The organism is Bacillus sp. B.PNR1 (assembly GCF_030386235.1).
GTDB lineage: Bacteria > Bacillota > Bacilli > Bacillales > Bacillaceae > Bacillus > Bacillus stercoris.
The window spans coordinates 344,038-401,708 of the sequence record NZ_JANYMN010000002.1 but is presented as its reverse complement, the minus strand read 5'-3'; the positions used below and the strand labels follow the sequence as shown (position 1 = coordinate 401,708).

General features: G+C 45.8%; 55 protein-coding genes and 3 other annotated features (2 of these 58 only partly in view). Of the genes, 18 read left to right on the top strand and 37 right to left on the bottom strand.

Translation table 11 applies throughout. The annotated features are described in order from the left end of the window. The 3 genes from narH to arfM all read right to left on the bottom strand — a co-directional run. On the bottom strand, positions 1-703 hold the 5' portion of the coding sequence (narH, locus tag NZD81_RS13380; protein ID WP_136653879.1) for a nitrate reductase subunit beta. Its footprint begins 761 nt before the window's first position; 703 of the gene's 1,464 nt are visible here — the first part of the coding sequence; its start codon is at positions 701-703; its stop codon lies off the left edge, out of view. Beyond that, the gene (locus NZD81_RS13375) at positions 693-4,379 is read right to left on the bottom strand and encodes a nitrate reductase subunit alpha (protein WP_282373765.1); all 3,687 of its coding nucleotides are present in this window, start codon (positions 4,377-4,379) and stop codon (positions 693-695) included. Before NZD81_RS13375 ends, narH begins: the two co-directional genes overlap by 11 nt. A 214-nt stretch (positions 4,380-4,593) precedes the next feature. Then, positions 4,594-5,070: a Crp/Fnr family transcriptional regulator ArfM gene (gene arfM, locus NZD81_RS13370; RefSeq protein WP_014665758.1), complete on the bottom strand. Its 477-nt coding sequence runs from the start codon at positions 5,068-5,070 to the stop codon at positions 4,594-4,596. Between the two features lie 143 nt (positions 5,071-5,213). Here arfM and NZD81_RS13365 point away from each other — a divergent pair, with 143 nt between their 5' ends. Beyond that, positions 5,214-5,933 (top strand): YwiC-like family protein, encoded by a 720-nt coding sequence (locus NZD81_RS13365; protein WP_136653881.1) that lies wholly within the window; start codon positions 5,214-5,216, stop codon positions 5,931-5,933. A gap of 31 nt (positions 5,934-5,964) precedes the next feature. Here NZD81_RS13365 and fnr read toward each other — a convergent pair whose 3' ends face one another. From fnr to NZD81_RS13345, 4 genes are all read right to left on the bottom strand, one after another. After that, entirely contained in the window at positions 5,965-6,681 is a 717-nt protein-coding gene (gene fnr, locus NZD81_RS13360) for a fumarate/nitrate reduction transcriptional regulator Fnr (protein ID WP_014665760.1), read from the bottom strand. Positions 6,682-6,779: 98 nt separating this feature from the next. Continuing rightward, positions 6,780-7,967 carry a nitrate transporter NarK gene (narK, locus tag NZD81_RS13355; RefSeq protein ID WP_069150503.1) on the bottom strand — a complete coding sequence of 396 codons (1,188 nt, stop codon included), beginning with the start codon at positions 7,965-7,967 and terminating at the stop codon, positions 6,780-6,782. 134 nt (positions 7,968-8,101) lie between these two features. Then, on the bottom strand, positions 8,102-9,772 hold the full coding sequence (argS, locus tag NZD81_RS13350; protein ID WP_069838507.1) for an arginine--tRNA ligase: 1,671 nt from the start codon (positions 9,770-9,772) through the stop codon (positions 8,102-8,104). Continuing rightward, on the bottom strand, positions 9,769-10,197 hold the full coding sequence (locus NZD81_RS13345) for a YwiB family protein (protein WP_040081525.1): 429 nt from the start codon (positions 10,195-10,197) through the stop codon (positions 9,769-9,771). The genes argS and NZD81_RS13345 overlap by 4 nt, the downstream gene beginning before the upstream one ends. Positions 10,198-10,508: 311 nt before the next feature. Between NZD81_RS13345 and sboA the strand changes: the two genes are divergently transcribed. The 9 genes from sboA to NZD81_RS13300 are packed head-to-tail and all read left to right on the top strand — an operon-like array spanning position 10,509 to position 17,446. Then, entirely contained in the window at positions 10,509-10,640 is a 132-nt protein-coding gene (gene sboA, locus NZD81_RS13340; protein ID WP_003222002.1) for a subtilosin A, read from the top strand. Next, entirely contained in the window at positions 10,597-10,749 is a 153-nt protein-coding gene (locus NZD81_RS13335) for a bacteriocin biosynthesis protein (protein ID WP_080478285.1), read from the top strand. The genes sboA and NZD81_RS13335 overlap by 44 nt, the downstream gene beginning before the upstream one ends. Before the next feature lie 24 nt (positions 10,750-10,773). Further along, positions 10,774-12,120, top strand: coding sequence for a subtilosin maturase AlbA (gene albA / locus NZD81_RS13330; protein ID WP_071581776.1), 1,347 nt, complete (start codon positions 10,774-10,776; stop codon positions 12,118-12,120). A 12-nt stretch (positions 12,121-12,132) separates the two neighbouring features. Next, the gene (gene albB / locus NZD81_RS13325) at positions 12,133-12,294 is read left to right on the top strand and encodes an antilisterial bacteriocin subtilosin biosynthesis protein AlbB (RefSeq protein ID WP_003222006.1); all 162 of its coding nucleotides are present in this window, start codon (positions 12,133-12,135) and stop codon (positions 12,292-12,294) included. Beyond that, positions 12,291-13,010: an ATP-binding cassette domain-containing protein gene (locus NZD81_RS13320; RefSeq protein ID WP_040081524.1), complete on the top strand. Its 720-nt coding sequence runs from the start codon at positions 12,291-12,293 to the stop codon at positions 13,008-13,010. Before albB ends, NZD81_RS13320 begins: the two co-directional genes overlap by 4 nt. Beyond that, a complete protein-coding gene (gene albD, locus NZD81_RS13315; protein WP_136653884.1) occupies positions 13,003-14,313 on the top strand; it encodes an antilisterial bacteriocin subtilosin biosynthesis protein AlbD in 1,311 nt (436 codons plus the stop codon). The genes NZD81_RS13320 and albD overlap by 8 nt, the downstream gene beginning before the upstream one ends. Continuing rightward, a complete protein-coding gene (albE, locus tag NZD81_RS13310; RefSeq protein ID WP_289861007.1) occupies positions 14,303-15,463 on the top strand; it encodes an antilisterial bacteriocin subtilosin biosynthesis protein AlbE in 1,161 nt (386 codons plus the stop codon). The genes albD and albE overlap by 11 nt, the downstream gene beginning before the upstream one ends. Positions 15,464-15,467: 4 nt before the next feature. Further along, positions 15,468-16,748 (top strand): M16 family metallopeptidase, encoded by a 1,281-nt coding sequence (locus NZD81_RS13305; RefSeq protein WP_289860772.1) that lies wholly within the window; start codon positions 15,468-15,470, stop codon positions 16,746-16,748. After that, a complete protein-coding gene (locus tag NZD81_RS13300; RefSeq protein WP_289860770.1) occupies positions 16,745-17,446 on the top strand; it encodes a bacteriocin biosynthesis protein AlbG in 702 nt (233 codons plus the stop codon). The genes NZD81_RS13305 and NZD81_RS13300 overlap by 4 nt, the downstream gene beginning before the upstream one ends. Positions 17,447-17,451: 5 nt before the next feature. Here the strand turns inward: NZD81_RS13300 and NZD81_RS13295 are convergent, their stop codons facing one another. Beyond that, positions 17,452-18,828 carry a YncE family protein gene (locus NZD81_RS13295; protein WP_095432265.1) on the bottom strand — a complete coding sequence of 459 codons (1,377 nt, stop codon included), beginning with the start codon at positions 18,826-18,828 and terminating at the stop codon, positions 17,452-17,454. 39 nt (positions 18,829-18,867) lie between these two features. Beyond that, the gene (locus NZD81_RS13290; RefSeq protein WP_136653887.1) at positions 18,868-20,223 is read right to left on the bottom strand and encodes a YncE family protein; all 1,356 of its coding nucleotides are present in this window, start codon (positions 20,221-20,223) and stop codon (positions 18,868-18,870) included. Positions 20,224-20,452: 229 nt separating this feature from the next. On the opposite strand from NZD81_RS13290, the gene NZD81_RS13285 reads away from it, so the two are divergent. The 3 genes from NZD81_RS13285 to NZD81_RS13275 all read left to right on the top strand — a co-directional run bounded on the left by NZD81_RS13285 (position 20,453) and on the right by NZD81_RS13275 (position 22,369). Beyond that, a complete protein-coding gene (locus tag NZD81_RS13285) occupies positions 20,453-21,598 on the top strand; it encodes a response regulator aspartate phosphatase (protein WP_069838498.1) in 1,146 nt (381 codons plus the stop codon). Next, the gene (locus tag NZD81_RS13280) at positions 21,582-21,701 is read left to right on the top strand and encodes a PhrC/PhrF family phosphatase-inhibitory pheromone (protein WP_014665774.1); all 120 of its coding nucleotides are present in this window, start codon (positions 21,582-21,584) and stop codon (positions 21,699-21,701) included. The genes NZD81_RS13285 and NZD81_RS13280 overlap by 17 nt, the downstream gene beginning before the upstream one ends. 98 nt (positions 21,702-21,799) lie before the next feature. Beyond that, complete coding sequence (locus NZD81_RS13275) at positions 21,800-22,369, top strand: YbaK/EbsC family protein (RefSeq protein WP_252153564.1); 570 nt, start codon at positions 21,800-21,802, stop codon at positions 22,367-22,369. On the opposite strand, the gene speB is transcribed toward NZD81_RS13275, so the two are convergent. Then, complete coding sequence (speB, locus tag NZD81_RS13270; protein ID WP_003227545.1) at positions 22,304-23,176, bottom strand: agmatinase; 873 nt, start codon at positions 23,174-23,176, stop codon at positions 22,304-22,306. The two genes, NZD81_RS13275 and speB, sit on opposite strands and share 66 nt — an antisense overlap. A 60-nt stretch (positions 23,177-23,236) precedes the next feature. Then, on the bottom strand, positions 23,237-24,067 hold the full coding sequence (gene speE, locus NZD81_RS13265) for a spermidine synthase (RefSeq protein ID WP_289860761.1): 831 nt from the start codon (positions 24,065-24,067) through the stop codon (positions 23,237-23,239). A gap of 201 nt (positions 24,068-24,268) precedes the next feature. Here speE and NZD81_RS13260 point away from each other — a divergent pair, with 201 nt between their 5' ends. Further along, the gene (locus tag NZD81_RS13260; RefSeq protein ID WP_136653889.1) at positions 24,269-26,344 is read left to right on the top strand and encodes a transglycosylase domain-containing protein; all 2,076 of its coding nucleotides are present in this window, start codon (positions 24,269-24,271) and stop codon (positions 26,342-26,344) included. Positions 26,345-26,650: 306 nt separating this feature from the next. On the opposite strand, the gene NZD81_RS13255 is transcribed toward NZD81_RS13260, so the two are convergent. Continuing rightward, entirely contained in the window at positions 26,651-27,169 is a 519-nt protein-coding gene (locus NZD81_RS13255) for a YwhD family protein (RefSeq protein WP_015714898.1), read from the bottom strand. A gap of 13 nt (positions 27,170-27,182) precedes the next feature. Beyond that, positions 27,183-27,842, bottom strand: a complete 660-nt coding sequence (locus NZD81_RS13250; RefSeq protein ID WP_014665778.1) for a site-2 protease family protein — start codon at positions 27,840-27,842, stop codon at positions 27,183-27,185. 108 nt (positions 27,843-27,950) lie between these two features. On the opposite strand from NZD81_RS13250, the gene NZD81_RS13245 reads away from it, so the two are divergent. Further along, positions 27,951-28,139: a 2-hydroxymuconate tautomerase gene (locus tag NZD81_RS13245; protein WP_040081512.1), complete on the top strand. Its 189-nt coding sequence runs from the start codon at positions 27,951-27,953 to the stop codon at positions 28,137-28,139. Positions 28,140-28,181: 42 nt separating this feature from the next. Here the strand turns inward: NZD81_RS13245 and NZD81_RS13240 are convergent, their stop codons facing one another. From NZD81_RS13240 to NZD81_RS13205, 7 genes are all read right to left on the bottom strand, one after another. Continuing rightward, positions 28,182-28,601 (bottom strand): MarR family transcriptional regulator, encoded by a 420-nt coding sequence (locus NZD81_RS13240; protein ID WP_003242889.1) that lies wholly within the window; start codon positions 28,599-28,601, stop codon positions 28,182-28,184. Positions 28,602-28,720: 119 nt separating this feature from the next. After that, entirely contained in the window at positions 28,721-30,637 is a 1,917-nt protein-coding gene (thrS, locus tag NZD81_RS13235) for a threonine--tRNA ligase (protein ID WP_282373771.1), read from the bottom strand. 53 nt (positions 30,638-30,690) lie between these two features. Further along, positions 30,691-30,912 (bottom strand) — a binding site (T-box leader). A 31-nt stretch (positions 30,913-30,943) separates the two neighbouring features. After that, positions 30,944-31,165: a binding site (T-box leader), on the bottom strand. Positions 31,166-31,198: 33 nt separating this feature from the next. After that, positions 31,199-31,432 (bottom strand) — a binding site (T-box leader). Between the two features lie 54 nt (positions 31,433-31,486). Further along, the gene (locus tag NZD81_RS13225) at positions 31,487-32,887 is read right to left on the bottom strand and encodes an MFS transporter (RefSeq protein WP_014665783.1); all 1,401 of its coding nucleotides are present in this window, start codon (positions 32,885-32,887) and stop codon (positions 31,487-31,489) included. Then, positions 32,884-33,354 (bottom strand): Rrf2 family transcriptional regulator, encoded by a 471-nt coding sequence (locus NZD81_RS13220; protein WP_040081510.1) that lies wholly within the window; start codon positions 33,352-33,354, stop codon positions 32,884-32,886. The genes NZD81_RS13225 and NZD81_RS13220 overlap by 4 nt, the downstream gene beginning before the upstream one ends. 112 nt (positions 33,355-33,466) lie before the next feature. Further along, entirely contained in the window at positions 33,467-33,967 is a 501-nt protein-coding gene (locus tag NZD81_RS13215; protein ID WP_040081509.1) for a YwgA family protein, read from the bottom strand. Between the two features lie 35 nt (positions 33,968-34,002). Continuing rightward, positions 34,003-35,304: an HD domain-containing protein gene (locus tag NZD81_RS13210; protein WP_014665786.1), complete on the bottom strand. Its 1,302-nt coding sequence runs from the start codon at positions 35,302-35,304 to the stop codon at positions 34,003-34,005. A gap of 161 nt (positions 35,305-35,465) precedes the next feature. Then, positions 35,466-35,690 carry a YuzB family protein gene (locus NZD81_RS13205; RefSeq protein ID WP_003222050.1) on the bottom strand — a complete coding sequence of 75 codons (225 nt, stop codon included), beginning with the start codon at positions 35,688-35,690 and terminating at the stop codon, positions 35,466-35,468. Positions 35,691-35,903: 213 nt separating this feature from the next. On the opposite strand from NZD81_RS13205, the gene rsfA reads away from it, so the two are divergent. Continuing rightward, positions 35,904-36,683, top strand: a complete 780-nt coding sequence (gene rsfA, locus NZD81_RS13200; RefSeq protein WP_014665787.1) for a prespore-specific transcription regulator RsfA — start codon at positions 35,904-35,906, stop codon at positions 36,681-36,683. Between the two features lie 143 nt (positions 36,684-36,826). Here rsfA and NZD81_RS13195 read toward each other — a convergent pair whose 3' ends face one another. The 4 genes from NZD81_RS13195 to pta all read right to left on the bottom strand — a co-directional run bounded on the left by NZD81_RS13195 (position 36,827) and on the right by pta (position 40,795). Then, positions 36,827-37,717, bottom strand: coding sequence for a carboxylate/amino acid/amine transporter (locus NZD81_RS13195; RefSeq protein WP_136653893.1), 891 nt, complete (start codon positions 37,715-37,717; stop codon positions 36,827-36,829). A gap of 168 nt (positions 37,718-37,885) precedes the next feature. Beyond that, on the bottom strand, positions 37,886-38,731 hold the full coding sequence (ywfL, locus tag NZD81_RS13190) for an octanoyl-[GcvH]:protein N-octanoyltransferase (RefSeq protein ID WP_014665791.1): 846 nt from the start codon (positions 38,729-38,731) through the stop codon (positions 37,886-37,888). Positions 38,732-38,778: 47 nt separating this feature from the next. Then, positions 38,779-39,678, bottom strand: coding sequence for a cysJI operon transcriptional regulator CysL (cysL, locus tag NZD81_RS13185; protein WP_289860752.1), 900 nt, complete (start codon positions 39,676-39,678; stop codon positions 38,779-38,781). A gap of 145 nt (positions 39,679-39,823) precedes the next feature. Next, on the bottom strand, positions 39,824-40,795 hold the full coding sequence (gene pta, locus NZD81_RS13180) for a phosphate acetyltransferase (RefSeq protein WP_014665793.1): 972 nt from the start codon (positions 40,793-40,795) through the stop codon (positions 39,824-39,826). A gap of 269 nt (positions 40,796-41,064) precedes the next feature. Here pta and hemQ point away from each other — a divergent pair, with 269 nt between their 5' ends. Both hemQ and bacG read left to right on the top strand, forming a co-directional pair. Then, on the top strand, positions 41,065-41,829 hold the full coding sequence (gene hemQ, locus NZD81_RS13175) for a hydrogen peroxide-dependent heme synthase (RefSeq protein ID WP_003227507.1): 765 nt from the start codon (positions 41,065-41,067) through the stop codon (positions 41,827-41,829). 132 nt (positions 41,830-41,961) lie between these two features. Then, positions 41,962-42,741, top strand: coding sequence for an NADPH-dependent reductase BacG (gene bacG, locus NZD81_RS13170; protein ID WP_014665795.1), 780 nt, complete (start codon positions 41,962-41,964; stop codon positions 42,739-42,741). A gap of 15 nt (positions 42,742-42,756) precedes the next feature. On the opposite strand, the gene bacF is transcribed toward bacG, so the two are convergent. The 13 genes from bacF to NZD81_RS13105 all read right to left on the bottom strand — a co-directional run. Continuing rightward, positions 42,757-43,956, bottom strand: a complete 1,200-nt coding sequence (gene bacF, locus NZD81_RS13165; RefSeq protein ID WP_040081506.1) for a transaminase BacF — start codon at positions 43,954-43,956, stop codon at positions 42,757-42,759. Next, positions 43,957-45,141 (bottom strand): bacilysin exporter BacE, encoded by a 1,185-nt coding sequence (bacE, locus tag NZD81_RS13160; RefSeq protein WP_040081505.1) that lies wholly within the window; start codon positions 45,139-45,141, stop codon positions 43,957-43,959. Then, positions 45,138-46,556 (bottom strand): alanine--anticapsin ligase, encoded by a 1,419-nt coding sequence (bacD, locus tag NZD81_RS13155; protein WP_040081504.1) that lies wholly within the window; start codon positions 46,554-46,556, stop codon positions 45,138-45,140. The genes bacE and bacD overlap by 4 nt, the downstream gene beginning before the upstream one ends. A 17-nt stretch (positions 46,557-46,573) precedes the next feature. Then, positions 46,574-47,335, bottom strand: coding sequence for a dihydroanticapsin 7-dehydrogenase (gene bacC / locus NZD81_RS13150; RefSeq protein ID WP_282373774.1), 762 nt, complete (start codon positions 47,333-47,335; stop codon positions 46,574-46,576). A gap of 2 nt (positions 47,336-47,337) precedes the next feature. Beyond that, on the bottom strand, positions 47,338-48,045 hold the full coding sequence (gene bacB, locus NZD81_RS13145) for a 3-((4R)-4-hydroxycyclohexa-1,5-dien-1-yl)-2-oxopropanoate isomerase (RefSeq protein WP_014665800.1): 708 nt from the start codon (positions 48,043-48,045) through the stop codon (positions 47,338-47,340). Then, positions 48,035-48,649, bottom strand: coding sequence for a prephenate decarboxylase (gene bacA / locus NZD81_RS13140; RefSeq protein WP_040081502.1), 615 nt, complete (start codon positions 48,647-48,649; stop codon positions 48,035-48,037). The genes bacB and bacA overlap by 11 nt, the downstream gene beginning before the upstream one ends. Positions 48,650-48,800: 151 nt before the next feature. Then, positions 48,801-50,039 carry an MFS transporter gene (locus NZD81_RS13135; protein WP_014665803.1) on the bottom strand — a complete coding sequence of 413 codons (1,239 nt, stop codon included), beginning with the start codon at positions 50,037-50,039 and terminating at the stop codon, positions 48,801-48,803. Positions 50,040-50,246: 207 nt separating this feature from the next. Beyond that, a complete protein-coding gene (locus NZD81_RS13130; protein ID WP_041521444.1) occupies positions 50,247-51,659 on the bottom strand; it encodes an amino acid permease in 1,413 nt (470 codons plus the stop codon). After that, positions 51,659-53,359: a M20 family metallopeptidase gene (locus NZD81_RS13125; protein ID WP_282373775.1), complete on the bottom strand. Its 1,701-nt coding sequence runs from the start codon at positions 53,357-53,359 to the stop codon at positions 51,659-51,661. The genes NZD81_RS13130 and NZD81_RS13125 overlap by 1 nt, the downstream gene beginning before the upstream one ends. A 73-nt stretch (positions 53,360-53,432) precedes the next feature. After that, on the bottom strand, positions 53,433-54,980 hold the full coding sequence (gene pruA, locus NZD81_RS13120; protein ID WP_069150532.1) for an L-glutamate gamma-semialdehyde dehydrogenase: 1,548 nt from the start codon (positions 54,978-54,980) through the stop codon (positions 53,433-53,435). A 232-nt stretch (positions 54,981-55,212) separates the two neighbouring features. Next, positions 55,213-56,487 (bottom strand): glutamate dehydrogenase, encoded by a 1,275-nt coding sequence (gene rocG, locus NZD81_RS13115; RefSeq protein WP_014665807.1) that lies wholly within the window; start codon positions 56,485-56,487, stop codon positions 55,213-55,215. A gap of 175 nt (positions 56,488-56,662) precedes the next feature. Further along, the gene (gene bslB, locus NZD81_RS13110; RefSeq protein ID WP_040081494.1) at positions 56,663-57,127 is read right to left on the bottom strand and encodes a biofilm surface layer hydrophobin BslB; all 465 of its coding nucleotides are present in this window, start codon (positions 57,125-57,127) and stop codon (positions 56,663-56,665) included. A gap of 323 nt (positions 57,128-57,450) precedes the next feature. Then, a protein-coding gene (locus NZD81_RS13105) for a dTDP-4-dehydrorhamnose 3,5-epimerase family protein (RefSeq protein WP_014665810.1) crosses the window boundary here: on the bottom strand, positions 57,451-57,671 show its 3' portion. Its footprint extends 235 nt past the window's final position; the window shows 221 of its 456 coding nt (coding positions 236-456); its start codon lies beyond the right edge, outside the window — the gene reads right to left on this strand; the stop codon is at positions 57,451-57,453.

The following is a 57,671-nucleotide window of genomic DNA, read 5'->3' as shown; positions in this document are numbered from 1 at the left end:
TTTGCCAGTTAAAATAGACTTTTTTATAAGGACACGATGAGACGCAATATCTCCATGAACGGCATGCGTTTTGATCCACAAGCACAATGCCGTCCTCCTCGCGTTTGTACATGGCGCCGGACGGACAGGATGAAACGCACGCCGGGTTGATGCAGTGCTCGCAAATACGGGGCAGATACATCATAAAGACCTCATCGAATTCTGTTTTGATCGATTCCTCCATCTTTTGCACGTTTGGATCTTCAAGTCCCGTTATGTGGCCGCCTGCGAGATCGTCTTCCCAGTTCGGCCCCCATTCGATATTCATGAAATCCCCTGTCAAGGACGATTTCGGGCGTGCCACTGGCTGGTGTTTTTTCTGCGGGCTGTTCGTTAATGTTTCATAATCATAGTTCCAAGGTTCATAGTAATCATCAATCGTCGGCTGGTTCGGATTATAGAAAAGGCCCGCAAGCCGGTTTGTTTTCGAGCCTGATTTCAGCTCGAGCTTTCCTTTTTTCAATGTCCAGCCGCCTTTATATTTGTCCTGGTCCTCCCATTGCTTCGGGTAGCCGATGCCCGGCTTTGTTTCTACATTATTGAAGTACATATATTCCGCACCGGAACGGTTTGTCCACGTGTTTTTGCAGGTGACGCTGCACGTGTGGCAGCCGATGCATTTATCCAAGTTCATGACCATACCGATTTGCGCTTTAATCTTCAAGCCAATCGACCTCCTTCAGCTTGCGGATGACGACATTCAGGTCGCGCTGATTCCCCGTTGGGCCGTAATAGTTAAAGCCGTAGCTGAGCTGGGCGTAGCCCCCGATCATCTGTGTCGGCTTGACGTGAATCCTTGTCGGGCTGTTATGGGTGCCTCCGCGGTTATTCGTCAGTTTCGTGCCGGGCACGTTGATGTGGCGGTCCTGGGCATGGTGCATAAACGCCATTCCTTTAGGAATCCGATGAGACAAAACGGCTCTCGCGACGACTACGCCATTTCGGTTGAAGCATTCAATCCAATCGTTGTCTTTGATATCCGTATCCTCTGCATCATCTTTATTCATCCATACGGTCGGCCCGCCGCGGAACAGCGTCAGCATCGGCAGGGAATCAAAATACATGCTGTGGACGGACCATTTGTTATGCGGCGTCAAATAATTAAGGACGATTTCTTTTCCCTCTTGATCAGGCCGCTTGCTTAGAAACGGGCGGTGCTGGAGGATCGGTTTAAATGTCGCCATCGTTTCACCGAATTCCATCATCAGTTCATGATCGACATAATAGGATTGTCTGCCTGTCAGCGTTCGCCACGGGATTAATTTCTCCACATTCGTCGTAAACGGCGAGTACCTGCGTCCGCCTTTTTCAGAGCCGGTAAACGCCGGAGATGTGATGACCGTTTTCGGCTGGGCTGTAATTTGTTCGAACGTAAAGCATTCTTCCTCGCGCTCTTCCGCCAGGTCTTTCAGCTTCAGGTTTGTGATGTTTTCAAGTGATTCCCATGCTTTTACGGCGACCTTTCCATTCGAAGTGGATGATAGAGTTAAAATCGCTTCCGCCGCCTGCTTTGCTTCACTTATATTTGGACATCCCTTTGCCACGCTGTCTGAGGTGATTTCTCCCAGTCTCTTTTTGAGTGATTCATATTCATCGGCTATTGACCAGCTCATCCCTTTTGTTCCGCTCGGCTTTAAAGCAGCGTTAGGACCGAGTGCGGTCATTTTATGAAAAATGTGTTTGTAATCCCGTTCAACGACTTGGATGTTCGGCATCGTTTTTCCCGGAATTGCTTCACATTCGCCCTTGCTCCAGTCATTGATTTTGCCGAATGGCTGGGCCAATTCCTGCATGGTGTCGTGGAGGAGCGGCGTCGCAACCACTTCTTTCACCGGCTCCAAATCGACTTCTTCTGCCAGATCGGAAACGGCTTTTGACAGCGCCTTGAAAATATCCCAGTCTGACTTCGATTCCCACGGAGCCGAGATCGCCGGAGCAAATGGATGAATGAACGGATGCATATCCGTGCTGCTGAGATCGTGTTTTTCATACCATGTCGCCGCCGGCAGCACGATATCGGAATACAGCGCCGTACCCGCCATTCGAAAATCAAGATTGATTAATAAGTCGAGCTTTCCTTCAGGCGCCTGCTCCCGCCATTTGATTTCTTCTGGGCGGATGCTGTCGCTGTCGTCATTCATTAAACCGTTCGTCGTCCCCAGCAAATGCTTGAGAAAATATTCATGCCCTTTTCCTGAGCTTGAAATCAGATTTGCCCGCCATACAAAGAGATTCCTTGGGAAATTCACTTCATTGTCAGGATCTTCAATCGCGAATTTCAGTTTTTTCTCTTGGAGCTGTGAGGCTACGTACGCACCTACGTCTTCAGATGTTGCTGCCCCTGCTTTTTCAGCTTCTTTATACAGATCGATGCCATTTTGATTGAAAGTCGGGTAAGACGGAAGCCACCCTAGCCGCGCCGCTAGCACATTGTAATCAGCGTGGTGCTTGTAGCGGGAAGACGCAGCAATCGGTGATGCCAAATCACTGATCGGCTGGTCCTCATAACGCCACTGATCTGTCGCAAAGTAGAAAAATGAAGTGCCGTTTTGCAGCTTGGGCACGCCCTCCCAGTCCTTTGCAGTTGCAATCGTCTGCCACCCTTCAGCAGGTCGGAGCTTTTCCTGCCCCACGTAATGGGCCCAGCCTCCGCCATTTACGCCTTGGGCGCCTACAAGCAAAACAAGATTTAACACTGCTCGGTAGATCGTGTCGGAGTTGAACCAGTGGTTAATGCCGGCTCCTACGATAATCATGGACCGGCCGTCTGTATCGATCGCATTTTGAGCAAACTCTCTGGCAATCTTAACGACAGCTTCTTTTTTGATTCCTGTCATTTGTTCCTGCCAGGCAGGCGTAAACGGCTCAGGATCATCATAGGAGACAGCTTGTTGTTCGCCGATGCCCCGATTTACGCCGTAGTTAGCCAGTATCAAGTCAAACACGGTCGTGACGTACGTCTCTTCACCGTTCAGGTTCATTTTTTTAATAGGAAGATCCCGCTCGAGCACTTTGTTTCCGTCATTTGAAAAATACGGGATGCGCACCGTGCCGATTTCATCCTCTATTCCGAGCACAGAAAGACGGGGTTCAATCGCTTCTCCTGTTTCTTCATCAATCATATGCAGGTTCCATTTCTGCTTCCCGTCCCAGCGGGAACCCATTGTCCCCTGCGGTATGGCAAATGCCCCTGTCTGTTCGTTCCAGACCGCGGGCTTCCACTGATCATGCTTTGTCTGCCGCCCGATGTCCTTCGCATGCAAAAACCGGCCCGCTGTGTATACGCCATTTTCTTTTGATAAGGTGACGAGAAATGGAAAATCAGTGTATTGCTTCGCATACTCAATAAAACGTTCAGTTTCTTGGTTCACGTAGAATTCCTGAAGAATGACGTGACCCATGGCCATCGCAAGCGCCCCGTCAGTCCCTTGGCGGATACTCAGCCAGTCATCCGCGAACTTTGAGGATTCCGCAAAATCCGGACTGATCGAAATGACCTTAGCGCCTTTATAGCGGGCCTCCGCCAAAAAGTGCGCGTCAGGGGTTCTCGTTAACGGAACGTTGGAGCCCCATGTGATGATATAGCCTGAATTGTACCAATCACTGCTTTCTGGAACGTCCGTCTGGTCACCCCAAATTTGCGGGGACGCCGGCGGAAGATCCGCATACCAGTCATAAAAACTGAGCATAGGGCCGCCGATTAACGACATAAACCGGGAGCCTGACGCGTGGCTGATCATGGACATGGCCGGAATCGGAGAAAAGCCGACATTCCGGTCTGGCCCGTATTTCATCACTGTATACAGCAGAGAGGCTGAAATCAGCTTCAGCACCTCCGGCCATTCAGCACGAACAAAACCGCCTTTCCCTCTCGCCTGTTTATAGGACTTCGCTTTTTCAGGGTTTTCGACGATCGATTTCCAGGCATCCAGCGGATTTTGATGCGTCTGCAATGCTTCCCGCCACAAATTGATCAGCACACCGCGCACGTATGGATATTTCACACGGAGCGGGCTGTAGATATACCATGAAAAACTGGCCCCCCGCGGACAGCCTCTCGGTTCGAAATCAGGCATATCCGGGCCTGTTGATGGGTAATTCAAATTTTGTCCTTCCCACGTGACAATTCCGTTTTTCACATAAATATTCCAGCTGCAAGACCCCGTGCAGTTAACGCCGTGGGTGGAGCGAACGACTTTGTCGTACTGCCATCTGTTTCTGTATACATTCTCCCAATCGCGATCTTCGCGGGTGGTTTGGCTATGTTTATTTGAATGGTGTTCTATAGGAGAGAAAAAATTCAATCTCCTAAACAACGGACTCATTTTCTTTTTCTTCATGAGAGTTCACTCCTTCCGAGTCAGGTGGTGCTAAGTTCACTATAAACAGAGACAGCGTGTTCCCTTGTGAACTATGTCACACACTCTGCTTTTTTCACAAAATGTTCACACAAAGGAGAAGGAAGGATTTTCACAGGATGTGAGGAAGGCCGCGTTTGCAACACGCCTGATCATGAGCCGCCTTTCATTCAAAGATCAAAAAACCCGGCTCTATTTAAGAACCGGGCTCAGCATTTTCGTCTTGTGATGTATGCAAATACCGCAAAAATAACTGATAGGAACAAAAAACATTTTGCTGAAGCATGGCTAAAAAGTTCATTTGCAACTGCGGATTGTAAGACATCATTTTTTTAAATACATAATAAGGGATATTGAGAATCAGAATGTCTGAAGTGGCATTGACTGTGATAAAAGGCGATAAATAAAGCCCGCCTTTTTCATCAATCGGAAACACATCGCCTTTTTCCCACAGCGCAACGGTTTTCGACCCTTCAGGGAGCCTGGTGTCCATAAAACGGACACTGCCTTTTAATACAATATAAACAGATTGTGAATGAAGAAAGGATGGAGTTTGATCACATGAGCCGCTGATAAACGTGCCGTTTTTCAGCAAGGTTTCGACAATAGATAGAGGCACTTCATTAAACATGGGAAGTTGTTTCAGAAATAATAAATAGTCACACTGATTCATAAGAAAGCCTCCTGTGCTAAGGATAGCTTTAGTGTAGCTCGACTGAGCCTGTACAGCAGTGATGTATTTCACAGCCTGTATGATGAATGTCACTTATCAGGAGGGTGACTGCATTTATAATGAAAGAAAAAAGGAGGGTTTCGATGAAAGCGCTGATTCCGAAGCAGCACGGCGCATGGGCGATGCTGCTGATCCCATTTTTACTAGGCATAGTCAAGGGAGGCCCCGTTATTTGGCATATCCCGCTCTTCCTTGGCTGGCTTTTCCTATACTTAGCGGTTAATCCCGTTACACTTGCCTTAAAAAAGAAACAAATCAAACCATATCAAAAGTGGATGTGTTATTACGGTTTTCCCGCCTGCTGCTTTTTGATGATCTCGGTCTTTCATAAGCCGCCTCTCATCTGGGTTGGCGTTTCTTTACTGCCGCTGTTTCTCATCCATATGTATTTTGCCCGCCGAAAAAATGAACGAGCCCTATTGAATGATGTTGCAGGTGTTTTGTTCTTTTGTTCGGGCGGTCTTGCAAGCTGCTGGCTGGGGATGGGAACCCTTGACGGCTGGGCTTGGTTTATTTTCTTGCAGTCTGCTTTATTTTTTATCGGGAGTTCCTTTTATGTGAAATCGGTGATCCGTGAGAGAAAAAACAGGGCATTTGCATACTGGTCATGGGGATATCACCTGCTGCTCCCCTTTTTATCCGCTCTTTTCGGAGCTGGATGGGCGTTTCTCGCTTTTATCCCAAGCAGCTTGCGGGCATGGTTTTTTCATGGCAGGGATTGGCCTGTGAAAACGATTGGCATTCTGGAAATCGTGAACGCCTGCTTCTTTTTTGCCGTCATGTGCCTCTTTATGACAAGGTAAAAAAACAAGGACACCGCTGTCCTTGTTTTTTTCAGTCAATATTGCAAATCTCCAGCGGACAATTTTCACACTCAATTTCACACCGCAAATAGTCCCGCTTGTGCAAAATAATTTTTCCAGATTCGTCTATCGAAATAACCCCTTGTTTGCGGAGATCTCCGAGCATACGGTTGACGCTTTCCCGTGCAGCCGCGCAAAACTTTGCCAAATCCTGATTTGTCAGGACAATATTAATCAGAATGCCGTCGCTTCGCTCCACTCCGTAGCTGTTTGATAAGCGGATAAGGGTGGAATAGAGCGCACCCTTTTTGCCGTGAAGAAGCAGATCCCTGATTTTGGACTGAATTTTCCGGAGATGGGTGCTCATCCATTTCATGAACTCAAATGTCAAAGCGCCGTTTTGGATTAATTCTTTTTCCAGCTTATTTTTATTAATGACGAGCACCTCGCCATCCTCTAGCACTTTTGCACTGAGCATATACCTCGGTTCTTCAGTGAAAAGTGTTAATTCACCGACGATATCGTTTTTTTGGCAGATTCTAAGCGTCAGGTCTTTTCCGTCAGATGTCAGCTTGCCGATTTCAATGAGTCCTGATTGAATCAGATAAAGCTCTTCTGCATCCATTCCTTCTCGAAACAAATACGTGTGTTTTTCCATTTTTCTTTTCGTGCTGATCGATTCCAGCAATTCATGCAGATCACTGGATATAAGATCACTATCAGATGGTCGAACAGAGAGAAAATTCATGAGCTCACCTCGAAGAAAGTCACGTTGTGTGTTTATTGTAACGTGAATTGATTTGTACCCATCGAGAAAAAACTAACAATCTTGTGAATGCTCCAGTGTTAGTTGATGCTCTGACTGTTTCTCTCCGTGTGCGTTTTCATTCTTTCCTGCCAATACATCCAGATCACAAGGACAAAGCTGGCTAACGCCACCTCTGAAAGCGCCATAAATCCGATCGCATATTGGCCTGTTGCCTGAAATACACTCGCCAATATCAGCGGAGGAAAAAAACCGCCTAATCCGCCCATGGCAGACACAATACCATTTGCAATCCCCGCTTGCTTCGAAAAATAGAAAGGCACCAGTTTAAAAACCGTCCCGTTTCCTATACCTGAGCAGACCGCCACAGTTAATGACCCAAACGTATAAAGGCCGATTGTCGGCGAGAACGATAAGATAATGCCTGATAATGTAAGCCCCGCAAAAACGAGCATCAAGATGCGGAGCGGGCTTATTTTATCAGCCAGGAATCCGCCCGCAGGCCTGAGCAACGTAGAGACCGCAATAAAGCCAGCCGTCCGCAAACCGGCATCCGCCGGACTCAGTCCAAAGTGCTCCACCAGAAAGTTCGGCAAATAGATGGTGAAGGCGACAAAGGCACCAAACGTAATAAAATAAAACAGGCTCAGAAACCATAGGACATGATTTCGGTAAACGGCTTTGATTTGAGTCTTTACAGAAACCTTGACCTTCTTCTCATGCCTGTCGCCAAACAAAACGTGCAGTAAGGCAAAGACAGCCAGCAAAACCAGATACATCTGCACGGTTGCTTTCCACCCGACGGCTTGAGCGATAACCGGCGCCGCAAATGTCGTAACGGCTGTGCCGATATTTCCCGCACCGTAAATCCCATTGACGACACCGTGCTTTTCCTTCGGATAATATTTCGGAAGAGAGGTCACCCCAATGGAGAATACCGCTCCCCCGATCCCTAAGAAAAAGCCGCCGGCGATTAAATCAAACAAAGAATCCGCAATACTGATCCAAAATACAGGAAACAAAAGCAAGATAAAGCTGATCATAAACATCAGCCGCGCGCCAAACCGGTTCGTTAAATACCCTAAAGGAATGCGGAGAAGCGACCCGAGGATCACAGGAATCGCCGTCACCAAAGAAATCTCGCCCTTGCTTAAATGAATATCTAATGTGATTTGGGAAATGAGTGATGAAATCAGCACCCAAACCATAAACCCTGCCACCAAGCTTAATGACTGTAACGATAATTGAATGTGTTGACGGTTGATCATTTGGCTTGCCCCTTTCAATGATTCAATAATCAGTCTTATCATACAAAAACTCGGCAAACAGGATTGTGAAATACATCACACGTTTTCCTCATAAAAAAAGGACAAAGCCCGAAGACTTTGTCCTTACATCATCATTACATTTTTTCCGGAGCCGATACGCCAATCAGCTGAAGCGCGTTGTTCAGCGTAATTTGCGTTGCCTTCATTAAAGCCAGGCGCGCGCGGCTTTTCTCTTCATTTTCAGGATCGATGACTTTCTCTGCGTTGTAGAAGCTGTGCAGAGCGGAAGCCAGGTCATAAATATAGTTTGTGACACGGTGCGGAATTCGTTTTTCCGCTGCTTCCGCCACTGCCTCTGGGAAGCCGCCGATCGTTTTCAGCAGATCATATTCTTTTTCTGATTGGATATGGCTGAAATCAAGGTCTGCCGCAGGTGTAAGTCCCTGCTCCTCCCCTTGGCGAAGCATGCTGCAAATACGGGCATGCGCATATTGTGCATAATACACTGGGTTTTCGTTAGATGTTGATACAGCAAGATCTAAGTCAAAATCCATATGTGTGTCCGCACTGCGCATCGCAAAGAAGTAACGCACGGCATCCAAGCCTACTTCTTCAATCAAATCACGCATCGTTACGGCTTTACCGGTCCGTTTGCTCATTTTCATTTTCTCGCCGTTTTTGTAAAGGTGAACGAGCTGAATGATTTCTACTTCAAGCGTTCCTTTTTCATAGCCCAGCGCTTCGATTGCCGCTTTCATGCGCGGGATGTAGCCGTGGTGATCGGCGCCCCAAACGTTGATCAGCTTATCAAAGCCGCGGTCAAGCTTGTCCTTATGGTACGCGATATCAGGAAGCAGGTACGTGTACGTGCCGTCCTTCTTGATCAATACGCGGTCTTTATCATCGCCAAACGTCGTAGAGCGGAACCAAGTCGCGCCGTCTTCTTCATAGACATGGCCTTTTTCGCGGATCGCTTCAAGCGCCTTATCGATTTTTCCGTTTTGGTACAGAGACGTTTCGGAATACCACACATCAAACGGCACACGGAAGTTTTCCAAGTCCTTGCGCAGCTTATCCAGCTCGTATTTCAGGCCGTATTCACGGAAAAACGCGAGGCGTTCACTTTCCTCTTCATTAACAAAACGATCGCCGTATTCCTCAGCGAGACGCTTTCCGATCGCAATAATATCCTCGCCGCGGTAGCCGTCCTCCGGCATCGGTTTTTCCAAGCCGAGCGCTTCAAAGTAACGGACTTCAACAGAAAGCGCCAGATTGTTGATTTGGTTTCCCGCATCGTTAATGTAGTATTCGCGGCTTACATCGTAACCCGCTTTTGAAAGCACGTTGCACAAGGAATCGCCGACAGCCGCACCGCGCGCATGCCCGAGGTGAAGGTCTCCCGTCGGATTCGCTGATACGAATTCGACCTGAACTCGTTCACCGTTTCCGATGTTCGTTTCCCCGTATGCTTCCCCTGCTTCCAGTACAGACGGAATCAGCTTTGTTAAATATTGATTGTTCATATAGAAATTGATAAAACCCGGGCCGGCGATATCCAGTTTTTCAATCGAAGCCTTCCCTTTATCAAAATGAGCGACAATCTCTTCAGCGATTTGGCGCGGCGCTTTTTTTGCGACTCTCGCCAGCTGCATCGCCATATTTGTAGAGTAATCGCCGTGTGTTTTATCTTTCGGTGTTTCTAAAACGACATTAGGAAGCTGGCTTTCTTCAGCCAGTCCCGCTTTCAGAACGGCCGCTTTGATTTCTTCTTTCAGCACGTCCTTCATTTGTTCCGCAATGTTCATGCGTGAGTTCCTCCCTCATACGTGATCGTCATATTATGTAAATGCTCCTGCTCGTCTCCGACATGCATGTCATATGCGATGCTGATACGGCCATTTTCTTCACCGAGATCAGATTGAATCGATTTTGTGCTTGTTTTCAGCTCAAGCTCACCAAATGACATTTTATATTTAGCAATTGTGGAAGCTCCCGTTACGAAACGCTGATTCATTTTGACAGCGCCTGACCTCATGACCAGGACTTCGCCTTCGCTTACTTTCACAATCGTTTTGACTTTGCCTAAGTCGTGTTCTTCATAATAAGATAGATACACTTTATTTTGTTTTACATAGTAAAATCCGGTGGTGCGGAATTCGATGACCTCTTGGTTTCCGTCATCCTCAATCACAGACTTCACATGGAGTGTTATCGGTGTCTCTTGCTTCATTCTGACACGTCCTTTTCATCATTCCACTTTGACTTGAATAGTATAATCATTCGGTTTGTAAACTTCAACTGCTTCTATCTTACCATCATTGCTCATCAGATTTGAAGATAAACCTCATAAAAAGCATTTCCTTAATAGAAGAGAAAATCATATCACTAATTACCTTTAGGAAATGTTACATTTTTCCGAAATCTATCATTTCCATTTCACATTTTTTTCAAAATATATGTATTGAATTAGTAATTTGATAGTTTTAAGATAAAAGTACAACATAGATCTGCTAGAAAAACAAAAAAAGGGAGGATTCAATTATGAAAAAAGCTGTCATTGTAGAAAATAAAGGTTGTGCAACATGCTCGATCGGAGCCGCTTGTTTAGTGGACGGCCCAATCCCTGATTTTGAAATTGCCGGTGCAACAGGCCTATTCGGTCTATGGGGATAAGGTTCTCCAAAAAGGGCATAGTCTTTCTACTATGCCCTTTTTAAGTAAATTACAATTTTTAACTAAAATCTACCTCTTGTATATACATACACAATCGTTTTTCATTTGAATCATAGATATAGGGGATGGTATTTTGTTTAAAGAGCAGATGTATCCATTTATTAATGAAAGTGTAAGAGTTCACCAGCTTCCGGAGGGCGGCGTGTTAGAAATCGACTACTTGCGCGATAATGTCTCCATTTCTGACTTTGAGTACTTGGACCTCAACAAAACGGCTTACGAGCTTTGCATGCGCATGGATGGCCAAAAAACAGCTGAACAGATTTTAGCTGAGCAATGTGCCGTGTATGACGAATCTCCCGAAGACCATAAAGACTGGTATTACGACATGCTCAACATGCTCCAAAACAAGCAGGTCATCCAGCTTGGCAACCGGGCCAAACGCCATACAATCACCACGAGCGGAAGCAATGAATTTCCAATGCCGCTCCACGCCACATTTGAGCTGACGCACCGCTGTAATTTGAAATGCGCCCACTGTTATTTGGAAAGCTCGCCTGAAGCGCTCGGCACCGTGTCGATTGAGCAATTCAAAAAAACGGCTGATATGCTGTTTGATAACGGTGTATTGACATGCGAAATCACGGGCGGGGAAATTTTTGTCCATCCAAACGCCAATGAGATTCTTGACTATGTGTGTAAAAAGTTCAAAAAAGTCGCTGTCTTAACGAACGGAACACTCATGCGAAAAGAGAGCCTGGAGCTTTTGAAAACGTACAAGCAAAAAATCATCGTCGGCATTTCTCTTGATAGTGTCAATTCCGAGGTTCATGACTCCTTTAGAGGGAGAAAAGGCTCTTTTGCCCAAACTTGTAAAACGATAAAATTGTTGAGTGACCACGGTATATTTGTCAGAGTCGCCATGTCCGTCTTCGAAAAAAACATGTGGGAAATCCACGATATGGCCCAAAAGGTTCGGGATCTTGGAGCGAAGGCGTTCTCTTACAATTGGGTTGATGATTTCGGAAGAGGCAGGGATATTGTCCATCCAACGAAAGACGCCGAGCAGCACCGCAAGTTTATGGAATACGAGCAAAATGTAATTGATGAGTTTAAAGATTTAATTCCGATTATTCCCTATGAGAGAAAACGCGCGGCAAATTGCGGCGCTGGCTGGAAGTCCATTGTGATCAGCCCGTTCGGCGAAGTACGTCCGTGCGCCCTCTTTCCAAAGGAATTTTCATTGGGAAATATTTTTCATGATTCCTATGAAAGCATCTTTAACTCCCCTCTCGTCCATAAACTGTGGCAAGCGCAGGCGCCGCGGTTCAGCGAGCATTGCATGAAAGACAAATGCCCGTTCAGCGGCTATTGCGGAGGCTGTTACTTAAAAGGGCTGAACTCTAACAAATATCACCGGAAAAACATTTGCTCTTGGGCGAAAAACGAACAATTAGAAGACGTGGTCCAGCTTATTTAGGAGGGAAACGATTTGTCACCAGCACAAAGAAGAATTTTACTGTATATCCTTTCATTTATCTTTGTCATCGGCGCAGTCGTCTATTTTGTCAAAAGCGATTATCTGTTTACGCTGATTTTCATTGCCATTGCCATTCTATTCGGGATGCGCGCGCGGAAGGCTGACTCGCGATGAGCATTTTGGATATACACGATGTATCCGTTTGGTATGAACGGGACAACGTCATCTTAGAACAAGTGGATTTACATTTAGAAAAAGGCGCCGTTTACGGCCTGCTTGGGGTAAACGGCGCCGGAAAAACGACACTGATTAATACGCTGACAGGCGTGAACCGCAACTTCAGCGGGCGCTTTACACTGTGCGGAATTGAAGCGGAGGCCGGCATGCCCCAGAAAACATCAGATCAGCTGAAGATTCACCGTTACTTCGCCGCCGATTATCCGCTGCTGTTTACAGAAATTACGGCGAAGGACTATGTGTCTTTCGTCCATTCGCTTTACCAAAAGGATTTTTCAGAGCAGCAGTTTGCCGGTTTGGCCGAGGCCTTTCATTTTTCAAAATACATCAACAGGAGAATTTCAGAGCTGTCCTTGGGGAACAGGCAAAAGGTTGTGTTGATGACAGGCTTATTGCTGCGCGCTCCCCTGTTTATTTTGGATGAGCCACTCGTCGGTTTGGATGTGGAATCGATAGAGGTCTTTTATGAGAAAATGCGCGAGTACTGTGAGGCAGGCGGAACCATTTTGTTTTCTTCTCATCTGCTTGATGTCGTGCAAAGATTTTGTGATTATGCAGCCATTCTTCACAACAAACAGATCCAAAAGGTCATTCCGATTGGAGAGGAGACCGATCTGCGGCGGGAATTTTTTGAGGTGATCGGCCATGAATAGCATAATCCCCATCATGTCTTTGCTGTTCAAACAGCTTTACAGCCGGCAAGGGAAAAAGGATGCCATCCGCATTGCCGCAGGCCTTGTCATTCTGGCTGTGTTTGAGATCGGGCTGATCCGACAGGCTGGCATTAACGAATCGGTGTTAGGGAAAACGTATATCATACTCGCGCTTCTCTTGATGAATGCGTATATGGTGTTTCTTTCTGTGACATCTCAATGGAAGGAATCTTATATGAAGCTGAGCTGCCTGCTGCCGATTTCTTCACGGAGCTTTTGGGTTGCCCAGAGTGTCGTTCTGTTTGTCGACACTTGTTTGAGAAGAACATTATTCTTTTTCATTTTACCGCTGTTCTTATTTGGAAACGGAACGCTGTCAGGAGCGCAAACATTGTTTTGGCTCGGCAGATTTTCGTTTTTTACCGTTTACTCCATTATTTTCGGAGTTGTGCTAAGCAACTATTTCGCCAAAAAGAAGAACTGGATGTTTCTGCTGCATGCGGCGATATTCGCCTGTGTATGCCTCAGCGTCGCTTTTATGCCGGCCGCCACGATCCCGCTTTGCGCGGTTCATATCCTGTGGGCGGTGGTCATTGACTTTCCTGTCTTTCTGCAGGCGCCTCCGCAGCAGAGCAAGATGCATTCATTTTTGCGGCGATCTGAATTTTCGTTTTACAAAAGAGAATGGAACCGATTTATCTCTTCTAAAGCGATGCTGTTAAATTACGCGGTGATGGCGGCGTTCAGCGGATTCTTTTCGTTCCAGATGATGAACACCGGCATCTTCAATCAGCAAGTGATTTATATCGTGATTTCCGCCCTTTTGCTCATCAGCTCACCGATCGCTCTTTTGTATTCGATTGAAAAAAACGACCGGATGCTGCTTATCACGCTTCCGATCAAGCGGAAAACAATGTTTTGGGCAAAATATCGCTTTTATGCCGGTCTATTGGCAGGCGGATTTCTCCTTGTCGCGATCATTGTGGGTTTCATCAGCGGCCGTCCGATTTCAACTCTCACTTTTTTGCAGTGCATTGAGTTGCTGCTGGCGGGAGCGTTTATCAGGTTAACCGCGGATGAAAAAAGGCCCTTTTTCAGCTGGCAGACGGAGCAGCAGCTATGGAGCGGTTTCTCAAAATATCGGTCTTATCTGTTTTGTCTTCCCCTATTCTTAGCCACATTAGCCGGCACCGCTGTCTCCCTGGCGGTCGTTCCGATAGCCGGTCTGATCATAGTCTATTACCTGCAAAAACAGGATGGTGGTTTCTTTGATACAAGCAAAAGAGAACGGCTTGGAAGTTAACCTGCTGAAGACTCATCAATTTTCAACTATTTCAATCGCCGCGAGCTTTCTGAAACCGATCGAAAGCGCGGCGGAACCTGAGGAAGAAACAATTTATTTTTACGGCGCCGCCGCATACCTGAAGGAGCAAATCATTGACGCTTTCGGTTATGCTGCCGGCAGCCGTTTCATGTACTCGGCGAATCTCTTTTTTGATCAGCAGCTGAAAACCTGCGGGACCCGTTTGATTCACCCATTGTATAACGGGAATCTTCATGTTGACGCCCTAATGAAAACTTTTGCAGACATGTCTTTCCCTTCTTCCCTTTCACCCGAAGCCGTTGAAAAAGCACGGAATGAGCTGCTGCTGAAAATCGAAAAGAAATTCACTGATCCCTTCTCCTACTCGGCAGCGCGCTTGGCTGAGGAGGTCTTCGGAAACCCGATGTACGGCACAGGCATGTTTGGCCGGAAAGACAGGATAAAGGCGATTCATCCTAAACGGTTTCTTGACGCAGCGGACTTTATCGTTGATTTAATGTCCCAGCAAAAACAGCTGAACATATTGGGACAAGTTCAAGCATGTGATGCTCAGGGACATGCCCCGCAAACGTCCGCTGTAACGTCCGGAAGAATACCCGTGAACCGGCATGTTTTTGAAACAGAGACACGCAGCGCTGCAGGTCCCTCCGTCTTAACACTCGGATTTGATTGCGGAGAGATGAAAGATGCCAGCGATTATATCAAAATCCAGCTAATAGACGGATTACTGGGAAAGTACGGCCATTCCGCTTTATTCAAGCACTTCCGAGAGAAGGATCTGGCAGTCTATCACGTCATCACCCGTTACGATGTCATGAACAATTTGCTGCTTGTTTCTATATGTACGGATCAGCTTCATGAAAAGGATATACCTCCGCGCGTTTTGGAAGCTGTCTCAGCTTTTCAAACGAATGAGCGGGAACTGGAACAGGCAAAGCAATTTTTACGGAATGAAATGCTGCTGCAATTCGATTCTCCCGAAGGTCTGTTGGCCTATATGGGGATTCTTCGCCGCTTCTCCTGCACGAAAGAAGCCTTGCTGGATGGCATCTCAGCGGTAACGTGCCGTGATGTATTGCAATTCATAGCGACTATCAATTATATCGGAGCTCATGTAGTAAGGGGATGAAGAGATGGAAAAGAAAGCCTTTTTTCAACAACTGGATGAACGAACCGATATCAGATACACAGACAGCGGACTGAAAATATTCAGATTGAAATTCCCCCGCGCCCATCTACGCCTGTGCAATGTGAAAATCGATTTCGGAAGCCGTGATGTCTGCTTACAGGCAGAATCCGGCGACACGCTGCTCCCGTATGGCACAGCGCATTTTTTAGAGCACCTTCTCTTCTGGCATAATGGCCGCAATCTGTACAATGATTTTTTTGCGAATGGCGCGCTTTTAAACGCATTCACTACCTACACTGATACCAATTTCATGTTTACCTCATTACCGGATCGGCTCAGACAAACGATCCCCATCCTGCTTGATGCTTTATGGAACCACTCATTTGACAAAAAGATTGTCGCTCAGGAAAAAGCTGTGATTACAAGCGAAATTCAAACAGCACACCTTAACCATCAGCTCTCATATCATTATCAGCTGATCAGCATGCTTTCTCCCGCCTCACCTGCTGCCGTTTTCCCCGCAGGCAGAATCGAGGATATTAACGCGCTGAACATCGGTGATTTACAAAAAGCCTACAAAGCCGCCTACAAAGCCCATCGGATGACGCTGTTTTTGATTGGGGGTTCAGAAGATACGGAAATGCTTTTACCTCCTCACCTTCAGCTGCAGAAGCGTCCGCATGATCAAGCTAAAAAGAAAATCATCCCGGCGTGCCCTCCACCCCTTTCACAAAAAATGGTGCTGGGTGATGAGGAGCGGATGGAAGATACATGGACCGGATTACAGATCGGCGCACTTCCCGAGCAAAACGATCTATTGACCGTAAAGCTTTATTGGGATATCGCGTCTCGTATTCTATTTCAATTAGATTCACCATTTTTTCAAGAAATTCAGCAAACGTATCGCCTGGAAATCGATCGCTTGTCAGCCGAGACACATATATATGAGGATGGCGGTTTCTTGATCCTTCACAGTCAAGGGACCCATTCTTCAGCTTATATTGATGTCGCATCATACTATGTCACGCAGCAGAAAGAACAGGTTGCGTCCTGGCTTCAATACGGCAAGAACTCTTTGACTGACGCGATCATTTATGACAGCGATTATGTGCGTAAATGCTTCGAATGGGCGGCCGAGTGTGACAGGAGCGATTGCTCGTTTCTTGACATGTACCACATCATTCAAGATATGGATACGCAGATTTTCTTGTCTCTCATTGATGCATTGGCATCTTCTAACAAAGCGATCATTCATGTTTCCCAGAAAGAGGCGATCAAACAATGAGAAAAAGCACTGTCTTTACCTTGTTATTGCTGCTTGTCGGTATGGCGGCTTATTCCTTCGGCTTGGTTCAGGCCGCCGCCGAATCCGCCGCCCAATATGTACAGATGATCAACAGTGATGCCGTGCGGCTCGGACTGCTGGCTTGTACCGCCGCCGTCCTGATGCTGCCTGCTTTTCTCTATCTTCACTATGTCACCCAATCCGTGAAAAACATGACAGCAGCTTTTCAGAAACTCACACAGTCTCATCAAAGCTGCTGTGACTTTCAGCAACACAACCTGTGCAGCCGCTATGCAGAAGACGTCAAATCGCTGCGTGACAGCTATAAAAACGTCCGCCAAACATACGTGATGGCTGCTGTATTATGCCAAGTCGTCATATTCGGCTGCATGTTCGAAATCGTCAAAGCCGTCCCTTTCCGCCTTTACACGCCCCCTGCCGTTTCAATGGGGCTTGCGCTGTTACTGATCTTGTATTTATTGTTTTGCATGCGAACGTATTTGCTGCAGCTTTTGCAGCACGGCAGCCTGTTCAGAAAAGTGCTTGCGGGAGCGCTTGCAGCAGCCGGGATATGGTGGATGCTCAGTTTCACTATAAGTGAACTGCTGTTTCTGATCATCGTAGCGGCGATCCAGCAGATCGGATCATCAATATATAAGCACATCTCTGATCGCCGCCCCGCTTCTTTCGAACTATAAAGCTTCTACATTGCAATCGCAGACGGACCCGCGCCAACCGGAATCACCGTCACAGCTGTATAATCGCTCGTGCGGTACACGGTCACAGCATTGTCGTTGGGCTGTGCCGCATAAATATACTGATTGTCCGGCGTTACGGTGAGGTCAAAGGCGCCGGGCAGAGACACGTTTGCAATGATTCTCTGTCTAGCCGTATTAACTACGGATAAGTTTTTTATGAGAAACGGTTCACTATAAGGCTCTAGAAAATAAGCTCTAGTGCTGTCTAAAGAAAATACAATCGTTCTCAGAGTTTCAAATAAACGGTTAAATTCGCTTCCCCTGCTTAATGGTGACAGACTGATCTCCGTTACACCTTTCGGCCACAGCTCACCATTCAACACGTACGCAAAATTTCCAGCGTAAGGAGTTGCAATTAAACTGGGGAATTCAAATGAATCGATGATACTTTCTGCCAACTGACCTGTACTTACATCATATTTATCAACCGACCAACTGATTGCATTAGCGGTATAGACATACTGTCCATCCGGATCAAGAGCAAAGTCTAACGCGCCGGGTATCGGAATGACATCAATGACCGATTGAGAGGCTATGTTAATCATATATATAGATCCGGCGGCCATCACGTACGCGAACTCATCTGTTGAATCAAATTCGATCTTTCTCGGCCCTCCTCCAACAGTAATGGTATTTATGATACTCAATGTTTTATTATCAATCACTGAGACAAGGTTGGTATTCCCATGGAGGACATACGTGAATGCTTTATCGAAAGTAACGCCTAGATTAGTTGGCACGTCAGAAAAAGGGATTGTTTTTACTACCGTGTTTAAATCTGCATCAATAACCGAAACCGTGCTGTCTCCAGTATTAGCAGTAAACACATATGATTGAGGGTCTGGTGATGGCGGTAAAACAAGTGTACCGGTCACCGTAAGCGGACTGCCGTAGAAAGGCGGTACAATGAGAAGGTCTTCCACTGTTATTTGACTAAAATCAGGACAGCGGCCAGCCTGCGCTGCATAATAAACAACTTGGTCAATCTCTTCAGAATGAATCACAGAAACCGCCCCATTGCCTTGTCCATATTGATTTCGCACAGGCGACACACTGACAAGAAGAGTAACGGTCCCTTGTACTCTCACAGCATATCGAACACCGATATCTTCTGTTTCAGGCCCAGTCTTGATTAAGCAAGGCTCACTGGTGCAGGACAAATTGTCTGTACTCCATGTAACAGCCGCTGACGCTTCAGCCGAATCAACCTTAAAGCCCTCAGGGATATCTATAGGCACTTGAAACGGCACTTCCCGGCCGATTTCCTCATCACAAAAACAGAAACAATTTTCCTGTAAAGCAGAAAGATCATTCTTTTTCATGATTTCACGTCCTTTTAGAAATGCACAGCATTCAGTTGATTAGATCGCAATAACTCCCGGTGAAACCCCAAGAGATATGATAGTTTCCACAGAATAATCATCCGTGTTGTAAACAGTGATGTTCTGCTCTAAAAAATGGGTTGCATACAGAAATTCGCCATTCGGAGTAAACGCAAAGTCTCTTGCCGATTGCGGAATATTTCCTATAACGCCTGCTCCATTCGGACTGACAGAATACAAATTGCCAGTGAAGCTGTCGTGTAAATACACCTCTGATCCACTCGTAAACATTGCATATTGGCCGTCAGGCTCCAGTTCTTGGGTAATGCTGATCGTAAACGTATTTAGATCAATAACCGTCAAATAATTGAATAAGAATTCTTGTTCTAACACATACGCATACCTCTCCAGAGAATCTGTTTCTATGGATGATACGATAAGATCTCGTTCAATCGTTCCTATGACTTCACCAGTGAATAGGTCCACTTTTTGCACTAAACCAAAATTAAGAACATAGGCGAATAACCCATTGGGGTCGATTGCAACATCAAACCCTTCTACAGGAATCGACCTATCAACAGCCAGCGTATCAATTCCAATCACATAAATTGCAGTACCGGCGAAAACATAAGCAAACTCATGATTAGGGATAAATTTGATCGATCGAGGCGGCTGATCCAGCATTATGGATGCTGTCACTGTTAATGTGTCATAATCGATGACAGAAATCACATTGTTGTTGAAGTGCAAAACAAACACAGCGCTTTTATCCGGGGTCACTTCAATATCTGTCGGCCTATATGGAAGAGCAATCGTTGTCACAACGGCATGAGTGTTTGTATCAATCACAGAAACTGATTGATCATTTGGATTCGCTGTAAATGCATAAACAGGCTCCGGCTCCGGTACAAGCACAATCGTCCCCGTCACCGATAAAGGACTGCCGTAAAAGGGCGGAACAACAACAAGGTTTTCGATCGTGATGTCACTGATATCCGGGCAATCTTCCGGTTCATCGGAATAATAGACGACTTGATCGATCTCTGCATTGTGAATGACGGAAACAGCCCCATCCCCTTGTCCATATTGATTTCGCACAGGTGAGACACTGACGAGCAGCGTAACAGTTCCCTGCAGGCGCACTGCAAATTGAACACCGATCTCATCAGGCTCAGGCCCCGTTTGAATTAAGCATCGTTCACTGACACAGGAAAGGCTGTCTGCATTCCACGTGACACTTGCAACAGCTTCAGCCGGATCAACGACAAACCCTTCAGGTAATTCAATCGGTGCTTGAAATATGGTCTCGCGGCTTGCTTCTTCCTCACAAAAACATAAACATTCTTCTTGTGCGGCTTCTGCTTTTTCTTTAAAGGAAAGCTTGTTTTTTCTCATACCTTCACTTCCTTTTCAGACATACACTGCTCACGCAGATATAACAGAATATGGAAGGTGAATCTGTTTGCTTGTACAAATTGCCGAGGGTAAAAGCGGTTTTTTGAAAAAATCCCCTCTGATATGCGGTGTAACGAAAGAAAACATTGCGGTTTTTTTGCGCTTCTCACAAGAATGAAGATGATAAAATATGACATATATAGAATAATGAAGGGAGGGATTTACAAACGTGACAGGTGTCATATCTTCTTCTTCCATCGGAGAAAAGATTAACGAATGGTATATGTACATACGCCGATTCAGCATCCCCGATGCAGAATATTTGCGACGAGAAATCAAGCAAGAGCTGGATCAAATGGAAGAAGACCAAGACCTTCATTTGTACTATTCACTGATGGAATTCCGGCACAACCTGATGCTTGAGTACCTTGAACCGTTAGAAAAAATGAGGATTGAGGAACAGCCGAGACTGTCTGATCTGCTGCTTGAGATTGATAAAAAACAGGCTCGTTTAACTGGTCTGCTTGAGTATTATTTTAATTTCTTTAGAGGCATGTATGAGCTGGATCGCCGTGAATATGTATTAGCCATTCAATTCTTTAAAAAAGCTGAGAGCAAACTGGTTTTTGTGAAAGACAAAATCGATAAAGCGGAATTCTTTTTCAAAATGTCAGAAGTCTATTATTATATGAAACAAACTTATGTCTCCATGGACTATGCACGTCAAGCATTCGAAATATACAGTGAACAGACTACATATGATATCAGAATGATTCAATGTCAGTCCTTATTCGGAGCCAACTTTTTGGATTTAAAACAATACGAAAAAGCAATTGCCCATTTTCAAAAAGCCTTTACACTTGCAGAAGCAGAGCAGCAGCCGCAATTAATGGGAAGAACTCTTTATAACATAGCACTCTGCAAGCAAAACCAAAACAGTTTTGAATCAGCGATAGAGTATGTAAAAAAATCTATTCAAGTATTTGAAGGATCTAAAATGCTCCCTTCACTGCCACAAGCTTTTTTCCTAATTACACAAATTTATTTTAAATTAGGTAAGATTGATAACGCCTGTGAATATCATAAAAAAGGAAAAGAGTATTCTGCAGCTGCGGGAGATACCGTGTATCTAACGGAGTTTGAATTTTTGGAATCTTTATACTTGTCTGGACCGGATGAGGAACGGATAGAAAAATGTTTTGTTTTTCTTGAAGGTAAAATGATGTATGCAGATATCGAGGACTTCGCACTTGATGTTGCTAAATATTATCATCAACAGGAAAATTACAAAAAAGCATCTCATTACTTTTTAAAGGTTGAAGAAGCAAGACAGCACATTCAAGGGGGGGTGAATTTATATGAAATGGAAGTATAAATTATTACTCGCTTGTTTAGCTGTGAGTGCTGTATTTATCACAGTCGAAGTATCAAATTCATCAACAGAACATTTTGATGTTGCGCAGCGCGCCATGATCTAAACCGCCGTCCATCGGCGGTTTTTTTGTCCCCTCTTTACCCATCCTCCCAATCCATGCTATGATTCTTTCAATAATCTTGAAGAGGGTGGAAATACAGTATGTCTCTGGAAAGTGTGAAAACCCACTTTACACAGTGGAATCGAGAAAATGATGTGATGGAGTTCGAAACATCGAACGCGACAGTTGAACAAGCAGCTGAGACGATCGGCGTGAGCCCGGCTAGAATCGCCAAAACCCTGTCCTTCAGAGGGGAAGGAGATCAGGCGATTCTGATTGTGGCAACCGGAGATGCCAAGATCGACAACAAAACGTTCAGGCAAACATTTGGCTTTAAAGCAAGAATGCTCTCTCCTGATGAGGTGCTGGAGCAGACAGGCCATGAAATTGGAGGTGTTTGCCCGTTTGGGTTGGCTTATGATCTTGAGGTTTATCTAGATGTATCGCTGAAACGGTTTGAGACTGTTTTCCCGGCTTGCGGCAGCAGAAACTCCGCTATTGAATTAACAACGGAAGAATTATCCGAATTTTCTTTCTCAAAAGCATGGATTGATGTTTGTAAAGGCTGGAATAAAAAAACATCCAGACATCGTCTGGATGTTTACCTATTTCACAAACCCAAGCAGCATCTCACGGATGATTTTGCTGGCTGTGTTTGCCGTTTGCTCTGAGTGGTCATAAACCGGTGCGACTTCCACTAAGTCAGCGCCCTTTACATTTACCTCTGAACGCGCGATTTCATGGACGGATGCAAGCAGTTCTTTAGACGTGATGCCGCCGGCGTCAACCGTTCCTGTTCCTGGTGCGTGGGCAGGGTCTAATACGTCAATGTCGATTGTGACATAAACCGGACGGCCCGCGAGCTTCGGAAGCACTTCTTTCAGCGGTTCAAGCACTTCAAATTTTGAGATGTGCATGCCGTTTTCCTTCGCCCATTCAAACTCTTCCTTCATGCCGGAACGGATTCCGAATGAATACACATTGTGCGGTCCGATCAATTCTGCCGCTTTGCGGATCGGCGTAGAGTGAGAAAGCGGCTCTCCCTCATAATCAACGCGAAGATCTGTATGTGCATCAAAATGGATAATCGCAAGATCTGGGTATTTCTTGTACATCGCTTTAATGACAGGCCATGACACGAGGTGCTCCCCGCCCATGCCCATTGGGAACTTCCCTTTTTCTAAAATGCTGTCCACGTACTCTTCAATCATATCCAAGCTTCGCTGCGGATTACCGAACGGCAGCGGAATGTCGCCGGCGTCAAAAAAGTTCAAATCAGCCAGATCACGATCTAAATATGGGCTGTATTCTTCAAGGCCGATTGATACCTCACGGATTCTGCTTGGGCCAAAGCGTGAGCCCGGGCGATAGCTGACTGTCCAGTCCATTGGCATGCCGTAAAGAATGGCGTCCGCCTCTTCCCACTCGGGACGGCTCGCGATAAATACTTTTCCTGAATAAGCTTCATCAAATCTCATCTATAATACCCTCGCTTTCCTGTAAAAAAGCGCAAGATTCGCTCCTGCGCCATACCATCATTATTTAATCAGGTCACTCACAAATTTCGGCAGTACAAACGCCGCTTTATGAATATCTTTTGTGTAATATTTTGTCTCAATATCGAAGAAACGGCTGTCTTCCACTGCAAGCGGATCATATTTTTTCGAGCCGATTGTAAATGTCCACAGACCGCTTGGATATGTCGGAATGTTCGCCGTATACAGCTTCGTAATCGGGAAGATTTCCTTCACGTCGCGCTGTACATTTGTGATTAATTCCGGTGTAAACCATGGGTTGTCCGTCTGTGCGACAAAAATGCCGTCTTCTTTCAGCGCTTTCGCAATTCCTGCGTAGAATCCTTTTGTAAACAGGTTTACAGCCGGTCCGACTGGTTCAGTTGAATCTACCATTATGACGTCGTATTGATTTTCAGATCTCGCAATGTGCATAAATCCATCATCTACCTGCACGTCAACGCGCGGATCATCCAGTTTGCCTGCGATAGAAGGAAGGAACTTTTTAGAGTATTCGATCACCTTGCCGTCAATATCTACAAGTGTCGCTTTTTTCACGCTTGGATGCTTCAGGATTTCTCTGATAACGCCGCCGTCACCGCCGCCGACTACCAGAACATGCTCCGGATTTGGGTGCGTAAATAATGGCACATGCGCCACCATTTCGTGATAAACGAATTCGTCTTTTTCAGATGTCATCACCATGCCGTCCAAAAACAGCATGTTGCCAAACTCTTCTGTTTCCACCATTTCTAAATGCTGAAACTCTGTTTGTTCTGTATGTAACGTTTTGTTAACCTTCATCGTAATGCCAAAGTTTTTCGTCTGCTTCTCTGTGTACCAAAGTTCGCTCAATTGTCATCTCCCTTTCCAGGCTGTATTCATTTATTGTAAGCGTCTAATCAGCTTTTATTCTCGGTTGAAATCTCATTTTCACCTAAGGAAAAAGTATAGAGGATGGCGGGAAAAAAGTAAAGATGCGTCCTGTTCAGCAATGTTTAAAAACGATCTTTTTTCCTCATAATAGTAGAAACATAAAAAAAGGGGGAACCCGTTGTGGATGCAATGACAAATAAACGGCTGAGACTGACGCTGAAAACCGTTCGCGCCTTTATCTTTTTAGGGGCTTTTGCGGCCTTTGCGGCAGCGGCCGTGTTTATGACTGTCATTTTGATAGCCAAATACCAGGGCGCTCCCTCGGTGCAGGTGCCGCAATCCACGATTTTGTATGCGAGTGACGGATCAAAGCTCGGGGAAACGAACTACGGCGAAAAGCGCTATTGGGTCCCCTTAAAGGACATGAATCCGACGATCGTAAAAGCGACAGTGGCGATTGAAGACCAGAATTTCTACGATCATCACGGCTTTGATTATAAACGCATGGCAGGCGCGGCGCTTGCTGATCTGAAAGCATTTGCCAAGGTTCAGGGTGCAAGCACCATCACCCAGCAATATGCGAGAAACTTATACCTTGAACACGACAAAACGTGGAAACGGAAATGGAATGAGGCATTCTACACGATCCGTCTGGAACAAAACTATTCTAAGGACGAGATATTAGAAGGCTATTTAAATACGATTTACTACGGCCACGGCGCCTACGGCATTGAAGCCGCTTCCCGCCTGTATTTCGGCAAGCATGCCAAAAACCTGACGGATGCGGAGGCAGCGCTTTTGGCAGGAATCCCGAAAGGCCCTTCCGGCTATTCACCGTATGTCAATGAGACGAAAGCCAAGGAACGCCAGAAAACGATTGTGCAGATGATGGAAAAGCAGCAGATGATCAGCCAAAAGAAAGCGGATGAACTGATCAAGGAACCTCTTTCCTATCAGCCTTTGAATAAACAAGTTTCCAAGAGAAAGGCCCCTTATTTCTATGACAATGCGATGAGAGAGCTGGAGAAAAAGCTTGGCATGACGCGGGAGCAAATTGAAACGAGCGGGTTAAACGTCTATACAACGGTGGATAAACGGATGCAGCGCATCGCCGAGGAGACCATTACCAAAACGGTTAACGCGGGCTCTGACATTCAAGTCGGGTTTTCAGCCATTGATCCCCGCACCGGAAACGTTCTCGCCCTTGTCGGCGGCAGGGATTATCAAAAAAGCCCGTTTGACCGGACGACACAGGCGAAGCGCCAGCCTGCTTCGACGATCAAGCCATTGCTGTATTATAAAGCGATTCAAAGCGGATTTACGCCAGTCACTTTGATGAAAAGCGAAGAAACCGAGTTTCAAATTGATGCAAAGGGAGAAACCTATTCTCCAAGCAACTATAACGGATACTACGCCAACAAGCCGATTACGCTTCTGCAGGCGCTGGCGCTTTCCGACAACATTTACGCTGTAAAAACGCATCTTTTTCTCGGCACGAACAAACTCGTAAAGGCCGCAAAGGAATTCGGCATTACCGCCCATCTTCAAGCACTGCCGTCCCTGGCACTCGGCACTGAACCTGTGCGCCCGATTGAGATGGTCAACGCCTATGCCATGCTCGCAAACGGCGGAAAGAAAATCGAACCGACTTTTATTTCGCGAGTTACGGACGCGGCGGGCCATGTGCTGTACGAAAACCCGAGTCAGCATAAACAAGTTCTTGATGAAAAAGCCGCTTTTGTCACGGCGAGTATGATGACAGGCATGTTTGATACCGATTTAAACGGATATACATCGGTAACCGGACGAACGATAGCCAACCGCCTGACAAGAACGTATGCCGGAAAATCAGGAACCACCAGCGCAGACAGCTGGATGATCGGCTTCAATCCGAAGTTGGCCGCGGGTGTTTGGACTGGTTATGACAAAAACAGCACCATCGACTCGGTCGAAGAAAAAAGCTATGCTAAAACCATTTGGGCGGACTTCATGGAGAACGCGCTCAAGGGCGATCCGGAAACCGCGTTCAAGCCGCCAAAAGGCGTAACCGGCGTATACATTGATCCAAAGACAGGCTACTCATCAGGTCCCGGCTGCGCCGCAAAGCATTACACATATTTTGTGAAAGGCACAGAACCATCAAACGTGTGCTACGGGGCAGAACCCGCAAAACAAACAAAAGACCGGCTTCCAGCCAAAGAAAAGCCCGCTTCCGAGAAAAAATGGTGGGACAAATGGCTGGGGCGAAATCATTGAAAATAACCCGGCTTCTCGGAGGCCGGGTTATTCGTATGTTCCTTCATAATCGATGGTAAAATGTTAGGCAATCGAGCTGAACAATCAGTTTTGGGATAAAGTGGTGAATTTCTCATTTCTTCGACGCCGCTTCATCAACCAGTCGCCGACTCGAATGGTTTCGTACATCATATCCCCCTAAAAATGAAAAACCCCGAGTCTTGTTTCGGCTCGGGATTTTCCATGTCCTATTTCTGTATCACCAGTTTACTCAATGTTCACGAAAAATATCTCAAATATTCTAAAAGTTCACAGAAAATTCACAAATTAATTGTCTTCCGGAAGCAGGCTCGTTTTTAACTCATCTGAGGAACGGTCCCATAGGCCCTGATCATGCTTTTTCAGAAATTCGCCTAGTACACGCTTCGAGCTGTCGTCCATTTTATCAACGATGATTTTCCGTTTCATGGATTTATCCATCAGATTCACATGCTCAGGCAGTGACTTGTAGCCTCTTCTGATGCTTCTGTCGACCGTCATTTCACAGGCTGTTACCCCTGCGTAATAAGGGCCCTCTTCTCTTCTGTCAATCGTCACCCACACAAGCCAGTATGGTTTGCCGTTTGGAACTTCTTCTTTATTCGGGAGAAATTTAATTCCTTTTTCAACGGTGCTGCGGGCATGCATGGCGCCGATGTCTACGAACGCTTCTTTTTCCTCTACATCGACGAACACGGGAGAAATGTTATCAAGGCTGAGTGCCCCTACGCCAAAACCGCCGTGTCCGTCTGTCGGATCACTTTTGATAATATTAAACCCGATTGATTTTTTCTTTTTTTCTTCCATGAAGTTCTACCTCCTACAAAAGCGGTTGAAATATCGCTGAAAACAGCTTTAAAATCGAATCTCTTCCTGCATTAAGCAGCGGCCACAGCACATAAGATCCGAGCGGTGTCACAAACAGAACCAAAAACACGATAAAGCCGTAGTTCTCCGCTTGCGTCATTTTGGCACGCACGCCCGGCGGAACGAGATCTTCTATAATTCGATAGCCATCGAGCGGAGGAAGCGGCAGCAGATTAAATAAAAACAAGACAAGATTCAGCTGTATCCAAATAGAAAAAAACTGATCCAATCCCGTGCTGAATGCCGCAAGCATTTCCATTCCGTACGCATGCATCAACACTAACAAAAAGAAACCGATAAAGGCAAGAATCAGGTTACTGACAGGCCCGGCTATAGATACGAGCACACCGGCAAGCCGGGGTTTCTTAAAGAAGCGGCGATTAACAGGAATGGGACGCGCCCATCCAAAGCCGGCCACCAAAATCAAAATGGTACCGAACGGATCAAGGTGCTTGATAGGATTCAGCGTCAGTCTTCCTTGTTTTTTCGCCGTATCGTCACCAAATTTGTATGCGACATAAGCATGGGCAAGCTCATGCATTGTAAACGACACAATTAGCGTGATGACGAGGTATGGCATTAAAGATAACGGATAGTATAAAAAACGGTCCAAGTGAGATATCCCTCTTTCTCAAAATGCAAGAATTTACTTTATTCAGTATACTATAAGAAGCCTCTTTTTCTAAAGAGAGGAAACGAGATAAAGGAGGATTCAGCACACATGCCATACGTAACTGTCAAAATGCTCGAAGGCCGTACAGACGAGCAAAAACGCAATCTTGTTGAGAAAGTAACAGAAGCCGTAAAGGAAACAACCGGCGCTTCTGAAGAAAAAATTGTTGTCTTTATAGAAGAAATGAAAAAAGACCATTATGCCGTTGCAGGCAAACGCCTGAGCGATATGGAATAATCTCTATAAAGCCGGCGCTTCGCGCACCGGCTTTTTCTATCTCTATTGAGCCAGCTTCGCAATAATCGCCAAGAACGTCTTCTTCTCTTCGGCTGTTAAACGTTCAAACATCCCGTCAATCAGCTGCTGGCGGTTTTCAATCATTTGTTCAGCCGCTCCCCGGCCCGATTCAGAAAGCGTAATCCATACAGTGCGGCGGTCATTATTATTTCTGGATCTCTCAATAAACCCTTCCTGCTCTAAATGATTCAGAGCTGTGGTCGTGGCAGAGGGAGACAGTGTGACCTCCTTCAAAATATCCTTTATGGTGCAGCTCCCATGTCTGTATATGATCCGCAGAATAAATCCTCTTACATTATTCACGTGTTTCGGAACGGTGGCTTCATCTAATTGCTTCGTGCTTTTCAAATATTTTGTAAGTGCGTGATCCAGCAAATTTGCTTCCAGTTTGTCATGGTCCATGTCAATTTCCCCATTTCGAGATGCATTCATAACATACGAACGATATGATTTACTTATTATTTTACTGATTCCGAATAGGGAAAGTCAAAAAAGCAAAATGTGAATTCACAGCTTTTATCCTACATGCCTCGATTTTCCACCTGTTTCACAAGCTTATCTTTGAATGTCTGAAAAGAAACGTGTTCATTCTGCTGATGTCCGAATTGGCGGACGTTAACCGCATTCTCCTGCTCCTCTTGATCTCCAAGCACCAGCACGTACGGGATTTTCTGCATCTGCGATTCTCTGATTTTATAGCCGAGCTTCTCATTGCGCTCATCAATGCAGGCTCTTATCCCCGCCTGCTTCAGCTCCGCCTGCACCTTTCTGCAATAATCCAAGTGTACGTGCGAAACCGGTATGATTTGAACCTGGATCGGTGCGAGCCAGACTGGAAAAGCCCCGCCGTAATGCTCGATCAAAATACCGAAAAAACGGTCGATCGAGCCGAAAACCGCTCTGTGGATGACAACGGGACGAACCTTTTCATTGTGTTCGTTGATATATGTTAAATCAAATTTTTCCGGCATTTGAAAATCAAGCTGAATTGTCGCACATTGGTGGCTCCGTTTTAGGGCATCTTTTATGTGGAAATCAATTTTCGGCCCGTAAAACGCCCCATCGCCTTCATTGATCTCATAAGAGAGGCCAAGCTCCTCAAGGACGCGTGCTAAGGCACGCTCCGACGCTTCCCAAAGGCTGTCATCGCCTAATGAATCCTCCGGACGAGTCGAAAGCTCAACTGAATACTCGAAACCAAATGTCCGATATACCTCATCAATCAGCCGAATCGCTTCTTTGATCTCACTCTCAATCTGATCCTCCCGAACGAAAATATGGGCGTCATCCTGACAGAACGTCCGAACGCGAAGCATTCCGTTTAAAGCCCCGCTGTATTCATGGCGATGCACCTGTCCGAATTCCGCCATGCGAATCGGCAGATCCCGGTAAGAATACATGCTGTTTTTAAAGATGAGCATGTGGCCCGGGCAATTCATCGGCTTCATTGCGAACCTTGTATCATCCACTTCTGAGAAGTACATATTGTCGCGATAATGATCCCAATGGCCTGACTGCTCCCATAACCGCTGATTCATCATAAACGGCGTACGCACCTCATCGTAGCCGGCATTTGTTTGCAGTTCACGCGAGAAGCGTTCCAGCTCATTTCGGACAATCTGCCCTTTCGGCAAATAAAACGGCATCCCCGGCGCTTCTTCAGAAAACATAAACAGCCCTAACTGTTTGCCCAACTTGCGATGGTCTCGTTTTGCCGCTTCTTCCAGCATATGCAGGTGTGCATCCAAATCTTTTTTCTTTTGAAACGCAACCCCGTACACCCGCTGCAGGACTTCATTTTTGCTGTCTCCCCGCCAATAAGCGCCTGATACTCTTGTCAGCTTGAACGCCTTGATTATTCCTGTAGAAGGAAGATGCGGCCCGCGGCACAGGTCAATGAATTCTCCTTGCTGGTACAGCGTGATATCCTCCCCGCGCGGAATATCCTTTAAAATCTCAAGCTTAAGCCGCTCGTCTTTTTGTGCAAACAGCTCTTCAGCTTTTTCGTAAGAAACCTCTATACGTTTGATTTCAAGGTTCTCATTTATAATGTGTTTCATTTCTTTTTCGATAGCCTCTAAGTCACCTGATCCCAAGCTTTTCTCCAGCTTCATGTCATAGTAGAAGCCGTCTTCAATCACAGGCCCTACCCCCAATGACACTTCGCCGTACAGCCGTTTTACTGCTTGAGCCAGCACGTGCGCTGATGTGTGGCGAAGCACTTGCAAGCCTTCTTGTGAATCGAGTGTGACAATCGAAAGCTCAGCATCCTCCTCCAGCTTGAAACTGAGATCAACAAGCTTGCCGTTGACCTGACCTGCAGCCGCCTTCTTTTGCAGACTGGAACTGATCGAACCAGCTGCTTCCTTGATTGTGATGCCTTTCGGATATTCCTTGATCTGTCCGTCCGGAAGCTGAATGTGTACATGTTTACTCATTTTAAAACACTCCTTATTCATTGTTGTATATAAAAAAACACACCCGTCCCGCAGATAGGGACGAGTGTGTGATTAACCCGTGGTTCCACCCAAGTTCCCGACAAACGTGATGTTGTCGGCTCGGTGCTGTAACGCAGCATAGACGGCATTGGATACTTTAGTTCCCCAATGCTGCTCCAAGGCGGTAAATGATATTCCTAAGCTGGGAAGCTCTCACCTTTTCTTCCCTCTCTGAAAACCGTAAAAATCATTCATGTCCTTTTCATCGCATATATTCAATTCATAAAAAAACACACCCGTCCCGCAGATAGGGACGAGTGTGTGATTAACCCGTGGTTCCACCCAAGTTCCCGACAAACGCGATGTTGTCGGCTCGGTGCTGTAACGCAGCATAGACGGCATTGGATACTTCAGTTCCCCAATGCTGCTCCAAGGCGGTAAATGATACTCCTAAGCTGGGAAGCTCTCACCTTTCCTTCCCTCTCTGAAAACCGTAACTATCATTCATGTCCTTTTCATTGCATGTATTTAATTCATATAAAAAAACACACCCATCCCTCTAAAAGGGACGAATGTGATGATCATCCGTGGTTCCACCCAAATTCCCGATCAATTCAATTACACATGGTGATCGGCTTGAAGATGCTGTAACGCAGCATGACGGTATCAGATACTTGTTTTCCCCGATACGGCTCAAAGGCGGTAAGCTGCTTTCTCTGCGTTAGGAAGATTTCAGCTGTCCTTCCCTCTCTGGAAACCGTAAAAAGCATCTCATGTCCTTATCAGTGCCTGTTGTTTCAATAATTTTTTATATCTTACTATATATTCCCACAAAGCGCAATCAGTGATTTACATTTTTTCTGACGCGGCAGTCCCGTTATGGGCAGCCAGAAACAGCCATACAAGCAATGCAGCGAGGCTGTATGCCGCCCCCATCATCAAAAATGTAAACCCGGCACCGGCGTACCAAGTGGCGGACAGATGAATGATCACCCCGGTTATCGCTACGCCGACCAAAGCTCCGATTTGCCGGTTTGCATTTAACGCCGCACCGGCAATGTTCGCATGCCTTTGCCCGGCAGCCTGCATGATCACAGTTGTCATGGCAGGAACTGTAATACCGGTACAGAGGTTCATGACAGACATCAAAACCGCCAGCTGCCAATAAGGAAAATCCGGAGAAATCAGCACAAACAACAGCAATGCAATGATACAGCTGACCGCCATTGAGACAAACATAAGCTGCCCGGCTTCAAATCGATTCGCCAGACGGGCGAACAGCAGATTGCCGATCACAAAGACCGCCATCATCGGCAGCAGCTCAACACCGGCCATGAAGGAGTTTGCGCCTCCTGCTTCCTGCAAAAAAAGACTCAGCATAAACATGCCGCCAAAAAGAGCAAAATTCAGCAAAAACCCGATAAATTGGGCCGCTGAGAAACGGCCGTTTTTATATAAGGACGCCGGCAGGATAGGTGTTTTCGCAGAAACTTCCCGCAGCAAAAACAGCACAAATGCCAAAATCGCTGCAGTACATGCTAGAAGAATCACGGGCGAGCGCCAGCCCGCTGATGGCCCCTGTATCAATGCATAGGAAAGAAAGCCGAGAGCCATCATGCCAAGCAGATGCCCGGTGATGTTCACGCGGCCGGTTTTTCCCGGGACGCGGCTGAGAATTCGGTAAGCTGAAATGAGCGCGGCAGCCCCCAACGGCACATTGATCAGAAAAATACTCTGCCAGCCTGCCAACTGTACCAGCACACCCCCAATAAAAGGCCCAAGGGCTGAAGCGGCGGAAACAAGCGCGGCCCACAGTCCAAACATTCTCGCCCGCGCCCGTTCATCAGGGTAAGAGGCAGCCAAAAGGCTGAGTGAGCTTGGCATGAACAAGGCTGCGCCAATTCCCTGTATAAGACGTCCGGCAATCAGCATCTGCCCATTAAAGGATGCAGCGCATAGACAAGAGGCGAGAACAAAAACAGCTAAACCCAGGATATAGATCGTCTTCGATCCGAAACGGTCGGCCAAGGCTCCGCCCGCCAGCAGAAGCGACGCAAAAGTAAGAATGTACCCGTCCACAACCCACGTTACACCTGAAAGTGACATTGAAAGAGTGTTTTTCATATCCGCCATCGCCACATTCACAACGGTTACATCAAGAGTAGCCATGAGAAAACCAAGAGCGAGCACGATCAGTACAGATATTCCTGTTGATGAATCTGTTTTGTGTAAAGATCCGCTGTTTTTCATTGCAATTGCCCTTTCATTTGCTCGTTTATCCAATCATCTATTTTTTCAAGATCATACAATTCCCCGACTCTGTCCATGACATGCTGCAGGGACTCTTCTTTCATGAGATTGGCCCATTTATCCTCGATTTCCCCCATGACTGTCTCCAGCACACAGTTTTCACCTTCGAATACAGATTGCAGCAGACCTTTTCCCTGATACATCGAACCTCTGCCTTCGACCGCTTGATAAATATCATAAAGCGTAATGTCCGCCAAAGGCTTCGTTAGGGTAAAACCGCCCTTCGTCCCTGGCAAGGATTCTGCCAAACCTGCTTGAACCAATGTTCTCATCAGCTTCTTCAAATAAGACGGAGACACGCGCAATCGCTGGCTTATTGCCTCTGACGTCAAAGAAGCCTGTACAGGCAGCCGTGACAGTAAAAGCAACACAGAAACCGCCTGCTCCATCCCGGATTTCATTTTCATCATACACACTCCCGATTCATTATGGATAACTATTATCCACAATAGATCCCTTAGCGGCTTTTGTCAATAAAAAAAAGCAAAAGAAACAGTTCATTTCTTTTGCTTGGTATCCTTAACAAATCTGCTTCAGTTCCTCTATGTATTGAAGCGCTTCGTCATATTCTTCATTTGTATATTTTTGCTTGCTTTTGATTGTAAAGACTTTTTCTTTCTTTTCCTCATCCTCAAGCCCGTCAAAGTAAAGGATCGTGGAAACCAGCTCTAAAAACCGTGATGAACGGCTGTTTACACTGTCGATATAGCCTTTCATATCCGGCATGTTCAGATCAGCATGGTCTAAAAATGCGGAGCCTGTCTCAGTCAGCGAATACCGGTATTGAAAGTAGCCGCCCTTTTTTTCCTTCACCTCATGCAGAAATCCAAGGTTGCACAGCTCTTCAATCTGGAGCGTCAGTTCCTCTGAATATGGTCCGTAAAAGTGAAAATCATATTTCTCATAGAAAGGAAACTGCATTTTCTTGGCGATATAAATCATTTTCTGCAGCTTCTTTCGCCCGATGATTTCTCCAGAATCCGAGAACACCTTCATCAGTTTTGCATGTTCTTTCAACAAATTCCCGACATCTCCTTTTTCCTTCTTTCCAATTTCTATGTCAGTCCCAGCAGCTGCCGGATTTTCATTTTCGCTTCCGGATGTTTAGAGCCGTCACAAATCAAGTCCTTTGGATAGTACAGCTTGTGGTCGGTCCGCCGTTTACCGGAGATGGATTCCACAATAGCCGACTGCCTGGACAGCTCTTTAATTTGGCCGTTTTGCGTCAAGAGATGGATCGGCAGACGCTCCTCTTCCTCTCCCGGCCGGTAAAAATCGTATGGCAGATCTGAAGAAGAATCAACGACCAAATAATAGCTCGGATCGATCCCCGCCTCTTTGAACAATGACGTCAGCTCAAAATAAGCCGACATTTCTTCATTCGGATTGAATTCAACGTATTGGAACAGCTGGCGGTTAATGAATCTGCGGCACAAGTCGGATAAAATCGCGTCTTCTTCATCCTCCCAGGCCTGGAAGTAATACAAAATAATAGATTCATCCAGCTTTACATAATCCTCCAGTGTCAATTTCCCTTCAAAAATAGAATAAAAATGAACCGGAGCGTGAGTGAAGACATAGCCTTCATCATGCAGCTGCTTCGCCCTGTGAAGAATCTTCGTTAAAATGACCTCTGCACTTCTGGTCACAGGATGGAAGTAGACCTGCCAGTACATTTGGTAACGGCTCATGATATAGTCTTCGACAGCGTGCATTCCGCTTTCTTTAATGACGATCTGATCCTCGCGCGGCCGCATCACCCGAAGAATCCGCTCCATATCAAAATGGCCGTAGCTGACGCCCGTATAATAGGCGTCACGCTGCAGGTAATCCATCCGGTCTGCGTCAATTTGACTCGAAATGAGGCTGACCACTTGCTTGTTTTTATATGTTTTGGCAATGACTTCAGCAACATCCTGGGGGAAATCCGGGCTCACCTTTCTGAGCACCTGGTTAACCTCCGTGTCTCCCAAAATGATACCTCTTGTAAAATCTTCGTGGTCAAGGTGAAAGACCTTTTCAAATGAATGCGAGAACGGCCCGTGCCCGAGATCATGAAGCAGCGCCGCGGCCAAACAGAGTTCGCGCTCACTGTCATCCCATTCAGGGCGGCCTTTAAAGACGTCATCAACCATTCTCCTGACAATTTCATAGACACCGAGAGAATGGTTGAACCGGCTGTGCTCAGCCCCATGGAACGTCAAATAGGTCGTGCCGAGCTGCTTAATTCTGCGGAGACGCTGAAATTCACGGGTTCCGATCAAATCCCATATCAGCTTGTCCCGAACATGAACATAGCGGTGCACCGGATCTTTAAACACTTTTTCTTCTGATAATTTTCCATTTGGATACGCCATCGTCATTCCCTCTTTTTTTTAGCCGTGTTTCTATTATATCGACTCTATTCTTTGAAAACATCCTTGAATTTGCCCGGCGATTTGTTCCATCTTCATGAAAAACACATCTTGTGAAGCAAAAAAGCCTGACCTGAGGGCCGAGGCTAAGAAAAAATATGTTTTTACTTTTTTATTTTCTTTTTTACTTTGTCAATCAGCTCATCCTCTGTCGGAGCTGACAGCGGGCGATTGTTCACAAAAGCAAATGATTTTTTCCGTCCGGGCCCGCAATAAGATTGGCATCCTACCTCAACCTTTGCGTCCGGGTCCACTTCTTTCAAACGCGGCAGCAATGTTTTGATATTAGTGGCTTGGCAATCATCACACACTCGAAATTCATTAGCCATGACGTACGCTTCCCTTCATTTCTATGTTCATCTATGTGAATAACCTAAAATCACGTTTCAAAAAAATCACATCACTCTTCATTTTACAAGGATTCGACTGTTCCTGCAAGCCGCTCCATCCTTCGTATCTCCTATTCTTTCAGCCAATTTGTATAAATATTTTCCAACCTGGACATTCTAATACCATGAAAAGAAAAATGGGAGTTGAGATAAATGACAAAACAACGACAAGACGCTTGGTCAGAGGAAAACGATCTGCTTTTAGCCGAAACAGTGCTTCGGCATGTGAGAGAGGGAAGCACTCAATTGAATGCCTTTGAAGAAGTCGGCGATAAATTAAACCGGACATCCGCAGCCTGCGGATTCAGATGGAACGCGGTGGTCCGCCATCAATATGAAAAAGCGCTTCAGCTTGCGAAGAAACAGCGAAAACAGCGGATGAGAGCGCTCGGAAACGGGCAGCCTGCGAAAAAAAGATTATTATACCAGCCTCCTGCCGTTGATCCTGAAATCATTCAAGAAACCGCTGCAGAGGAACCAGTCAAAACGGATGCACCATCTGCCGAAAATGAGCAGCAGCCTTTAATGTCTGGCGAACATATGCCTTTTGTTGATGAAAGCTTTAAGGAAGAGTTAGCTAGTCTATCACACTTATTGTCTCCTCAAACGCCTGCAGCTGCGCCTGAGATGACGATGAATGATGTGATCCGCTTCCTGCAGAATTACGAAGGCAATAACGAGCAATCATCAGCATTAAAAATGGAAAATGAACGTTTAAAGAAAGAAAATCAGGAATTGCAAAGCAAGACGGAGCAGCTTGAGGCAGAAGTTCAAAAGCTTGAAAAAGACCAAAAAACGATCCAAGAAGATTATGAAACCTTGGTGAAAATTATGAACAGAGCCAGAAAGCTAGTTTTATTTGAAGAAGATGAACATGCCTCTCCGTCCTTCAAAATGGACAGGAACGGCAATTTAGAAAAGTTAGCGGAATAACAAAGTGAAATCCCAAAACGGGCAGCGGTTTTGGGATTTTCGCCATGTACAAAATCCCCTTTTCTATTGAGAAAAGAGGATTTCCTCATTTTGCAGCCGGATCAGCTATTCTTGTAAAATGAGGCCAAGCTTATGTGAATCTATTAAGACATGTGAGCTGCCTCGGCCGTTTTATGTTTTCGAGGCGCAGCAGAAATGACCAAAAGCCCCAGCATCATAAGTGCAATGCCAATCCACGAGGAAGGCGAAAGCATTTCTCCTATGAAAAACACGCCAAGCAATGAAGCAGTCAGAGGTTCGGCTAAAGACAGCGTGACCGCCGCCGAGGCCGGAACCCCGGTAAGCCCTTTCGCAAACAAAAAATATGCGGCACATGTTGCAATTAACCCGATGTAAAGGCTCGTTCCCAGTCCTCTAGGGGTCAATATCCACGAGATATCTGACTGCCATAGTAGCGGCGTCAGCAAGATGGCGCTGATCATAAAGACAACGGCGGAAGTCGCTCGCGGAGGCTGGGTTTTCATCATCGCTTTACTGATGAGCGTATAGCCCGCAAAAGAAGCACCTGCTCCAAGCGCCATAAGAACACCACCCACATCAATCCGAACATTGGAACTGTCGGAAAACAGAAGCCAGCAACCCGCTAAAGCCAGCACGGTCGCAATCCACCAGGAGTTTCGCGGGCGTTTCTTCAATACGGACCATTCAAGGCTCCCAGCAATGATAGGCGCACTGCCGATGGCAATCACAGTTCCCACCGCAATTCCCGTTTCTTTAACAGCTGTGAAAAACAGCGGCTGGTAACACGCCATACATACAGCGGCTAAAAATACGAGCGGCCATGACCAATTTTTCACGTGAAGCTCCCGGCTGATCCAAACCGCAAGCAGCATGGCGCTTCCTCCTATTAATAACCTGAACGCTCCAAATGCCAGCGGTGTGGCGCTTTCTGGAGCCAACGCCTGAACGGTTCCCGTGGTTCCCCAGAAAAAAGCCGCAATCAATACAAAAAGGCTGTAAATATTCCCTTTCATCTGCCTCTCCCCTTTAATATGGATGCTGATGTCATTTTATCGTTTTTCTATTTGTCACGGTTATCTGTATGTAAGAAGGATTTATCTGAAAATAAGATCTTTGGGGGTAAAATGCCGCTTGAGATAAAAAATGCATGCCGGCATATACAGCCGGCATGCGAAGAATGTTCACCCAAATACCTTTGCATTCCGTTCAGCCATCCGGACGAGGTTTTTCTCAAATTCCATTTCCTCGTCAATGGACAGGCCCGCTGCGTATAGATGGGTGCTTAACGCTTTTAGTTCTGTCAGTAAAGCGAACATTAAGTCTTGTACGGAGATGTCTGTTTGCAGAAGCTCACTTAAGGACGCCATCGTTTCCGGACGTATTTCCGGATAGACGCCTTTTTTATCATTTTCTTTATCCTTCAGCGCCGCTAGGTAGAATCGTCTGATCAAGTCGGCCCTTTCACTGCCGCTTTTATCCGCGCAGAGATAAATTTGAACAGCGACTCCGCCGCGAACGCGTCTCTGGGAGATGCCGGCGAACTTTTTGCCATTTATGCTGAGATCATAGCTGCCGGGACAATAAGACCCTTCAATTTCATAGGCTTCGATCTTTGCGTTGTACGGTTTCAGCATTCGTCTCATCAGCTCAACCATCGCTTCATATCCTTTGTCTATATCGATGCCTTTCTTTTCGTCCTCGAATATGAGAGAGATATTTAAAACACCTTCATCCAATACGACAGCAAGACCGCCGGAATTGCGTACGATCACACGGTATCCTTCACTCTCCAGCAAGGAAATGCCATCCTGCAAAAACGGAAGACGTGTATCCTGTATTCCAAGGACAATTGTATTGTGATGAACCCATGAACGCGCTGTCGCCGGCGACACGCCTTTTCCGACAGACATGCACAGCGTATCATCCATTGCGAAGGATTGCTTCGCATCAAATAAAGGGCCGAGACTGGATTGGTCAATGACTCTCCATTTCGGCTGCATCAGTAAATCAATCGGTTGGTTTGCCATCTATGTAAAACCCTTTCATGTTAGGCTTATGAACAAAAACTATTATATCATTTCAGTCGCTGCGATTGATAATTGCTTTTCAGCATCGTAATAAAAATTTCTTTGTTTTTGGTATTCTCCATGAGAGGAGAATGGATGTAAGACAGTTTGCGCTTTAACGAGAAATCTTTAATATGCAGAATTGAAATGTCGCGGTGAATCAAATCCTTATGGAGCACGCTTCTGGATAGAACCGAGAGTCCCATGCCGCTGATCACCGCTTCCTTTACACCTTGGTTGCTGCTGATGGTGAACATTGATTTCGGCCGAAGTCCATTTGAACTGAGCACATGATCGAGAAATTCTCTCGTCCCGGAGCCTTTCTCTCTTGTCACCCACGCTTCGTTTTGCAAGTCGCTGATTGAAATATCTCTTCGTCCGGCCAGCGGGTGCTGATTTGGAGCGGCAATGCACATTTCGTCCTCCATGAACGGCTCAATTTCCAGCTCATTCTCGTTTGTATGTCCTTCGATCAGCCCGATATCAGCCTGAAGCATCCGCACACGCTCGCTGACCTCCTCTGTATTGCCAATCATGACATCGAGATTCAGCTCTGGATACAGCTTTTGCAGCTGGGCCAATAGCGGCGGAAGAATATACTCTCCGATTGTAAAGCTTGCAGCGATTTTAAATTCACCCTTCACATAGTGATGATGCGCATAGATTTCAGCCTTGGCTTGTTCGTAGAGAAACACCATTTGCTTTGCTCTTTGATATAAAATGTCTCCTGTCGGCGTTGTCGTAAAGTGTTTTGGCGACCTGTTCAGAAGAGCCGTTTGAAATTCTTTCTCAAGATTTTTGATATGCAGACTGACGCTGGGCTGGGAGATCATCAGCTTTTCCGCCGCTTTTGTGAAGTTTTTTTCTTCTACCACCGCTATAAACGTTTTCAGCACGTCGTAATACAAAAACCCCACCCCTGTCATTAATGAAATATATGGTTATGATTAGTTTTCTTTATTGTACTCATATCATCCGTCTTGGTAAAGAAGGCTATACGGAAGCGCAAAAAAGGCAGCCCTCAGTCGAGAGCTGCCATCGTCTTCATTTTTATTACAGTGCTTGCACCGCTGTAATTAATGCGAGATTGTAAACATCTTCAGCGTTACATCCTCTTGAAAGGTCGTTCACAGGCATATTTAAGCCTTGCAGGATTGGTCCTACCGCTTCAAAGTTGCCCAATCGCTGAGCGATTTTATAGCCGATGTTTCCTGCTTCAAGGCTTGGGAATACGAATACGTTAGCGTCCCCTTTGATCTCGGAATCCGGCGCTTTTTTCTCAGCTACAGATGGAACAAATGCAGCATCAAATTGGAATTCGCCGTCAAGTGTCAGTTCAGGCGCTTTTTCTTTTGCGATTTTCACAGCATCCGCTACTTTTTCTGTTTCATCAGATTTTGCTGAGCCTTTTGTAGAGAAGCTGAGCATTGCCACGCGAGGCTCGATGTCGAACATTTTTGCCGTGTTGGCACTTTCGATCGCAATCTCGGCAAGATCTTGGCTGTCAGGTGCAATGTTGATCGCGCAATCTGCGAATACGTATTGCTCTTCTCCGCGAGCCATGATGAACACGCCGGATGTCTTTTTCACGCCTTCTTTTGTTTTGATGATTTGAAGAGCCGGGCGGACAGTGTCAGCAGTTGAGTGAGCCGCTCCGCTTACGAGTCCGTCTGCAAGGCCTTTATATACCAGCATTGTACCGAAGTAGTTCTCGTCTAATAATGCTTTACGAGCCTGTTCTTCTGTCGCTTTGCCTTTGCGGCGTTCTACGAATGCTTGTACAAGGTCTTCCATGCCTTCATATGTATGAGGATCATAAATCTTAACGCCGTCCAGCGTAAGATTCAATTCTTTTGCTTTTGCTTGGATCTCATTTTCATTGCCGATCACAATCGGATTCAGCACTTTGTTTCCTGCAAGCTTGCTGACCGCTTCTAAAATACGCTCGTCTAAGCCTTCAGGAAATACAATTTTAACGTCTTTTCCAGCTACCTTTTCTTGCACTGTTGAAAATAAATCTGCCACAATAAAACCTCCTCAAAAAGTTACAAAAACGCTTTCTTTTACTAGCATACTCTTCTTCCAATCAAATTCAAACAGCCAACTTTCATTATAGCGCTTTCATAAAAAAATCTTATTTTTCTAACTAATTTAAGTGACTCACTCTTCCCTTATAGGTTCTTCTATTTTGATGGAGTTATACGGAAGGGATGTTCAAGGTTTCTCCACAGTAGAATCGGATAAACTATGGTATAGTGAAGGCAATCATGAAAAGATAATAGGAGTGAAGATAAATGAGTGAACAGCAAATGACGAATGAAGCGGCAAAAACGCTTGACGGCTGGTATGCGCTTCATGATTTCCGCACAATGGACTGGACATCCTGGAAGCTGCTGTCCAGTGATGAGCGCCAATCTATCATACACGAATTCACCGGGTTGCTTGAAAAATGGGGCGTAGCTCAAAAAGAAGGAAAAGGATCGCAAACCCTTTACAGCATCGTCGGCCAAAAAGCTGATTTTATGCTGATGATCCTTCGTCCTACAATGGAAGAATTAAATCAAATCGAGCTTGAATTCAACAAATCAAGACTTGCTGAGTTCACCATTCCGGCATACTCCTACGTATCAGTGGTAGAGCTTAGCAACTACTTGGCAAGCGGTGACGGTGATCCTTACGAAAATCCGCATGTGCGCGCGCGCCTTTACCCTGAACTGCCGGAGTCTAAATATGTATGCTTCTATCCAATGGATAAAAGAAGATCCGGCAATGACAACTGGTACATGCTTTCTATGGAAGAACGCAGAAACTTGATGAGAAGCCATGGCTTAATCGGCCGCAGCTATGCGGGGAAAGTCAAACAGATCATCACTGGCTCTGTCGGTTTTGACGACTACGAGTGGGGCGTTACATTATTCAGCGATGATGTCCTTCAATTCAAGAAGCTTGTGTATGAAATGCGTTTTGACGAAGTCAGCGCCCGTTATGGCGAATTCGGTTCATTCTTTGTCGGCAATCACCTTTCGCTTGATACACTTCCTCAATTCCTATATGTATAATATCCCCTCCCGCCCTATTCGGCGGGAGTTTTTCAACCCATCTTTATCAGAATTTAAATAAAATTTGCTATTTTCCCCGTTTTTTCTTACGATGTAGGTAATAATCCAATTTTTTCAAAGGGGTGCAGTGATTTGTCAAAACGAACCGCATTTGTTATGGGAGCCAGTCAAGGGATCGGGAAAGCAATCGCTCTGAAATTAGCAGACCAGCATTTTTCCCTCGTCATTAATTCACGAAATTTGGATAATATTGAATCTGTCAAAGAAGATATTTTGGGCAAGCATCCTGAGGCGAGCGTCATTGTCCTTGCGGGGGATATGTCTGACCAGCATACGAGAGCGGGCATTTTTCAGGAAATCGATTCTCAATGCGGACGGCTTGATGTTCTGATTAATAATATACCGGGCGGCGCGCCTGACACATTTGATAACTGCAATATAGAGGATATGACAGCCACTTTCACACAAAAGACCGTTGCCTATATTGACGCTATCAAGCGTGCTTCCTCACTGATGAAACAAAATGAGTTTGGCAGAATCATCAACATCGTCGGAAATCTGTGGAAAGAACCCGGGGCCAACATGTTCACAAACAGTATGATGAATGCCGCTTTAATTAACGCCAGTAAAAACATTTCCATCCAGCTTGCTCCTCACAACATTACAGTCAACTGCCTGAACCCTGGTTTTATCGCTACGGACCGTTATCATCAATTTGTGGAAAATGTGATGAAAAAAAACAGCATATCCAAACAGGAAGCAGTGGAACAGATCGCTTCCGGGATTCCGATGAAACGGGTCGGATCAGCCGAAGAAACCGCAGCGCTCGCCGCGTTTCTTGCCTCTGAGGAAGCCTCCTACATCACAGGACAGCAAATTTCCGCTGATGGCGGCAGCATGAAAAGCATATAAAAAACATCCCGCTTTTTAGCGGGATGTTTCTTGTAATGACCCGAACGGCAGGTTCAGTTTTTGAATCCGCATAACAAATTCCCGCAGATCCTCCTGCTTCGACACCATTGAGATTCTGACATGCCTTTTTCCGTTGCTTCCGAAAATTTCGCCCGGTGTGACTACGACATGGGCATGCTCCAGCAAGTAATCGGAAAATTGGTGAGATGTCTCAAACGTATTCGGAATTTCAGCCCATATGTAAAAGGTTCCTTTTGGCTTCTCCATCTTCCAGCCCAATTCCTTTTCGCAAAGCGCCGTAAAAAAGTCAATTCGTTCTTTATAAATTCGTTTCAGCGATTCCGTTTGCTCCGGATCTCCGGAAAGCGCCGCACTCGCCGCCTGCTGCAGCCCGCCGAACATGCCGACAAATACATGATCCTGAAATTCATTGACGGCCTGAATGATCTTTTCATTCCCAACCGCAAACGCCATTCTCCAGCCTGCCATATTAAATGTTTTTGAAAATGAATAAAGCTCTGCTCCGACAGCCTTGGCATCCTCTGCCTCAAGAAAGCTGGCCGGTTTTTGATCGAATTCAAACGCCCCGTATGCAAAGTCATGAATCAAATGGATATGATGCTCTTTCGCAAAAGCAGCCGCTTTTGCATAAAAAGCCGCATCGGCCACAGCTCCAGTGGGGTTGTTCGGATAGTTTAAAAACATAAGCTTCGCTTTTTCCAGCACGGCTGGATCAATCTTTTCAAAATCCGGCAAATAGCCATTTTCTTCATACAGCGGCATTTCGTAAAGCTCAGCTCGCGCCATCGTAATCCCTGATAAATATTCAGGGTAGCCTGGATTCGGGACTAAAGCGATGTCTCCCGGATTGAGCAGGCATTGTGTCAGCACATACAAACCGGCTTTCCCGCCTCCGAAAAGGGTGACCTCCGTTTCAGGATTGATTGTCACGCCGTATTCTCTTTTATAGAAAGCAGCGATTGCTTCCTTCAAAAAAGGATAACCTCTGAATGGGCCGTATCCATGAAACGAAGGATTCAGAGATGCCTCCCGCAAAGCCTCGACGATATGCGGCGGAGTGGGAAGGTCAGGGTTTCCTTGTCCGAGATTAATGATGTGGGCCCCCGTTTTTTCCAATTCCTTTACCTTTTGAAAAACGAGAGAAAACTCCTGCCTTGGAAGTGTCTTGATGACATCGGACGGTGTTATTTCCATCTAAAAGACTCCTTTTTGCTCCGTTTTGTTATCCCGTTCCAAAAACGATTTGTTAACAAGCTTCGTATGCAGAAACAATCCGCATACAATCACAACAATCAGCCCCATAATGACCGGAGCGCTGAAGACGTTGATTAACATTGAACCAACAGAAATGCATAATCCGATAGACGCTTCGGCTACTGAAAAAATGCGCCCTTGAATCTGGTTTGCCGCATTCTCCTGAACCTTCACCTTTGCAAGCACTTCCCCGTATTCCATCGCGATGAAAAAGAGGATCGCCGCGATGATAGAAACAGCGAATATCGGCGTGAATAAAAACAGCGCCAGCGAAACAATCGATAAAACGGTAAAGTACGTCAGGCCTCTATTGTTGTTAAAGCCCCATTTGCTGACAAGCGCCGCCCCGATAAAGCCGCCGAAGCCGATGCAGAATGTGAGGATAAAGTTGCCGATTTCCCCATCACCAAGAAAGCGGCTGACAATCGGAAAATAGCTGTACACAATTCCCCACAGCACAGCCATTGTAATCATCGTAAACATGGCGTTTAATACGAATGCATTGCTTTTGATTTCCTTGAGTCCTTCTTTAAAAGACTGAAAGGCCTCTTTGATGTTTTCAGATTGAATCGGCACAAATTGCAGTTTGATACGGCTGATAAAAAATGCCGAAATCAGGTATGTCACACCGTTAAAGGCCACAGCCAGCTCCACAGATCCGCCTAACAGAAAGAGCCCTCCGGCAGCCGCCCCGACGATAATGGAGATGGTTGTCGCTTTTGCAAATAACGTGTTGATGCTTTTAATATCTGATTCCAAGGACGACATGACGGCAAGACGGGCCGGATTAAAAAACACGCCGCTTCCATAAGAAATAAACAGCAGAGCCAGAAAAATGAGCGGATATTCGCCTTTTGGAAGAAATGTGAGCCCCAAAAAAATGATGCCTCTGATAATATCCGTCCACAGCATGATCTTAATTCTGTCTAACCGGTCGACCAGAACCCCCAAAAACGGCTGGAACACCATCGGAATGCTTCTGACCACGATGACCCCGGACGTCACCCAATAATCGTGATAATATGTAGACAAAATGAGCAGGGCAGGGAGAACACAATAGTCTCCCATGAAAGATAGCGCCTGCCCGTAAAGCAAGTATTTAGAGTTGGGTTTCAGCTGTTTCATACTGGCAGCACATACTTTGCCGTCAGCTTCGCATGCTGCTGAATTTGTCTGATTGATTCAGCGACATCCTGTGAATTGCTGCCTTTCAGTTCGAATGCAGCGATGGAGTTGAAAGCTTCGAACAGTGTCAAATCAACTGAAGTGCCTGGCGCTGCGGCCGAAAAAGAAACGATTTCAGTATCCCCTTTTAAAAGCCCGTCAGGCAGATCGATCGCTTCAATGACCAAATCCTCAGCGGTTTCAGGAATCTGGCCATTTTGTTTGAAATGCTGCGGGTACAAATGGCAGTCGGCGACATAGTAAGGCTCTTGATCCAATAATCCGTCAGGCAGATCGGCCTCTTTTCCGAAACAAAGGACATCTAATAATAATTGCGCCATATCAAGGCCGAAAACCTTTTTAATATTAGGGATCATATTCCAGCCGGCGAATCTGGCTGCCGATTCAATTAAACCCGGTTCTCTGTTTTTCATTAGCTTGATCTCTGTATGTGTTGCGCAATTTTGCAGGCCAAGACCTTCATTTGCCTTTTTGGCGGCTTCGACAATTTTCTTTTTCGCCTCTTCATCCAGAATGGACGGCGTAATGTGGGATGTTTCTGTAAATCCGATTTGCGGCGTTTTGTCATGAATGGCGATCGGGAAATACTCACCGTCGGCCATGATGCCTTCGATGCTGATATAGTCGGAGTACCCTTCTGTTTGATACCAGTCTCCATACTCACCCTGTAAAAATTCTTCAGCGATAAACGGCGCTTCAAACGTAACCGCCTTTGGCACGTTAATCGACTTCAGATAGTCATTGACTCTGTTAAATTCTGCTTCTGCCGTCTCAGTATCCGTAATCAGCGTGACGCCGATTGAACTCGCTAAGTATGTAGGCTTTAAAATAAGAGGTGTGCCGATCTCTTCAAGTGCGGCACGGAAATCCTCAAGAGTTGTAACACGTTTGTTTTTGATTGATTTGACGCCAGCCTTATTAAAAGCGTCTCTCATTTTATTTTTATCTCTGGCATTTTCGGCAGCCTGCACGCCGGCACCTCTCAGACCCAGACGTTCACAGGCTTTCGCCATCGGGGCAATGAATAATTCATTGTTTGTTGTGATGGCATCCACCCCAAACATTTCGGCAACCTTGACGATTTGCTCGACAACCTCTTCTTCAGGCTTGTCATGGTCCTCATGCGCCCAGTAAATAGAATCAGGATGCTCAAAATCAGCTAAACTCTTAAAATAGTCTTTATCTTTTATGACCGCGACCGAGTATTTTTCAATCAATGCTGCGTGGGAGGCTGTAATTGCAAAAGGCCTTGGAATAAAGCTGACCAGGTTATATTTTTCAGCAGCGCTTTTATAAAACATGTGCGGCGGGCAGCCTCCAAGATCAGCAATGACCAATACTGTTTTTCTCTCCATATGTAAACACTCCTTCTCTATTGTGCGGTGTATCCTCCGTCTGCGGTGATGGCGCTTCCGGTCATATAGCTTGATAAGTCCGAGGCTAAAAACAGCATCACATTTGCGATTTCTTCGGGTTTCCCCAGCCTCAGCAGCGGATTTACCTTTGCCTTTTCTTTTTTGATCTCTTCAAGTGTGCCTTCATTATTTTCAAGGAATGATTTTTCATTCAGCGGTGTGTCGATAATCCCCGGGCATACGCAGTTCACGCGAATTTGATGCTTCGCATAATCAATGGCCATTGATTTAGTCAGCTGCAAAACGCCGCCTTTGCTGGCATTATAGGCAGGAATATCAGGCCATGCCACGAGTCCGCCGACTGAGCATGTATTAATGATGTTGCCCTTGCCGGCAGCCAGCATATGCTTAAGTGCGTGTTTGCTCATTAAAAACGTGCCGGTCAAATTGACTTGCAGCACCTTGTTCCAGTCGCTGAGCTCCATCTCGTGAATGGGCGCCACGATTTCGATGCCTGCATTATTAATCAATACATCCAGCCCGCCAAATGTATCGACCGCCGATTCAACAGCGTGCTGACAGGCAGCTTCGTCTGTAATGTCCGTTTGCACAAAGTGCAGCCTGTCATTATTTTCTTTCCGTACCATTGCTTCTCCCTGCTTCTCGTCAATATCCGCCACAACCACATTGGCCTGCTGGTTCAAAAAAGCCTGAACCGCCGAATAACCAATCCCTGATGCGCCTCCTGTTATGAGGACGGTTTTATCGGTGAGGTTCATGATTATTCATCCGCCTTCATTTTTTTTGCCTTTGCCCTGTTATAGCGCGGCGGGAAGAAGATATTAATCGATTTTGATTCTTTTTCTGAACGGTTGATGGCACCATGATCTTCACGAGGCTCACAGAAATAAGCTGTGCCGAATTCCATCCCGACTGTGCAGCCTTCGACCGTCATGTCATAGCCGCCGCCGATGCAGATGCCGATTTGTTCATTGCGATGTTTATGGAAAGGCATTTCTCCGCCGTTTCCAGGGATTTTGGCAAGCATAATCTCTACCCAATCCTCAACAAAGAACGTGACTTCCATGCCCGGCAGCAGGTCTCTTGTTTTGAAAATATCCAAAAAATAGTCCTCAGGACTTGTATAGGTTTCATCAGCTTTCAGCCGCTTGATATCAATAGCAATCACTTCTTGGTCTGTGTCGTTTCTTGCCCCGTGAGGCACATGCGGCGGCGCGATATAGGCAGATTCCAAGGCTGTCATTTTTCTTGTCACATCTCCGACAGTCATCATCAGCTCGCCGGAAACGACCATGCCGATTTGAACCTCCTTATGCTGATGGGGTTCAACATTGGTATGCGGCGGAACGTAAGACATTAATACTTCAGTATCTCCTCGTACGGTTGAATACTGTCTCACTCCGTTTTCCCATTCAATTAATTTCGGAGTCGGGAAATAAAGCTCCTGCATATCTTCTTTAGTTTTCATCATCAACGTCTCCTTTTCCAAATAATGACCAGCTCATTGGAATGCTTTTGAATGTTTTTACAAAGGTTAGCCCGTACTTTTGCCTTGCAAGCTCATTGGTTAAGGCAATATCATACAAGCCTTCTTTTACTTTTCTTGCAGCTTGGCTGGTCGAATTGACCAGTTTGAAACGTACATCTTTGCGGGTAAAATACTTGATTAGATTAATAGGTGATGGATGTGAAACAACAACAGATGTATCAAGCATATCGTCTCTGAATTCAAAATCAGGACGAACAGCCAGGCCGTACATCGGTGTATCGCACCTGAAGATCTGCAATAGCTGCAAATCCGGCCTCATGTAGAAATGCTTAATGCCGTCATAAGCGTGTGGGACGATGGTATATTCCAGCGGGCTTTGAAGTGTCCTTTCAATGCATGATTCAAAAGTATCATGCAAGGACAATTTACTGTTCAGCCCTTGTAGAAGAGTAAAATTGGAAATGAAATGCTTTGCTGCGTACTCACTGCTTGTCCCCTCAGGGCCGAGCGTGTTGACTGTAATGAGTTTGGATAGTGAATCAGTTCTTTTTTTTGTCTGAATGCTATTATCCAATATAATCATGAGCACCAACCAATCTTTTAAAATTTTAAGTAAATTTTATCCAGCGGAAATTGAACTGTCAATGTTTTTTGAAAATATTGATAATTATTCCCATACAAACAAAAAAACCCTTTAAAAAGGGTTTTTAATTATAGGAATTTAGAAACTTTGTTTATTGGGATAAGGACTGATCGGCCTTCTGCTCATGCTTGCCGTATTTTTTATATGCGAATACACTGAGTACAAATCCGAGCACTGTGATGGCGGCGCAAATCCATCCGACGGCTGCATAGCCGTATGCCACATAGACAGGTCCCATCAAAGCAGATCCTAATGTCACGGCCAGATTCGAGGCGAGACTGTAAAACACCATGATTTTTCCGCGATGACGCTCTGAGCAATCACTCAAAATGGTGCTGAGCAGCGTCACCGTCAAGCTTTGCATTAATCCCCATATAAATAGGCTGACAATTAACAGAAACATTGACGCCGGCGCATATGGTAAACATGCCAGCAGAACGCTGATGACCCCCAGCGCAATCAAAAGGGAGCGCATTTTTCCGATGCGGTCGGCCACCTTTCCTGTAATGACACTCATGGAAAACCCGATTCCGTAAATCATGATAAATAAGCCCGCAGCTGTGTTTCCTCCGGTAAAAACGTCCTGAAGATAGGTGCCTAAAAAGGAATACATACCGTAAAATCCAATCATATTACAAAAGGTTATCGTGATATAAACAGGTACACGCGGGACTTTCAGCGCATCCCGGAATGTTCCTGCCGGCTCTTCTTTTTCTTCCTCGCCGCTTGTTTGATGCTGGGCATGACGGCGCATTTCAAGGAGAATCAGCAGGACGACGAAAACGCCCATCAAGGCGAAAATCCAAAATGTCCATCTCCAATGCAGGACTCCGCCGATAAATGATCCGAGCGGCACTCCAAAAATCAGCGCCAGCGACCAGCTTGAAACGATCAGCCCCATCACTTTGCCCCGGTATGTATAAGGAACACGATCACCGACAACGGCGTAAGCGGTCGGCACAAACGCTCCGGCAGCCAATCCCGAAAGCGCCCGGCCTAAAAAGAAGAAAAAGATATTTTGACTCAAAGCGCATATCACTGTTCCTATGATAAAGATCATAAGCCCGGCCAATAAACTCAGTTCTCTGGAGTATTTATCGCCTAATGGAACCAAAAGCGGCGCACCGATAAAAATCATAATGCCGTAAATACTGATAGATAATGCAAGGACACTGACATCTGAGCTGAAGGCTTTTGCTAAATCCGGCAGCAGCGGTGAGATCACAAGCTCTTCTGATCCGGCCGCAAATACCCCCATCGTTAAAGCCAGTGCTAACAATAGCGGAAAATGATGTTTTGTTTTGATGTCATTGTTTTGATTGCTGTTCATTCTTTCTCAAACACCTCTTCCATAATCTTCTTATCATAAAGTTGTATTATAGTTTAGCATTGTTTTTTCATCATTTACAATTCGAACGAAACCTTTACATTTTTAATTATTTTCATTTAAATCCCAATACGGATTTCCTTGTTTCATTTTGAAAATCAACTGATTTTAACATACCAAAAAGCTCTCCGGTCTCCCGGAGAGCTTTTCCTATTGCGCCTCTGCCTGTTCTTTTTCTGCCGGTTCATGTTTGATACGCTTTTTGATGCTCAGATGATAGTACGTATAGCAGAAAATAATGATCGGCACGCCGCAGTACAAGCCGATCCTTTGATCCGGAATGAAAATAAGGCTGATCAACACGCATCCGTATAAACAAAATCCGAGAATCGGGACTAGCGGATAAAGCGGCGTTCTGAACTCCAGATCATTCACGTTTCCGCCTTCAGCGAGGAAACGTCTGCGAAAGAAAAATTGCGACGCACAAATGGACATCCACGCAACAACTGTCACCATGCCCGAAATTGAGATACACCATAAATACACTGTTTCTGCGGCCATGACACTTGTCAGCAGCGAGCAGCCGGAAATGCCGAGGGTAATCAGCAGGGCATTCATCGGCACGCCTTTTTTTGTCAGTCTGGTGAGAAAGGAGGGGCCCATTTGATTTGATGAAAGTGACCACATCATGCGCGACGCCGCATACAAACCCGAATTGGCAACAGATAAAATCGCCGTTAAGATGACAAAGTTCATGATATCTGCCGAAAATGGGATGCCGATTTGATCGAGCACCGCTACAAACGGGCTTTCAATAACGCCCGCCGTTTTGTACGGAAGAATGGCAACCAAGACGAACATTGCCAGCACAAAGAAAAACAGCGTGCGCCAAATGACATTCCGAATGGACTTTGGCAGTGTTTTTTCCGGACTTTCACTTTCCCCTGCCGCAATGCCGACAAGCTCCGTGCCCTGAAAGGAGAAATTCACCATGACCAGCGTAAACATAACGGCCAGCACCCCATTAGGGAAAAGTCCCCTGTCAGTCATAAAGTTAGACAAAAAGGGTGTTTCGTGTCCGCCTTTAAAGTCAATCAAGCCAAACACAGCGGCTCCGCCAATCACGATAAATAAGATGATCGCCGCCACTTTGATGCTTGAAAACCAAAATTCCATTTCTGCAAAGCTTCTGACAGACAGCGCATTAATCAAAAAGATGACAATCCCAAACACGAGACACCATATCCAAATCGGAACGGAGGGCAGCCACCTTTGCATCAAAATGCCTGCTGACGTCAGCTCCAAACCTACTGTATTCGCCCAGCTGAACCAATACAGCCAGCCGATCATAAAGCCTGTTGACGGTCCCAGAAATTTAGTGGCGTAGGCCTGAAACGATCCGGCCACCGGCATGGCAACAGCCAATTCTCCTAAACAAAGCATGACGAGATACATTAAAAATCCGCCGATGATATACGCAGCAATGGCGCCGAGCGGTCCCGCCTGGCTAATGGTAAAGCCGGAGCCTAGAAACAGCCCTGTGCCAATCACCCCTCCCAAAGCAATCATAAACAAATGCCTGCTTTTCATGCTGCGCTGCAATTCATTTTTATGATTCTGCATCATCCTTCCTCCTTTGATTCTTTTGCCGTGATGGTCATCCGGTAGCTTTGCAAAAGATGGACGGTGGTTTGTTGTATGAGGAAAGGCAATACATGAAATGTGTATGGTTTATAGACTCGTTCCGTCCATTTATGGCCGTCTTTTCCATACACGCCCATATTAATGGATGGAATATTCAGCTTGCGTATGTCTTTAAACGGAATGGTTCCAATCATATTCCACCCAGGGAAGTTTCTGATAAAAGAATCAATTTCGTCATCGGTTTCATGCAGCGATAAGAAACTGCCGTCTGCCAAGTAGGGGAAAAACTTTTTGAAGACAAATGTTTCGCCTGTCGATGCAGCGGTTTTGTCAGCCGCTTCTTTAATCACATGCTGCAAAAGCTGATCTCTTGTGCTATCTTCTTTCAAATAGTTATGCGGCAGGTAAGGAGGTGCGTAAAATAGAATGACTTTTGCGCCTTGATCGGGGTCAAGCTTTTGAAGCTCTTCGATTGCCTGAAAGCATCTCATACGAAGTTCAAGGTGCTCGTTGGCTTTGAATGTCTGCTCAATACACTGTTCGGGATCAATTCCCCGGTTTCTCAGCTTTTCTAAGTATTGCTCCAGACTATACACTTGGATGCCCCATGATAAATGTTTCTTTGGCAGGTTGGCTCTTTTTACATATTCTTCATAATAGTCTGATAATTTTTGTTCTGTTTCCCGGCATGCTTCCTCAGTGACTTCAATAAGCAAATCCATCATTTCTTTTGCTGTTCTTTCATAAATAAAACAATTGAAATACAAGCTTGTGCTGACAGCCGTTTGCACATTATAGGATTCCTTGTTATCACGCTGATACAAACAGGATGGGGGCAGAACCAACTCTCCTTCAACCTTTTCTGCCAGATGAATGTTATTGTGGAGACGGCTTGTGATTTCAGCTGAAATGAAATTCGGGTCAATCCCTGCCAGTGTATCGCCAACATGGACTTCACGGCCGTAAATGTAAAAGCAAGGCAGTAGTTTTCCCGCGGCTCCAGTATAGATATATCTTGTCTGATCACCATCGTAAAGCGGGGTAATAAAATCCGTATTAATGGCAGCCAGATAGTGAAGCTGTTTTTCTTTTTTTAGCCGGTTCAGCTCTGAAATGCTGGCGAGCACGCCCGAATGCTGGCTCTCCTCATCGGGATTTGCCATAAACAATACATTTCCCGGCAATGTTTCAAGGTTCTCCGAAAAATGCAGGAGATTGGCTAAATGTACGGCGATGCCGCTCTGCATATCGACAGATCCTCTTCCGAACATCCAATCGCCTGATTTGGCATCCCGCTGAACATCCTGATCGAACTCATAGCGGCTGAAATACTCCGCCAATTCCTCACAATCAAAAGCGATATCCTTTAAAGGGCCGAAATCTTCAATTCCGACTGTATCAAGATGGGCATGGTAAATGACTGTATTTCGGCTTTCTCCACATCCTTCAATAAACGCAAAAATATTTTTGCGATTGTATGGGTCATTGGGAATGGCCTGTTCCCACACATGACTGGGGTGTTTCTGAAAATAAGGATAGCTCGTGATCACTTCTTTGATAAAATCCGCTTTTGTCCCTTCTCCAACGGTGCCGTTCACACTGCTGAGGCTGACCAGAGATGCAGTCAGCGCCTCCACTCTTTCAGCCGGATTCATGTGACTGATTTTTGTATACTGCATAAATTGTCCTCCTGATCAAAAAGTTGAAATCGTGCGATTCGCTCAAGAATCGCACGATTTGATTTCTCTCAAATCAAAAAGCTTCAGACGTTGTTTTGGCTTGCATATGAAGAATTAAGTAATCGGGACCGCCTGCTTTTGAATCTGTTCCGGACATATTAAAACCGCCGAACGGCTGATAGCCGACAATTGCTCCGGTGCAGCCTCTGTTGAAGTATAGGTTTCCGACATGGAAATCCTCGCGCGCCCGTTCAATGTGCGCACGGTTTTTCGTCAGAAGCGCGCCTGTTAATCCGTATTCCGTGTTATTGGCAATCTCCAGCATATGATCGAAATCACGCGCTTTGCAAATCGCAACAACCGGGCCGAAAATTTCTTCCTGCATTAAGCGCGCGTTTTCATCAACATCTGCAAAGATCGTCGGCTGAATAAAGTAGCCTTTTGAATCATCGCCTTCTCCGCCGGCCAATAGCTTGCCTTCAGATTTGCCGATTTCAATGTATTTCATCACTTTGTTGTAGGATGCTTCATGAATCACGGGTCCCATATACGTATCAGGATCTTCTGGATTGCCGACAGTCAGCGTTTTGGTCAGCGCCACAGCTTTTTCCACCACTTCATCATAGACATCCTGATGGATAACCGCGCGGGAGCCCGCAGAACACTTCTGTCCTGAATACCCAAATGCTGAGTACACGATAGAGGATGCAGCAAGGTCAAGATCAGCGTCCTTGTCGACAAGCACTGTGTCTTTTCCGCCCATCTCAGCAATTACCCGTTTGAGCCATTTTTGGCCCGGCTGCACTTTGGCGGCTCGCTCATAAATCCGGCAGCCGACTGCACGGGAACCTGTAAATGAGACAAATCGTGTCTTCGGATGCTCAACTAAGAAATCACCGATCTCCGCTCCATCTCCCGGAATGTAATTCAGAACACCGTTTGGCAGGCCCGCTTCCTCCATGACCTCGACAAATTTTGCTGCCACTACCGGTGCTGCGTCAGCCGGTTTTAAGAGAATCGTATTTCCTGTCACAATCGCTGCCGCCGCTGTTCCCGCCATAATTGCAAGCGGGAAGTTAAATGGTGAAATGACGATGCCGACGCCAAGCGCTTCGTAATGATATTGATTGAACTCGCCAGCACGGCTCTTCACCGGAGCCCCTTCCTTAAGGTTTAACATTTGGCGCGCGTAGAACTCTAAAAAGTCTATCGCTTCAGCCGTGTCCGCATCCGCTTCCTTCCACGGTTTTCCCGCTTCCTTCACAAGATAGCTTGAAAATTCATGCTTTCTTCTGCGCAAAATAGCCGCTGCCTTAAAGAGAATATTCGCGCGGTGCTCCGGTCTTTGTTTTTTCCAGGATTCAAATGCCTGCAATGCGGCTTGCATCGCTTTTTCAGCAAGCTCTTGATCCGCTGTAGACGCGTACCCAATCACCTCTTCTTTGTTAGCCGGGTTAATAGAAATGATTTTGCGGTCCGTTTCAATTTTTTCTCCATTGATAACAAGCGGATAATGCTTGCCAAGCTGAGTGTTTACAAAGGCCAATGACTCCCCAAATGCTGTTTTATTCATTGCTTCCGTAAAATCTGTAAATGGTTCGTGCGCGTATGTGACTGTCATATGTAGTCCCCCTCGTGTTATGAAAATATATCTTCGCATATGAATAAAAATGCAAGAATCATGCCATTTTCTTGTCTTTTGCTGAAAAAGCTTGTTGAATCGAACAGAAATTTGTCTAACAGGTGATCACCTTTCTCTTTTTCCGAGCTTGAAAGCAAATTATTTTTGCGGTTTTTGCCCTTCCTACAAAGAAAAACGCAAAATTATTTTGCATTGGCTTCAAATCCGAAAATTACACCCATCCGCGGAAACGCGATGCTTCTGCCGATTTTCTGATGCCCGTCATGTAAGCCGCCAAGCGCATATCCACTTTATGCGTTGCCGCTGTCTGATAAATCGTTTCGAACGAGCTGACCATGACGCTTCTCAATTTTTCTGCAACCTCTTCTTCCGACCAATAATATCCTTGGTTATTCTGCACCCATTCAAAATAAGAAACCGTGACGCCGCCGGCACTCGCCAGGATATCCGGCACAAGCAGCACGCCTCTTTCATTCAGGATCTTAGTGGCGTCAATGGTTGTCGGTCCATTCGCTGCTTCGACGACGATTGATGCCTGAATGTTATGTGCGTTTTTGGCTGTGATTTGATTGGAGATCGCGGCAGGCACTAAAATATCGCATTCCTTTTCAAGCAGCTCCTCATTTGTGATGACGTCAGTAAATAAGTTGGTGACCATGCCGAAGCTGTCCCGTTTATCGAGCAAATAAGGGATATCAAGGCCGTCCGGGTTGTAGAGCCCGCCATGGGCATCAGAAATCCCGATCACCTTCGCGCCCGCGTCGTGCATGAATTTGGCTAGGAAGCTACCCGCGTTTCCAAAGCCCTGTATGATGATGCGTGCGTTTTGCAGCTTGATCCCTTTTTTCTTCACCGCCTCTTCAATACAAATCGTGACGCCCTGTGCCGTCGCCGTTTCCCGTCCTTGCGATCCGCCTAAAACGAGCGGCTTGCCTGTAATAAAGCCCGGAGAATCGAATTCTCGCAGCCGGCTGTACTCATCCATCATCCACGCCATAATCTGCGAATTGGTGTATACATCTGGAGCTGGAATATCCTTTGTCGGACCGACGATCTGGCTGATAGCACGGACATACCCCCTGCTCAGCCTTTCCAGTTCTCCAAATGACATTGTCCGCGGATCACAAATGATACCGCCCTTCCCGCCGCCGTAAGGAAGATTGGCAATCCCGCATTTGAGCGTCATCCAAATGGATAATGCCTTTACTTCCTCTTCATTGACTTCTGGATGGAAGCGAACGCCCCCCTTTGTCGGACCGACAGCATCATTGTGCTGTGACCGGTAGCCTGTGAACACTTTGACGCTCCCATTGTCCATTTTGACCGGAATGCGGACAGTGAGCATTCTCTGCGGCTCTTTCATGAGTTCATACATATCGCCCGGATACCCCAGCTTCCGAATGGCCTCCTTAATGATCGTTTGGGTAGACAGAAATAAGTTAAGAGCTTCTTTTTCTTCATCTTTTGAGACTTGCTTTGCTGACATCTTTTTCACCTCATTGTTTTTTTGGCCGGCTGTAATGTAAGCGCTTTAAAAAATCAGCCCGCCAATTCCTTTCTTCATTGGATTCACCATATGATCATGCAAGATCCGTACCAGCTTTTGAATCCACAAAAAAAGAGACTGAAAACATCTCAGTCTCTGACTACAAATCTATCGATTAACGGGGATCAATCACCAGCTGCGTTTCAGCATAAAAACTGCCGATTCCCAAACCGTTTACTACATCGCCTTTAATCGTGTAAGTGCCTGCGCGCGGAAGAGTTTTGCGCACCATGACGAGGTCAAATTCGGATGCGCCTAACAAATCAAGCGTAAGCGGGAGTCTGACTGTTTTTCCATCGTTTAAAATCTGTGTTTCTTTCAGTGTTCTTCCATTTACTGAATCTCTTGTCGTAGCATGAAACCCGTCAGGAAATTGAAATACTACCGCTCCAAGAGAAAGCACCGCATTTGGTTTATATGTCACTTCAATATCAGAAGTGGTCCACTCTTTTGTGCTGTTGATCGTTTTTGCCTCGATTGATGCAGACTGTGCATGAGCTTGGCCTGAAGGAAGCAAGATTGATAGTAAGACAGCTGAACTGATCAATAATGAAGATACGAATGAAGTTCTTTTTAACATGACATTTCCTCCTCAAATCACTGTTGAAATTGGCCAGAGCGTCCTCTGCAGAAAAAGCGTTTTTTTGCAATTCGCGAATTACCAGTTCTTTTTCTTAAAAATTAATCTATCATCATTTTCTATGGAAGTAAATGCTTTTTCAGGAATATTAACACTTGGAATCACTTGTGAATTCCTTCCTGTTTATACAAGGTTCAAATGGAGGATTTCTCACTCTTTTTCTAGTAACTTCTACCTTCCTATTTCTATCTTTTCACCTATTTTAAAAAAGGACAAAAAAAGTCGAAGATGCCTCTGCTCTTCGATTGATCACGTTCCTATTTTTATCTGAATTCAGTGTTCCAGTTAAAACCGATCGTCTCATCATTCCACGGAATTCTTTTTTCATCAGGCTGATCCGGATTATATGACATGGTGGTAAAATAGATAATTGTCAGCGGCGTTTCTCCCAGCACTCTGTATCCGTGGGCCACCCCTTTTGGGATTAATAACAGCATCGGGTTGTCTTCGCCCATATAATAGACGTCCGTTTCTCCTTTTGTCT

Coding starts and splice junctions, on each gene's coding strand:
- NZD81_RS13375 (WP_282373765.1), bottom strand. CDS start 4,379: ATGAAGAAAAAGAAAATGAGTCCGTTGTTTAGGAGATTGAATTTTTTC.
- arfM (WP_014665758.1), bottom strand. CDS start 5,070: ATGAATCAGTGTGACTATTTATTATTTCTGAAACAACTTCCCATGTTT.
- NZD81_RS13365 (WP_136653881.1), top strand. CDS start 5,214: ATGAAAGCGCTGATTCCGAAGCAGCACGGCGCATGGGCGATGCTGCTG.
- fnr (WP_014665760.1), bottom strand. CDS start 6,681: ATGAATTTTCTCTCTGTTCGACCATCTGATAGTGATCTTATATCCAGT.
- narK (WP_069150503.1), bottom strand. CDS start 7,967: ATGATCAACCGTCAACACATTCAATTATCGTTACAGTCATTAAGCTTG.
- argS (WP_069838507.1), bottom strand. CDS start 9,772: ATGAACATTGCGGAACAAATGAAGGACGTGCTGAAAGAAGAAATCAAA.
- NZD81_RS13345 (WP_040081525.1), bottom strand. CDS start 10,197: ATGAAGCAAGAGACACCGATAACACTCCATGTGAAGTCTGTGATTGAG.
- sboA (WP_003222002.1), top strand. CDS start 10,509: ATGAAAAAAGCTGTCATTGTAGAAAATAAAGGTTGTGCAACATGCTCG.
- NZD81_RS13320 (WP_040081524.1), top strand. CDS start 12,291: ATGAGCATTTTGGATATACACGATGTATCCGTTTGGTATGAACGGGAC.
- albD (WP_136653884.1), top strand. CDS start 13,003: ATGAATAGCATAATCCCCATCATGTCTTTGCTGTTCAAACAGCTTTAC.
- NZD81_RS13305 (WP_289860772.1), top strand. CDS start 15,468: ATGGAAAAGAAAGCCTTTTTTCAACAACTGGATGAACGAACCGATATC.
- NZD81_RS13300 (WP_289860770.1), top strand. CDS start 16,745: ATGAGAAAAAGCACTGTCTTTACCTTGTTATTGCTGCTTGTCGGTATG.
- NZD81_RS13295 (WP_095432265.1), bottom strand. CDS start 18,828: ATGAAAAAGAATGATCTTTCTGCTTTACAGGAAAATTGTTTCTGTTTT.
- NZD81_RS13290 (WP_136653887.1), bottom strand. CDS start 20,223: ATGAGAAAAAACAAGCTTTCCTTTAAAGAAAAAGCAGAAGCCGCACAA.
- NZD81_RS13280 (WP_014665774.1), top strand. CDS start 21,582: ATGAAATGGAAGTATAAATTATTACTCGCTTGTTTAGCTGTGAGTGCT.
- NZD81_RS13275 (WP_252153564.1), top strand. CDS start 21,800: ATGTCTCTGGAAAGTGTGAAAACCCACTTTACACAGTGGAATCGAGAA.
- speB (WP_003227545.1), bottom strand. CDS start 23,176: ATGAGATTTGATGAAGCTTATTCAGGAAAAGTATTTATCGCGAGCCGT.
- NZD81_RS13255 (WP_015714898.1), bottom strand. CDS start 27,169: ATGGAAGAAAAAAAGAAAAAATCAATCGGGTTTAATATTATCAAAAGT.
- NZD81_RS13245 (WP_040081512.1), top strand. CDS start 27,951: ATGCCATACGTAACTGTCAAAATGCTCGAAGGCCGTACAGACGAGCAA.
- NZD81_RS13240 (WP_003242889.1), bottom strand. CDS start 28,601: ATGGACCATGACAAACTGGAAGCAAATTTGCTGGATCACGCACTTACA.
- thrS (WP_282373771.1), bottom strand. CDS start 30,637: ATGAGTAAACATGTACACATTCAGCTTCCGGACGGACAGATCAAGGAA.
- NZD81_RS13225 (WP_014665783.1), bottom strand. CDS start 32,887: ATGAAAAACAGCGGATCTTTACACAAAACAGATTCATCAACAGGAATA.
- NZD81_RS13220 (WP_040081510.1), bottom strand. CDS start 33,354: ATGAAAATGAAATCCGGGATGGAGCAGGCGGTTTCTGTGTTGCTTTTA.
- NZD81_RS13210 (WP_014665786.1), bottom strand. CDS start 35,304: ATGGCGTATCCAAATGGAAAATTATCAGAAGAAAAAGTGTTTAAAGAT.
- NZD81_RS13205 (WP_003222050.1), bottom strand. CDS start 35,690: ATGGCTAATGAATTTCGAGTGTGTGATGATTGCCAAGCCACTAATATC.
- rsfA (WP_014665787.1), top strand. CDS start 35,904: ATGACAAAACAACGACAAGACGCTTGGTCAGAGGAAAACGATCTGCTT.
- NZD81_RS13195 (WP_136653893.1), bottom strand. CDS start 37,717: ATGAAAGGGAATATTTACAGCCTTTTTGTATTGATTGCGGCTTTTTTC.
- ywfL (WP_014665791.1), bottom strand. CDS start 38,731: ATGGCAAACCAACCGATTGATTTACTGATGCAGCCGAAATGGAGAGTC.
- hemQ (WP_003227507.1), top strand. CDS start 41,065: ATGAGTGAACAGCAAATGACGAATGAAGCGGCAAAAACGCTTGACGGC.
- bacF (WP_040081506.1), bottom strand. CDS start 43,956: ATGGAAATAACACCGTCCGATGTCATCAAGACACTTCCAAGGCAGGAG.
- bacE (WP_040081505.1), bottom strand. CDS start 45,141: ATGAAACAGCTGAAACCCAACTCTAAATACTTGCTTTACGGGCAGGCG.
- bacD (WP_040081504.1), bottom strand. CDS start 46,556: ATGGAGAGAAAAACAGTATTGGTCATTGCTGATCTTGGAGGCTGCCCG.
- bacC (WP_282373774.1), bottom strand. CDS start 47,335: ATGAACCTCACCGATAAAACCGTCCTCATAACAGGAGGCGCATCAGGG.
- bacB (WP_014665800.1), bottom strand. CDS start 48,045: ATGAAAACTAAAGAAGATATGCAGGAGCTTTATTTCCCGACTCCGAAA.
- bacA (WP_040081502.1), bottom strand. CDS start 48,649: ATGATTATATTGGATAATAGCATTCAGACAAAAAAAAGAACTGATTCA.
- NZD81_RS13135 (WP_014665803.1), bottom strand. CDS start 50,039: ATGAACAGCAATCAAAACAATGACATCAAAACAAAACATCATTTTCCG.
- NZD81_RS13130 (WP_041521444.1), bottom strand. CDS start 51,659: ATGCAGAATCATAAAAATGAATTGCAGCGCAGCATGAAAAGCAGGCAT.
- NZD81_RS13125 (WP_282373775.1), bottom strand. CDS start 53,359: ATGCAGTATACAAAAATCAGTCACATGAATCCGGCTGAAAGAGTGGAG.
- pruA (WP_069150532.1), bottom strand. CDS start 54,980: ATGACAGTCACATACGCGCACGAACCATTTACAGATTTTACGGAAGCA.
- rocG (WP_014665807.1), bottom strand. CDS start 56,487: ATGTCAGCAAAGCAAGTCTCAAAAGATGAAGAAAAAGAAGCTCTTAAC.
- bslB (WP_040081494.1), bottom strand. CDS start 57,127: ATGTTAAAAAGAACTTCATTCGTATCTTCATTATTGATCAGTTCAGCT.